At 62.9% G+C, this 56,303-nt stretch carries 53 protein-coding genes and 2 pseudogenes (2 of these 55 running past the window's edge); 29 read left to right on the top strand and 26 right to left on the bottom strand.

The window, feature by feature from the left end; all coding sequences use genetic code 11:
* Positions 1-227, top strand: partial view of a DsbA family oxidoreductase gene (locus J2Z31_RS22930; protein WP_209604950.1) — the final stretch only. It extends 439 nt beyond the left edge of the window; only the last 227 of its 666 coding nucleotides appear in the window; its start codon lies beyond the left edge, outside the window; the stop codon is at positions 225-227.
* 237 nt (positions 228-464) lie between these two features.
* Here J2Z31_RS22930 and mfd read toward each other — a convergent pair whose 3' ends face one another.
* Together mfd and J2Z31_RS22920 are read right to left on the bottom strand one after the other, a co-directional pair.
* The gene (gene mfd, locus J2Z31_RS22925) at positions 465-3,971 is read right to left on the bottom strand and encodes a transcription-repair coupling factor (protein WP_209604948.1); all 3,507 of its coding nucleotides are present in this window, start codon (positions 3,969-3,971) and stop codon (positions 465-467) included.
* Positions 3,972-4,057: 86 nt separating this feature from the next.
* Positions 4,058-4,351 carry an FAD assembly factor SdhE gene (locus tag J2Z31_RS22920; protein ID WP_209604946.1) on the bottom strand — a complete coding sequence of 98 codons (294 nt, stop codon included), beginning with the start codon at positions 4,349-4,351 and terminating at the stop codon, positions 4,058-4,060.
* A gap of 119 nt (positions 4,352-4,470) precedes the next feature.
* Between J2Z31_RS22920 and recG the strand changes: the two genes are divergently transcribed.
* Positions 4,471-6,576: an ATP-dependent DNA helicase RecG gene (gene recG / locus J2Z31_RS22915; protein ID WP_209605182.1), complete on the top strand. Its 2,106-nt coding sequence runs from the start codon at positions 4,471-4,473 to the stop codon at positions 6,574-6,576.
* A gap of 33 nt (positions 6,577-6,609) precedes the next feature.
* Positions 6,610-6,977 (top strand): annotated as a pseudogene (arsC, locus tag J2Z31_RS22910) (arsenate reductase (glutaredoxin)).
* Positions 6,978-7,077: 100 nt separating this feature from the next.
* Here arsC and J2Z31_RS22905 read toward each other — a convergent pair.
* Positions 7,078-8,244, bottom strand: coding sequence for a hypothetical protein (locus J2Z31_RS22905; protein ID WP_209604944.1), 1,167 nt, complete (start codon positions 8,242-8,244; stop codon positions 7,078-7,080).
* Between the two features lie 372 nt (positions 8,245-8,616).
* Between J2Z31_RS22905 and J2Z31_RS22900 the strand changes: the two genes are divergently transcribed.
* A complete protein-coding gene (locus J2Z31_RS22900; protein WP_234939599.1) occupies positions 8,617-9,255 on the top strand; it encodes an SGNH/GDSL hydrolase family protein in 639 nt (212 codons plus the stop codon).
* A gap of 5 nt (positions 9,256-9,260) precedes the next feature.
* Here the strand turns inward: J2Z31_RS22900 and J2Z31_RS22895 are convergent, their stop codons facing one another.
* Both J2Z31_RS22895 and J2Z31_RS22890 read right to left on the bottom strand, forming a co-directional pair.
* Complete coding sequence (locus J2Z31_RS22895; protein WP_209604939.1) at positions 9,261-9,716, bottom strand: DUF411 domain-containing protein; 456 nt, start codon at positions 9,714-9,716, stop codon at positions 9,261-9,263.
* Positions 9,717-9,916: 200 nt separating this feature from the next.
* A complete protein-coding gene (locus J2Z31_RS22890) occupies positions 9,917-10,435 on the bottom strand; it encodes a Spy/CpxP family protein refolding chaperone (protein ID WP_209604937.1) in 519 nt (172 codons plus the stop codon).
* A gap of 57 nt (positions 10,436-10,492) precedes the next feature.
* Here J2Z31_RS22890 and J2Z31_RS22885 point away from each other — a divergent pair, with 57 nt between their 5' ends.
* The 6 genes and pseudogenes from J2Z31_RS22885 to J2Z31_RS22860 all read left to right on the top strand — a co-directional run bounded on the left by J2Z31_RS22885 (position 10,493) and on the right by J2Z31_RS22860 (position 15,448).
* Positions 10,493-11,077, top strand: coding sequence for a Crp/Fnr family transcriptional regulator (locus J2Z31_RS22885; protein ID WP_234939598.1), 585 nt, complete (start codon positions 10,493-10,495; stop codon positions 11,075-11,077).
* Positions 11,078-11,347: 270 nt separating this feature from the next.
* Positions 11,348-11,710 carry a hypothetical protein gene (locus J2Z31_RS22880; protein WP_209604936.1) on the top strand — a complete coding sequence of 121 codons (363 nt, stop codon included), beginning with the start codon at positions 11,348-11,350 and terminating at the stop codon, positions 11,708-11,710.
* A 97-nt stretch (positions 11,711-11,807) separates the two neighbouring features.
* A pseudogene (locus tag J2Z31_RS22875) lies at positions 11,808-12,296 on the top strand (multicopper oxidase domain-containing protein); the annotation flags it as partial.
* Positions 12,297-12,451: 155 nt separating this feature from the next.
* Positions 12,452-14,674, top strand: coding sequence for a copper-transporting P-type ATPase (locus tag J2Z31_RS22870; RefSeq protein ID WP_209604931.1), 2,223 nt, complete (start codon positions 12,452-12,454; stop codon positions 14,672-14,674).
* 39 nt (positions 14,675-14,713) lie between these two features.
* Positions 14,714-14,785, top strand: a complete 72-nt coding sequence (locus J2Z31_RS29850; RefSeq protein WP_328243633.1) for a DUF2933 domain-containing protein — start codon at positions 14,714-14,716, stop codon at positions 14,783-14,785.
* A gap of 165 nt (positions 14,786-14,950) precedes the next feature.
* Positions 14,951-15,448, top strand: a complete 498-nt coding sequence (locus J2Z31_RS22860) for a DUF305 domain-containing protein (RefSeq protein ID WP_209605178.1) — start codon at positions 14,951-14,953, stop codon at positions 15,446-15,448.
* A gap of 27 nt (positions 15,449-15,475) precedes the next feature.
* Here the strand turns inward: J2Z31_RS22860 and J2Z31_RS22855 are convergent, their stop codons facing one another.
* On the bottom strand, positions 15,476-15,928 hold the full coding sequence (locus J2Z31_RS22855; RefSeq protein ID WP_209604929.1) for a YqaA family protein: 453 nt from the start codon (positions 15,926-15,928) through the stop codon (positions 15,476-15,478).
* A gap of 224 nt (positions 15,929-16,152) precedes the next feature.
* Here J2Z31_RS22855 and J2Z31_RS22850 point away from each other — a divergent pair, with 224 nt between their 5' ends.
* The 6 genes from J2Z31_RS22850 to J2Z31_RS22830 all read left to right on the top strand — a co-directional run bounded on the left by J2Z31_RS22850 (position 16,153) and on the right by J2Z31_RS22830 (position 20,491).
* Entirely contained in the window at positions 16,153-16,524 is a 372-nt protein-coding gene (locus J2Z31_RS22850) for a hypothetical protein (protein ID WP_209605176.1), read from the top strand.
* Between the two features lie 92 nt (positions 16,525-16,616).
* Complete coding sequence (locus J2Z31_RS29420; RefSeq protein ID WP_234939597.1) at positions 16,617-16,844, top strand: hypothetical protein; 228 nt, start codon at positions 16,617-16,619, stop codon at positions 16,842-16,844.
* The gene (locus J2Z31_RS22845) at positions 16,841-18,304 is read left to right on the top strand and encodes a TolC family protein (protein WP_209604927.1); all 1,464 of its coding nucleotides are present in this window, start codon (positions 16,841-16,843) and stop codon (positions 18,302-18,304) included. Before J2Z31_RS29420 ends, J2Z31_RS22845 begins: the two co-directional genes overlap by 4 nt.
* A gap of 14 nt (positions 18,305-18,318) precedes the next feature.
* Positions 18,319-19,668, top strand: a complete 1,350-nt coding sequence (locus J2Z31_RS22840; RefSeq protein ID WP_209604924.1) for a multicopper oxidase family protein — start codon at positions 18,319-18,321, stop codon at positions 19,666-19,668.
* 39 nt (positions 19,669-19,707) lie between these two features.
* A complete protein-coding gene (locus tag J2Z31_RS22835; RefSeq protein WP_209604922.1) occupies positions 19,708-20,187 on the top strand; it encodes a cupredoxin domain-containing protein in 480 nt (159 codons plus the stop codon).
* A 19-nt stretch (positions 20,188-20,206) separates the two neighbouring features.
* Positions 20,207-20,491 (top strand): copper-binding protein, encoded by a 285-nt coding sequence (locus J2Z31_RS22830; protein ID WP_209604920.1) that lies wholly within the window; start codon positions 20,207-20,209, stop codon positions 20,489-20,491.
* Positions 20,492-20,645: 154 nt separating this feature from the next.
* On the opposite strand, the gene J2Z31_RS22825 is transcribed toward J2Z31_RS22830, so the two are convergent.
* From J2Z31_RS22825 to J2Z31_RS22815, 4 genes are all read right to left on the bottom strand, one after another.
* Positions 20,646-21,014 carry a hypothetical protein gene (locus J2Z31_RS22825; RefSeq protein ID WP_209604918.1) on the bottom strand — a complete coding sequence of 123 codons (369 nt, stop codon included), beginning with the start codon at positions 21,012-21,014 and terminating at the stop codon, positions 20,646-20,648.
* Between the two features lie 215 nt (positions 21,015-21,229).
* Entirely contained in the window at positions 21,230-23,092 is a 1,863-nt protein-coding gene (locus J2Z31_RS29415; protein ID WP_234939596.1) for an ATP-binding protein, read from the bottom strand.
* Positions 23,093-23,155: 63 nt separating this feature from the next.
* On the bottom strand, positions 23,156-24,607 hold the full coding sequence (locus tag J2Z31_RS29410) for an AAA family ATPase (RefSeq protein WP_234939595.1): 1,452 nt from the start codon (positions 24,605-24,607) through the stop codon (positions 23,156-23,158).
* Positions 24,608-24,793: 186 nt separating this feature from the next.
* A complete protein-coding gene (locus J2Z31_RS22815) occupies positions 24,794-25,324 on the bottom strand; it encodes an Lrp/AsnC family transcriptional regulator (RefSeq protein WP_209604916.1) in 531 nt (176 codons plus the stop codon).
* A 48-nt stretch (positions 25,325-25,372) separates the two neighbouring features.
* On the opposite strand from J2Z31_RS22815, the gene J2Z31_RS22810 reads away from it, so the two are divergent.
* Positions 25,373-26,545, top strand: a complete 1,173-nt coding sequence (locus J2Z31_RS22810) for an MFS transporter (protein WP_209604914.1) — start codon at positions 25,373-25,375, stop codon at positions 26,543-26,545.
* Positions 26,546-26,612: 67 nt separating this feature from the next.
* On the opposite strand, the gene J2Z31_RS22805 is transcribed toward J2Z31_RS22810, so the two are convergent.
* The 5 genes from J2Z31_RS22805 to J2Z31_RS22785 all read right to left on the bottom strand — a co-directional run bounded on the left by J2Z31_RS22805 (position 26,613) and on the right by J2Z31_RS22785 (position 33,173).
* Entirely contained in the window at positions 26,613-27,302 is a 690-nt protein-coding gene (locus J2Z31_RS22805) for a DUF502 domain-containing protein (protein WP_209604912.1), read from the bottom strand.
* A 17-nt stretch (positions 27,303-27,319) separates the two neighbouring features.
* On the bottom strand, positions 27,320-27,817 hold the full coding sequence (locus J2Z31_RS22800; RefSeq protein ID WP_209604910.1) for a GNAT family N-acetyltransferase: 498 nt from the start codon (positions 27,815-27,817) through the stop codon (positions 27,320-27,322).
* On the bottom strand, positions 27,814-29,640 hold the full coding sequence (gene glmS / locus J2Z31_RS22795) for a glutamine--fructose-6-phosphate transaminase (isomerizing) (RefSeq protein ID WP_209604908.1): 1,827 nt from the start codon (positions 29,638-29,640) through the stop codon (positions 27,814-27,816). The genes J2Z31_RS22800 and glmS overlap by 4 nt, the downstream gene beginning before the upstream one ends.
* Before the next feature lie 245 nt (positions 29,641-29,885).
* The gene (gene glmU / locus J2Z31_RS22790) at positions 29,886-31,256 is read right to left on the bottom strand and encodes a bifunctional UDP-N-acetylglucosamine diphosphorylase/glucosamine-1-phosphate N-acetyltransferase GlmU (protein ID WP_209604906.1); all 1,371 of its coding nucleotides are present in this window, start codon (positions 31,254-31,256) and stop codon (positions 29,886-29,888) included.
* 270 nt (positions 31,257-31,526) lie between these two features.
* Positions 31,527-33,173, bottom strand: a complete 1,647-nt coding sequence (locus J2Z31_RS22785) for a Na/Pi cotransporter family protein (protein WP_209604904.1) — start codon at positions 33,171-33,173, stop codon at positions 31,527-31,529.
* A 322-nt stretch (positions 33,174-33,495) separates the two neighbouring features.
* Here J2Z31_RS22785 and J2Z31_RS22780 point away from each other — a divergent pair, with 322 nt between their 5' ends.
* The 5 genes from J2Z31_RS22780 to J2Z31_RS22760 are packed head-to-tail and all read left to right on the top strand — an operon-like array spanning position 33,496 to position 38,985.
* Positions 33,496-35,388, top strand: coding sequence for a peptidylprolyl isomerase (locus tag J2Z31_RS22780; RefSeq protein WP_209604902.1), 1,893 nt, complete (start codon positions 33,496-33,498; stop codon positions 35,386-35,388).
* Between the two features lie 35 nt (positions 35,389-35,423).
* Complete coding sequence (gene trpD, locus J2Z31_RS22775; RefSeq protein WP_209604900.1) at positions 35,424-36,437, top strand: anthranilate phosphoribosyltransferase; 1,014 nt, start codon at positions 35,424-35,426, stop codon at positions 36,435-36,437.
* A gap of 9 nt (positions 36,438-36,446) precedes the next feature.
* Positions 36,447-37,262, top strand: coding sequence for an indole-3-glycerol phosphate synthase TrpC (gene trpC, locus J2Z31_RS22770; RefSeq protein ID WP_209604898.1), 816 nt, complete (start codon positions 36,447-36,449; stop codon positions 37,260-37,262).
* Positions 37,259-37,753, top strand: coding sequence for a cyclic pyranopterin monophosphate synthase MoaC (moaC, locus tag J2Z31_RS22765; protein ID WP_209604896.1), 495 nt, complete (start codon positions 37,259-37,261; stop codon positions 37,751-37,753). The genes trpC and moaC overlap by 4 nt, the downstream gene beginning before the upstream one ends.
* Positions 37,753-38,985 carry a molybdopterin molybdotransferase MoeA gene (locus J2Z31_RS22760; protein ID WP_209604894.1) on the top strand — a complete coding sequence of 411 codons (1,233 nt, stop codon included), beginning with the start codon at positions 37,753-37,755 and terminating at the stop codon, positions 38,983-38,985. The genes moaC and J2Z31_RS22760 overlap by 1 nt, the downstream gene beginning before the upstream one ends.
* A gap of 75 nt (positions 38,986-39,060) precedes the next feature.
* Here the strand turns inward: J2Z31_RS22760 and pqqE are convergent, their stop codons facing one another.
* Genes pqqE through pqqA form a run of 5 tightly spaced genes read right to left on the bottom strand, consistent with a single transcriptional unit; the run spans position 39,061 to position 42,320 of the window.
* Positions 39,061-40,173, bottom strand: coding sequence for a pyrroloquinoline quinone biosynthesis protein PqqE (gene pqqE / locus J2Z31_RS22755; RefSeq protein WP_209604892.1), 1,113 nt, complete (start codon positions 40,171-40,173; stop codon positions 39,061-39,063).
* Entirely contained in the window at positions 40,170-40,463 is a 294-nt protein-coding gene (gene pqqD, locus J2Z31_RS22750; RefSeq protein ID WP_209604890.1) for a pyrroloquinoline quinone biosynthesis peptide chaperone PqqD, read from the bottom strand. The genes pqqE and pqqD overlap by 4 nt, the downstream gene beginning before the upstream one ends.
* Before the next feature lie 10 nt (positions 40,464-40,473).
* Positions 40,474-41,274, bottom strand: a complete 801-nt coding sequence (pqqC, locus tag J2Z31_RS22745) for a pyrroloquinoline-quinone synthase PqqC (RefSeq protein ID WP_209604887.1) — start codon at positions 41,272-41,274, stop codon at positions 40,474-40,476.
* Positions 41,271-42,182 (bottom strand): pyrroloquinoline quinone biosynthesis protein PqqB, encoded by a 912-nt coding sequence (pqqB, locus tag J2Z31_RS22740; RefSeq protein WP_209604885.1) that lies wholly within the window; start codon positions 42,180-42,182, stop codon positions 41,271-41,273. Before pqqB ends, pqqC begins: the two co-directional genes overlap by 4 nt.
* 42 nt (positions 42,183-42,224) lie before the next feature.
* A complete protein-coding gene (gene pqqA / locus J2Z31_RS22735) occupies positions 42,225-42,320 on the bottom strand; it encodes a pyrroloquinoline quinone precursor peptide PqqA (RefSeq protein WP_209604883.1) in 96 nt (31 codons plus the stop codon).
* 565 nt (positions 42,321-42,885) lie between these two features.
* Between pqqA and J2Z31_RS22730 the strand changes: the two genes are divergently transcribed.
* From J2Z31_RS22730 to J2Z31_RS22710, 5 genes are all read left to right on the top strand, one after another.
* A complete protein-coding gene (locus J2Z31_RS22730; protein WP_209604881.1) occupies positions 42,886-44,652 on the top strand; it encodes a PQQ-dependent methanol/ethanol family dehydrogenase in 1,767 nt (588 codons plus the stop codon).
* Positions 44,653-44,766: 114 nt separating this feature from the next.
* Complete coding sequence (locus tag J2Z31_RS22725) at positions 44,767-45,441, top strand: response regulator transcription factor (RefSeq protein ID WP_328243625.1); 675 nt, start codon at positions 44,767-44,769, stop codon at positions 45,439-45,441.
* Between the two features lie 83 nt (positions 45,442-45,524).
* The gene (locus J2Z31_RS22720) at positions 45,525-46,703 is read left to right on the top strand and encodes an FIST N-terminal domain-containing protein (RefSeq protein WP_209604870.1); all 1,179 of its coding nucleotides are present in this window, start codon (positions 45,525-45,527) and stop codon (positions 46,701-46,703) included.
* On the top strand, positions 46,703-48,907 hold the full coding sequence (locus tag J2Z31_RS22715; RefSeq protein WP_209604868.1) for a hybrid sensor histidine kinase/response regulator: 2,205 nt from the start codon (positions 46,703-46,705) through the stop codon (positions 48,905-48,907). Before J2Z31_RS22720 ends, J2Z31_RS22715 begins: the two co-directional genes overlap by 1 nt.
* A gap of 205 nt (positions 48,908-49,112) precedes the next feature.
* On the top strand, positions 49,113-49,547 hold the full coding sequence (locus J2Z31_RS22710; protein ID WP_209604866.1) for a pseudoazurin: 435 nt from the start codon (positions 49,113-49,115) through the stop codon (positions 49,545-49,547).
* 177 nt (positions 49,548-49,724) lie between these two features.
* Here J2Z31_RS22710 and J2Z31_RS22705 read toward each other — a convergent pair whose 3' ends face one another.
* The 5 genes from J2Z31_RS22705 to J2Z31_RS22685 form a co-directional block, all read right to left on the bottom strand.
* Entirely contained in the window at positions 49,725-50,630 is a 906-nt protein-coding gene (locus tag J2Z31_RS22705; protein ID WP_209604864.1) for an ABC transporter permease, read from the bottom strand.
* Entirely contained in the window at positions 50,627-51,343 is a 717-nt protein-coding gene (locus J2Z31_RS22700) for an ABC transporter ATP-binding protein (RefSeq protein ID WP_209604862.1), read from the bottom strand. Before J2Z31_RS22700 ends, J2Z31_RS22705 begins: the two co-directional genes overlap by 4 nt.
* A gap of 62 nt (positions 51,344-51,405) precedes the next feature.
* Positions 51,406-51,801, bottom strand: a complete 396-nt coding sequence (locus J2Z31_RS22695; RefSeq protein WP_234939594.1) for a hypothetical protein — start codon at positions 51,799-51,801, stop codon at positions 51,406-51,408.
* Positions 51,802-51,829: 28 nt separating this feature from the next.
* Entirely contained in the window at positions 51,830-52,795 is a 966-nt protein-coding gene (locus tag J2Z31_RS22690; RefSeq protein ID WP_209604860.1) for a YVTN family beta-propeller repeat protein, read from the bottom strand.
* A gap of 1 nt (position 52,796) precedes the next feature.
* Positions 52,797-53,984 (bottom strand): ABC transporter substrate-binding protein, encoded by a 1,188-nt coding sequence (locus tag J2Z31_RS22685; protein WP_209604858.1) that lies wholly within the window; start codon positions 53,982-53,984, stop codon positions 52,797-52,799.
* 153 nt (positions 53,985-54,137) lie between these two features.
* On the opposite strand from J2Z31_RS22685, the gene pedF reads away from it, so the two are divergent.
* Entirely contained in the window at positions 54,138-54,824 is a 687-nt protein-coding gene (gene pedF / locus J2Z31_RS22680) for a cytochrome c-550 PedF (protein ID WP_209604857.1), read from the top strand.
* A 3-nt stretch (positions 54,825-54,827) separates the two neighbouring features.
* Entirely contained in the window at positions 54,828-55,730 is a 903-nt protein-coding gene (locus tag J2Z31_RS22675) for a substrate-binding periplasmic protein (RefSeq protein WP_209604856.1), read from the top strand.
* A 115-nt stretch (positions 55,731-55,845) separates the two neighbouring features.
* Here J2Z31_RS22675 and J2Z31_RS22670 read toward each other — a convergent pair whose 3' ends face one another.
* On the bottom strand, positions 55,846-56,303 hold the end of the coding sequence (locus J2Z31_RS22670) for a hemolysin family protein (protein WP_209604855.1). It continues 838 nt past the right edge of the window; the window shows 458 of its 1,296 coding nt (coding positions 839-1,296); its start codon lies beyond the right edge, outside the window; its stop codon occupies positions 55,846-55,848.

Raw genomic sequence — 56,303 nt, 5'->3', positions numbered from 1 at the left:
AGGAGGCGGGGCTCGACCGGCCGGTCATTGCCGCCCTTCTCCCTTCTGCGGCGGACAAGGATTCCGTCGGACAGGAGATCGCGATGGCACGCGAAATGGGCGTGAGCGGTGTTCCCTGCTTCATCCTCGACCAGCAATATGCGGTGATGGGCGCTCAGTCGGTCGAGGTGCTGACCAGCGCGCTCCGGGAAATTGCTGCGATGAAAGCGGCTCGCCCGGCGCATTGACGGTTAAGGGAAAACCCCTCCCTCCAAGGGGGAGGGACTTAACTTGCCGCGCGCTCCCTGCCACATCGCGCGTCGCAACGGACGCCAAGTTGCTGCAATTGCAGGAGAGCGCCGGGGCTGCAGGAGAGCGCCGGGGGCGCAAAGCCCCTCCCCCTTGTGGGTAGGGGTTTTGCGGAAGACCGGCAATCTAGAGCGAGTTTCCGCCCGCGCGGTGGCCGCACCACCCATCTTCCCTTTTCACCCGGCCTTCGCAAGCCCCGCCAGCTGCGTCATCACCATGGCCGCACCCGAAAGCCGCTTGTCCGGTGTCGCGAGCTCGCGCTGGAAGAAGATGCTCTGGTCCGGCCGGATCTTCGTAAGCGTTCCCTGCTTGGCGATGTAGCCGACGAGAGCCGCGGGATTTGGAAACTCCTTGTTGCGGAACTGGACCACGACCCCTTTCGGGCCGGCGTCGAGCTTCTCGACATTCGCCGAGCGGCAAAGCGACTTGATGTAGACGATCTTCAACAGGTGCTGGACCTCGATCGGCAGCGGACCGAAGCGGTCGATCAGCTCGGCGCCGAAGCCGTCGATTTCCTTGAGGTCGGTCAGTTCGCCGAGACGGCGATAGAGCCCGAGGCGGAGATTGAGATCGGGAACGTAATCTTCCGGAATCATGACCGGCGTGCCGACCGATATCTGCGGCGACCAGCCGGTGTCATGGATTTCCTCTTCGCCCTTAAGTTCGGCGACCGCCTCCTCGAGCATCTGCTGGTAAAGCTCGAAGCCGACCTCCTTGATATGGCCGGACTGCTCTTCGCCAAGCAGGTTGCCGGCGCCGCGAATATCGAGGTCGTGGCTTGCAAGCTGGAAGCCGGCGCCGAGCGTGTCGAGCGACTGCAACACCTTCAGCCGGCGCTCCGCCGGCCCCGTCAGAGTCTTGTTGACGGGAAGCGTGAACAGCGCAAAGGCGCGCACCTTCGAGCGTCCGACCCGGCCGCGCAGCTGGTAGAGCTGCGCCAGCCCGAACATGTCGGCGCGATGCACGATGAGCGTGTTGGCGGTCGGGACGTCCAGACCCGATTCGACGATCGTCGTCGAAAGCAGCACATCGTAGCGGCCTTCATAGAAGGCGTTCATGATGTCTTCGAGTTCGGTCGCCGGCATCTGACCGTGCGCGACGGCCACCTTCAACTCGGGTACGTCGCTCCTCAGGAAATCATGAACCTCCGACAGATCGCTCACACGCGGGCAGACATAGAAGCTCTGGCCGCCGCGATAATGCTCGCGCATGAGCGTCTCGCGGATCACCAGCGCGTCGAAGGGCGAGATGAAGGTGCGCACCGCCATGCGGTCGACCGGCGGCGTCGTGATCAGCGACAATTCGCGAACGCCGGTCAGCGCAAGCTGCAGCGTACGGGGGATCGGTGTCGCCGAGAGCGTCAGCACATGGATGTCGGTCTTCAGCTCCTTGAGCCGCTCCTTGTGCTTGACGCCGAAATGCTGCTCTTCGTCGATGATGAGCAGGCCGAGATTGGCGAACTTGATCGATGAACCAAGCAGCGCATGGGTGCCGATGACGATGTCGGTCTTGCCATCCGCGACTTCCTTCTTGGTCAGTGCCAGTTCCTTCGAGCCGACAAGGCGAGAGGCCTGCTGGATGCGCACCGGCAACCCGCGGAAACGCTCGGCGAAGGTCTTGAAATGCTGACGCGCGAGCAAGGTCGTCGGGACGACGACGGCCACCTGCACGCCGTTCATCGCCGCAATGAAGGCCGCACGCAGTGCCACCTCCGTCTTGCCGAAACCGACGTCGCCGCAGACGAGACGGTCCATCGGCCGGCCGCTGCCGAGATCGTCGCGGACCGCCTCGATCGAGTTCAACTGGTCCTCGGTCTCGTCATAGGGGAAGCGTGCGGAGAATTCGTCATAGACGCCGTCATGCGCCGCGAGGACCGGCGCGTGCCGCGTGTGGCGTTCGGCGGCGATGCGGATGAGGCCGCCGGCCATGTCGAGCAGCCGTTTCTTGAGCTTGGCCTTGCGCGCCTGCCAGGCGACGCCGCCGAGCTTGTCCAGGATCGCGTCCGTGCCCTCCGAACCATAGCGCGACAGGAGTTCGATGTTCTCCACCGGCAGGAAGAGCTTGGCGTCCTCGGCATAGACGAGTTCAAGACAGTCATGCGGCGCGCCGGCTGCCTCGATTGTGCGCAGACCGACGAAGCGACCGATGCCGTGCTCGGCATGGACGACATAGCTTCCTTCGTCGAGGCCCGTCACCTCGGCAATGAAATCGGCGCCGCGCTTGCGACGCTTTGCGCGGCGCACCAGCCGGTCGCCGAGGATGTCCTGCTCGCCGATGACGAGGAGATCGCCGGTCTCGAATCCCGCTTCAAGGCTCAGGACTGCCGAAGCCGCCTCGCCCGGCTTCAGCGAGCGCAGGTCGGACAGCACCTTGATGGGCCGGATATTGGCGAGGCCGTGCTCGGACAGTACCTGGAGCAGGCGGTCGAGCGATCCCTCGGTCCAACCGGAAATGATGACCTTCGCACCCTTTGCCCGCTTCTCGGCGATGTGCTTGACCGCCTGATCGAAGACATTGGCCCGTTCGCCATCGCTTTCCTCGCCGGCAGGCTTTGCCCAGCGCACACCCTGGCGCGCCTCGATGGCGACGACCTGGCGCGCCTCGCCCTCATGCTCCAGGAACGGCGACAGGCGCACGGCGTTGCGCTCCGTCAGCGCGGCGCCGAAGCCTTTGGCGGTTAGATAAAGCAATTCCGGCGGCACCGGCTTGTAGGGCGTGCCCTGGGTCATCTGGGACTTGCCGGGAGACGCCGAGGCCAGCCGCGCATCGTAATAATCGAGGATCAGCTTCGCACGCTCAGTTGCCGCCTCGCGCGCCAGGTGATCGGTTACGAGGCGGAAACCTTCGAGATAGTCGAACACCGTTTCCAGCCGGTCATAGAAAAGCGGCAGCCAGTGCTCCATTCCGGCATAGCGCCGTCCCTCGGACACCGCCTGATACAGCGCATCGTCGCGGGTCGCCGCGCCAAACAGCGAGAGATATTGCTTGCGGAAATGGCTGATGGTCTCCGGCGTCAGAGACACCTCGCTCATCGGATTGAGATCGAGGGAGCGCACTTGTCCGGTGGTCCGCTGGCTCACCGGATCGAAGGAGCGGATCGTCTCCAGCGTATCACCGAAGAAGTCGAGGCGCAGCGGCTCCGCGCCGCCCGGCACATAGACGTCGAGGATGCCGCCGCGCAGCGCATATTCGCCAACTTCCCGCACGGTCGGTACCCGCTCGAAGCCGTTGCGCTCCAGCCGTGCCGCGAGATCGTCCATGCGCACCTGATTGCCCGGCCGCGCCGAAAAGGCCAAGCTTTCGATCACCTGTTGCGGAGAGATCTTCTGAAGCGCGGCATTGACGGTGACCAGAACGATCGCCGGATGCGGCTTTGCCCGATGCTCGATCAGTGCGCTCAATGCGGCCAGTCTTCTTGCCGAGGTATCCGCACTCGGCGACACGCGGTCGTAGGGCAGGCAGTCCCACCCCGGCAAGGTCAGCACGGGGATGTCGGGAGCGACGAAGCCTAGGACCTGCTCGAGATCGGCGATGCGCTGGCCGTCCGATAGAAAATAAGCGACCGGCGCTCCGGCTCGCGCCAGATCCGCGAGGATCAGCGCCTCGGCGCCGGAAGGCACCGGCCCGATCGTCACCTCCCGCGTTGCCGCCAGAATCCTCTTCGCGTCAAAGCCAGGTATCATCGTCGTCCTATTCCGTCTCTCTTACGGGGCCGCGCGCTGTGTCTCTTTGATTCTGCGCGTCGGTTCCGATATTTGGGGCCGATGCGCTAGCGAACGGGATCGAAGTCAGGGCGATAGGCAGCAATCCGCGCGAACAGCGCCGTTGCATAATGCTGCGGCAGCGGCTTTTCTCCCGTGATCCAGCGAACGAGGTCGTTGTCTTCCTCGCGCATGATCGTTTCGAGCTCATCAAGCTCCGCATCGGAGAGGGTCGCGATCTCGGCTTCCGCGAATTGACCGAGGATCAGGTCCATCTCGCGAATGCCGCGATGCCAGGCGCGAAAGAGGATCCGGCGCCGACGCGGGTCGAGATCGGCGCTCGTGCGCGAAATGCCGGTCATGAAACGTCCTTCCTGCCATCCGCCTCCAACGGCGGATCCCACGAACAGGCGCTCTATAAACGCTGGAAAGCGGGTTGTCAGCCTTGCCAAAGTCGGAATTATCATTGCAGTTTCATCCGATGCGCCCTGCCCTGCTCGATCCGCTGTTTTCGCCGCTCGACACTTTGCCCGGTATCGGCCCGAAAACCGGCGAGCTCTACGCGCGTCTCCTCGGACGCGAGACGATTGATGATTGCCGGGTGGTCGACCTTCTCTTTCACGCCCCCTATTCGGTGATCGACCGTCGCCGGCAACCCGGCATTGCCTACGCACCGCAAGGAGCGATCGTCACGATCACCGGACGCGTCGACCGGCACCAGCCGCCGCCGCGCGGCCGGCCGAACGTGCCCTATCGCGTCTTCCTGCACGACGAGACCGGCGAGTTGGCGCTGACCTTCTTCCGTATCAAGGGAAACTGGCTGGAGAAAGCGCTGCCCCTCGACGAAACGGTGACCGTCAGCGGCAAGGTCGACTGGTTCAATGGCCGCGCGTCGATGGTGCATCCGGACTACATGGTCCGTGCGACCGAAGCGGAAAATCTGCCGCTCATCGAGCCCGTCTATGGCCTGACGGCCGGGCTCGCCCCAAGGGCGCTCCGCAAGACCATCGAGGCGGCAGTGGCGCGTGTTCCCGACCTGCCGGAATGGCTCGATGACACTTTGCTGACGCAGCAGGGATTCGGCAGCGCGAAGGAGAGCTTTCAGCGCCTTCACGAGCCGCGCGACGAAACCGACCTTGACCCGCAGGCGCCGGCGCGCCGACGCCTTGCTTATGACGAGTTCCTGGCGGGCCAGCTCTCGCTCTCGCTGGTGCGCCAGCGGTTGCGCAAGATCGCCGGCACGCCGGTCCATGCGACCGGCGCCCTGAGCAACCCGGTGCTTGCCGCCCTGCCATTCTCCTTGACGGCGAGCCAATCGGCCGCCGTGAGAGATATCCTCGCCGATATGTCCGGCAGCGAGCGCATGCTGCGCCTGCTGCAGGGCGACGTCGGTTCCGGCAAGACGGCGGTGGCACTGATGGCAATGCTCGCGACGGTCGAATCCGGCGGCCAGGCGGTACTGATGGCGCCAACGGAAATCCTCGCCCGGCAGCACCATGCGACGCTTTCGAAGATGGCGGCGCCGGGGGGCATCGTCATCGATGTCCTGACCGGCCGGACCAAGGGAAAGGAGCGCGATGCTGTCCTCGACCGCATCGCCTCCGGCGAGACACAGATGCTGATCGGCACGCATGCCCTCTTCCAGGAGGCCGTGAACTACCGACAGCTGGGGCTTGCGGTCGTCGACGAGCAGCATCGTTTCGGCGTCCATCAGAGGCTGCGGCTGACGGCCAAGGGAATATCCCCGCATATGCTCGTCATGACGGCGACGCCGATCCCGCGCACGCTCGTACTCGCCGCCTTCGGCGACATGGACGTGTCGAAACTGACGGAGAAACCCGCAGGCCGCAAACCGATACAGACAGTCACAATACCGACCGAGCGGACGGACGAGATCATCGACAGGCTGGACGCGGCGCTGAAGCAAGGCAAGAAGGCCTATTGGATCTGCCCGCTCGTCGAGGAGTCGGAAGAGACCGATGTCATGTCCGCCGACGAGCGGTATCAAAGCCTCGTCCGCCGTCTCGGCAATGCGGTCGGCATGGTCCACGGCCGAATGGCGGGGCCAGAGAAGGATGCCATCATGCTTGCCTTCAAGAGCGGCCAAATTCGCGTGCTCGTGGCAACGACGGTGGTGGAGGTCGGCGTCGACGTTCCCGACGCCACCATTATGGTGATCGAGCATGCAGAGCGCTTCGGGCTCGCGCAATTGCACCAGTTGCGCGGCCGGGTCGGTCGTGGCGACGAGGCCTCGACCTGCATCCTCCTCTATAGGGCGCCCTTGAGCGAAGCCGGCCACGCACGCCTCTCGATCCTCAGGGAAACGGAAGACGGCTTCGTCATTGCCGAGGAAGATCTGAAGTTGCGCGGCGAAGGCGAACTTCTCGGTACCCGCCAATCCGGGACACCCGGCTTCCGCATCGCCAGCCTGGAGGCCCATTCCGACCTCCTCGAGATCGCGCGCAAGGACGCCGCCTATGCCATCGAGCGCGACCCGGATCTGACATCCGAGCGCGGCGAGGCGCTGCGGATGCTGCTCTATCTCCACCGGCGCGACGAGGCGATCCGGTTCCTGCGTGCGGGTTAGTGATTAACGCGGGGCGGCCACAGGGCCGCGGCGCTGATCCGCCACGCAGGCATCGAGCCAAAGGTTGTCGAGTACCTCAAGACTCCGCCGAGCCGCGACGAACTCGCGAGGACGATCCGCGACGCCGGCCTCTCCGTCCGCGAAGCGATCCGGGAGAAGGGAACGCCCTATGCGGAGCTCGGGCTTGAGAATCCGGCACTGTCCGACGAAGATCTCCTGACGGCAATGCTGGAGCATCCGATCCTGATCAACCGGCCATTCGTCATCACGCCTTTGGGCACCCGACTGGCGCGGCCATCCGAATTGGTTCTCGACATCCTTCCCGCGGACGCCTTTAGGGGCCGTTCGCCAAGGAAGATGGCGAAGCGGTTCTCGACGCCGACGGCCGACGCATTGGTTGATCTTCCAGCCGCCGATCCGCATCACCTCCGCAGGCCGGACATCGATCCTTTGGTTCTCGCAACCGTTTTGTGGGTTGTAGGCTCGCTTGGCAGCTACTGGCTACCCGCTGAGTCGATGAGCGACAGGCGGGGGCATCGCATCGCGCTCGCTAAGCAGCAGATAGGAGGCCCGCGCAAGCGTCCACAGATCAAGGGTGCCGCTGGCCCCGAGCTCGACGTGAGCCAGGCTTCCAATGATGAAAAGATGCGTCCTGTCCGCGTCAGCCGCAGCCGCCAACCTGACGCTCTCCGAATAGGGGATCAGCGTGTCGTCTCGGCCATGAACGAGGATGAGAGTGGCCTTGAGATCGGCCATATTCCGTAAGCGGAGATCAAGGCGTTGAAACTCGGCGAGCAGCGACGCCGGCAGTTCTGAGATGAGCCGCGCCGCCTTCTCCGGATCTCTGTTGAGGAGCAGCCGATATACCGCTTGGCCCTCTGGCCCAAGCTGAACAGCAAAACCTCTCACATCGACGTCGGGGTCCGCGAGCTTTGCCTCTGACATAGCTCTGAGAATCCGCCGATCCGTCGGGTCCTTCAGCCACGCTGCGCTGCTATGGACGAAGACCCAGGTGGCATAGGAGCTCGGCGTTTGTGTCTGCCAGCGCCGATCGGGGCCTTCGCGAAAATAGCCTGTCGTCAAATAGGTGCCGAGGGAAACGATGTCGTAGTAGGTGCCGACGGTGTAAACGAAACGGACAAGCCTCCGGGTCTGTGGGTCCATCGCCGCTAGAATGGCCGGCCCGGCAGCATAGGAAAACGCGACGATCCCGACGCTCTTCTCGGCGCCGGCGGTCTCCTTCGAGGCGATGTGCCAAGTGAGAGCGCTGAGCTCACCAACATCCTCAGACCGGATCGACAGGTCGCGCAGGCTTTGGAGATCCGGCACGAACACCAAGAACCGCGATCTCGCCATGGTCTCCGCGAACGCGACGATACGGGGGTCATCGTTGCCAAGCCGCACGATGCCGGGCACAAGGACCACGATCGCGCGTGCCTGCTCGCCTCCGCCCGGACGATAGACATCCGAGGTGTTCGTTTTGCCTGATAGGCGATAGGTGATCGCTTCGCGAACGGGCGCCGCTCTCCACGCCTTTAAACGGCTCGCCCCAGGGCCCGCGGCGACATCCTCGATCACCAGAAGGGCTTCGCCCGCGCGGAAGAGCAATGGTTTGAAAGCCACCGTGGCGAACACCAGGAGCGCAGCGATCCAAAACCATCGTCTCATCAGGCAGGTATCTCTGGCTGCATTTCCACCATGTGAGGCGCATGGGGTTCCGAATCAGAAGACTTCCCCTGAGCGGAGGTCTTCCCGATGCAAACAAAGTGTAGCGCGGAACGGTTCGGTTTTGCAGTTGTCAAAAGACACACACGGTGGGTGGCCGAGGACGATCACATGCCGGCGTGCTGCTGTTGCTTCACGAGCCCTAAAAGCTTATGCAGCAACTTGCCTCACACTTTCTCACCGCTAGCTATAAAGGGGCTGACCGAGGAGAAATGTGCCGTGAAGTTGGCGTTGTCGCGCAGAGGCGTCTTGATGGCGGCTGCCGTATTGCCCGCAACTGCGCACATGCCACGCACTTTGGCAGGAACTGGGACCATGCCGAACAAGGTCGTGCTTCTGGGGGACTCCGTCTTCGACAACAGTGCCTATGTCTCGGGCGGTGCAGACGTCCTCGAGCACCTGGTGGGCCGGCTGCCGGCCGGTTGGTCGGCCGTGATGCTCGCCGCCGATGGCAGTGTCATGAAAGATGTGCGCCTACAGATGCGGCGCTTGCCGAGCGACGCCACCCATTTGGTGGTAAGCATGGGCGGCAACGATGCTCTCAGCGTCTCCGATGTTTTGAACTCGCCCTCGCGCTCCGTGGGCGACGCATTGCTCAGGCTCTCGGAAATACGAGAGCAGTTCTGCTCGAACTACCTATCCACTCTGGACGCTGTTCTGGCAGCCGACCTCCCCACGGCCGTCTGCTCGATCTACGACGTGCGATACGCAGACCCGGACCAGAGGCGGGTCGCCGTTACGGCGCTCTCGATCCTCAATGATTGTATCACGCGGGCAGCCGCGGAGCGGGCAGTAGCATTGATCGACCTGCGCGTTATCTGCGATGAGGACAGCGATTTCGTCAACGCCATCGAGCCTTCTGAAACCGGCGGCAGCAAAATCGCCGCGGCGATCGTCTCATTCCTCACCCGAGACAAGTTCTCAGGGAGCCGCGCCGAAATGATCGCGCGCTAACTGCCTCAGATATTCGGCCTGACTGCCTGATAGATCTTAGTGGAGCCATCCTTGCTGACGGCGAACACATCGTAGGACGCTCGGGGATCGTCACCCATGCCTAAGGAACCCTCTGGCATCCCAGGAACGGCGAGCCCAGCAAGGTCCGGTCGCTCGGCGAGCAGCCTGCTGATAGCCTCCAGTGGGACATGGCCCTCCAGGTAGTAACCTGCAACGACGGCCGTATGGCAGCCCTGCATCTCGACGGGGATAGCATAGCGCTGCTTCACAGCGTTCAAATCGGCAACGTCCTGAGCGGTTACGGAAACTCCCGCGGCTCTCATAGCCTCAGACCATGCATGGCAACAGCCACAGTTCGGGTCCTTATAGACGACCATTTTTTCACTTGCCGCCCAGCCGGGTCTTGCCAGGCAGAACGATCCGATGGCGGCGGCGGAATACAGGAATTCTCTTCTTTTCATGTCTGCTCTCCCGGTAGCGGATGACGCCCGCTTGTTTCCGTCGAGCCAATGTTAACGGATCAATTGACCTCCGCGGTTGGAAACTTCATCGACCGAGCCGCAGACACAATCACGATCTCGCGAGCACTTCTGTCGCGGGCGGCTCCGCGGGTTGGCAGGCAAGCCTGGTGGTGAGCGGCGAGAACGCGCTGGCAGCGTGGCTACCGGGAATATCCGCGCAACTCGTTGTAGCGGTCTATTTGCGCGGCACTGAGAACGCGCACCATCTCCAGGTGCGCGGCAAGGTGCGCGTAGCGAAGTTTGGCGCGACTAGCCTCGATCCGATGGAGATATTCCCACAGGCCATCTCGATCGATGGAACGCTCTCGGAAGGCGGTTTCGAGCGCACGTTCCCCGGCTATCAATCCCTTTCCGGCCGAGACCGCCGCGCTGCGCATGTGCTCAAAAATGCTGGTCACTTCTTCTTCCTGTTCGGCCGTCAGGTCCAGATCGTCTTTCATCTTCAGGACATGCGACGGACCGGGGATTCCATTCAGCTCGGCCGCCTTCGCCAGTCCCCAGCCGCCCCCGTTCTCCAGTTCTGCAATGTCTTCTGGCGACAGGCTTTTGATGGGTCGATGCTCCTGCCCGGCATAGGGAGAAGAATGGACGTGTGCGCTTTCGGCCACAGCGGTCAGTGGCATCAAAATCGCGATCAGAGCAGTCATGAGTCTTTTCATGGGGCACCGTTTGAGCATTCGAGGGGACGACCTTGCCAAACCGTGGGCATTCCGAACATGATCGCTATCATGTTCGGAGAAATTCTCGTTCATCTGAAGACGAAAGTCGTCGCGAAAAGGTCGTTCGAAAAGAACGAACACCTCTTTCACCGAGGCGATCGCATTACTGCGCTGTTTCTGGTCAGCGAAGGGTCCGTGAACCTCGTTCGCTACCAGGAGGACGGCAGCCCCACGGTCCTACAGCGCTCGGGAGACCTCTCGATCCTGGCAGAGGCATCGGTTTTTTCGGATCGCTATCATTGCGATGCCCTGGTGACAAAGAAGGCGAACGTCTCGATCGTGCCCATTGCCACGGTAAGGGAGCTATTGGAGAAAGAGCCGGCCTTTGCGCGCGCTTGGGCAAGGCACTTATCGCAGGAACTTCAGAGCGTCAGAAAGCGTGCGGAGATCGCATCATTGCGTACGGTAAGAGCGCGGCTGGAAGCCTGGCTAACGTGGAACGAAGGACAACTTCCGCCAAAGGGTGCATGGCGGGGTCTGGCAGAGGAACTCGGCGTTGCGCCCGAGGCACTGTATCGGGAACTGTCCGCCCGCCGTTCAGTCTACCGGGAAGAGGGCGTGCCGCCGACTGGGCAGCTATAATTTCAGTTATCACTTATAAAAAGATGCCGCATCGACATGGGCGCTGGCGGATGGAGCCTCCTGAGCCGCCGCTGCCGAGAGTTGCAGCGAAAACGGCTACGAGAGCGAGGCTGGACCATTTCGCCGCCTTCGAACACATTCTTGTGCAATTCTCCCGAATACACCGTCGATCCATTGGCTCCGGACTCGCCGCCGATTGATCGGGGCCAAGGCGAGGGTTGCAACCCTCGCGCACTGTGATTGAATGGAGTACGAAAGTTCGAGCGAAACATGATCGCCGCCAGCCAGATCGTCCGGAAACGCGCAACAGAATTGTTGGCCATTTTGGTCGCAATTGTGTTTCTGTTCGCGCCGATGGCCGAGGCAGCCGTCGTCAAGTGCCAGCCACACGCGCTCAGTACGGAACATATCGTCTCTCCGCAGAGCGATCCTGCTCCTCCCGTTGACACCGAACCAGGCGACCAGAAGGCGTGCTGCAAGAGTGTCTGCAGCCTATGCAACGCTCTCTTCCCGGCACCGATTCCCGTCGGGTTTACCGTGAAGCCCAATGGCCACCGGGACTTCGGCCCTCAGCAGCCCATCACCGGCATCTACTCTCGACCCGCCATCGGCCCTCCCCGATCTGCCGAATGAGCGCTTGCCGTCGAAGAGACGGCAAGCCTTCCACGATCGCAATCGAGTGACGCGATCTTCGCCGGCACCGGCCGGCACGGAACAAGAGGTCAAACAAATGAAACGTCGTGAATTCCTGGGCGGACTGATGTCCGGCGTCGTCGCCGCATCGGATGCCGCAATGAACCCCACTTCTGCCTGGGCAGAGAACAGCAGGGCAGCAACTTCAGGTGGGGCTACCCACTCGCTTTCGATTGCGAAACGCGTGCTCGATGTAAACGGCAAAGCCGCCGACGTCTTCGGGCTCGTCCAATCAGATGGATCCGTCGGCCTGACCCTCGACGCGGACAGCCCTTTCGACGTCACCCTGTCAAACGATAGCGGAGAAGCGACACTCATCCACTGGCACGGGCTCACTCCCCTGTGGCACATGGACGGAGTGCCGGACAATCCGGCCGCGCTTCTGAAGGCAGCAGAGACCCGGCGCTACAAATTTCCCGTCGGTTCCGGCGGTACGCACTGGATGCACGCGCATACGCTGCAGGAACAGAACCTGCTTGCCGCACCGCTGATCGTGCGAACCGCCGATGAAAGGAAGCTCGACGAGCACTGCCACCATCTCAATCACATGGTAGCGGGAATGATGTCTTTCGTCGCCTACGCATAACGGAGAATTGGCGGCCCGGCCGCGACGCGCCAAATTGGCACGCAGGTGCCGGCGCCGGCTTTGTCTCCGGAGAGTACCATCAGGGAGAAATTCCAATGGACGAGCACAAGCACCACCACCGACCCGAAGGTCACGAGCACCACCATCATGCAAGCCAACATGCGACCTCGGCCCGCGACACAGGCAATCAGGCCGAGCAGCAGGAAGGCGTGATCTACACCTGTCCGATGCACCCGCAGGTGCGGCAGATCGGCCCCGGAAACTGCCCGATCTGCGGCATGGCCCTCGAACCAGAAGTCATCACCGCGGAAACAGGTCCGAGCCCGGAACTCGTCGACATGCGGCGGAGGTTCTGGGTCGGACTGGTGCTGACATTGCCTGTGCTGGCGCTCGAAATGGGCGGTCACCTCACCAACTTGCATATGCTGATCGATGCCCAAACGTCGAACTGGCTCCAGCTTGTCTTCGCGACCCCCGTCGTTCTTTGGGCGGGCGCTCCGTTCTTCGAGCGCGCCTGGCGGTCGATCCTCACGCGGCATCTGAACATGTTCACCCTGATTGCGATGGGCACGGGCGTCGCCTGGGTCTACAGCGTGGTCGCAACGGTCGCTCCCGATCTGTTTCCGGCAACGTTCCGGTCCGCCGAGGGGCCTGTCGCGATCTACTTCGAGGCGGCGGCCGTCATCACCGTCCTGGTGCTCCTCGGACAGGTTCTCGAACTGCAGGCGCGCGAGCAGACGGGCGGCGCGATCCGCGCCCTCCTCGACCTTGCGCCGAAGACGGCCCGCCGCATTCGCAGCGATGGCAGCGACGAGGACGTGGCGCTCGAAGCGGTCATCGTCGGTGACCGGCTGCGCGTCCGTCCGGGTGAGAAGGTCCCGGTCGACGGTACTCTCGTGGAGGGCCGCAGTTCGGTCGATGAATCGATGATCACCGGAGAGTCGATGCCGGTCACCAAGGAAGTTGGCGCGAAGCTGATCGGTGGCACGATGAACCGGACAGGCGGTTTCGTGATGGAAGCGGGCAAGGTCGGCCGCGACACGATGCTGTCCCGGATCGTCCGTATGGTCGCCGAGGCCCAGCGCTCTCGCGCCCCGATCCAGCGCCTCGCCGACGAGGTGTCCGGCTGGTTCGTCCCGGCGGTGATCCTGATCGCCATCGTCGCCTTTTCGACCTGGCTGGCGGTCGGCCCGGAGCCGCGCTTCGCCCACGGGCTGGTCGCTGCGGTAGCGGTGCTGATCATCGCCTGCCCCTGTGCGCTCGGCCTCGCCACTCCGATGTCGATCATGGTGGGCGTTGGACAGGGAGCACGCGTCGGTGTGTTGATCAAGAACGCCGAAGCGCTGGAACGCTTCGAGAAGGTCGATACGCTGGTCGTCGACAAAACGGGAACCCTGACCGAGGGCAAGCCGAAGGTCACCACGCTTGTCACGGTGGACGACGTCTCGGAGAACGAACTCCTGCGACTCGCCGCCACGCTGGAGCGGTCGAGCGAACATCCGCTGGCGACAGCCATCGTCGAAGCCGCCACTGAACGCGGCGTAGCGCTCGGAACGGCAGAGAACTTCGACAGCCCGGTCGGCAAGGGCGTGACCGGTGAAGTCGATGGCCGCAGGCTCATCATCGGCAGCCACCGGATCATGTCCGAGGAGGGGGTGGACGTCTCCGCCCTCTCGCAGAAGGCCGAAGAACTGCGCGGTGAAGGAGCTACCGTCATCTTTGCGGCGATCCACGGTCGTCTCGGCGGGTTGTTCGCAATCTCGGACCCGATAAAGGGGACGACGCCCGCCGCCGTCGCGATGTTGATCAAGGACGGCGTGCGCGTGGTGATGCTCACCGGGGACAACAGGACCACCGCCAATGCCGTTGCCCGCAAGCTTGGCATCACCGAGGTCGAGGCGGAAATCCTGCCGGAGCACAAGAGCGAGATCGTCCGGCGTCTGAGACATGAGGGTCGCATCGTCGCCATGGCGGGAGACGGCGTCAACGATGCCCCGGCTCTTGCCGCCGCTGACGTCGGCATCGCGATGGGAACGGGCACGGATGTGGCAATCGAGAGTGCCGGCGTCACCCTGCTCAAGGGCGATCTTCAGGGCATAGTGCGGGCCCGGCAGCTCAGCCACGCCACGATGCGGAACATCCGCCAGAACCTGTTCTTCGCCTTCGTCTACAACGCGGCTGGCGTCCCGGTCGCGGCTGGCGTGCTGTACCCAGCCTTCGGGCTGCTGCTGTCGCCGATTATCGCAGCCGCCGCCATGGCGCTTTCGTCGGTCAGCGTGATCGGCAATTCGCTGAGGTTGAGGAGTGTTCGGATATGAGCTTGGATCTCAGATGGGCTGTTCGCCGCCTCACTCGCTTTGATCGCCGCGTTCTTCGTCCTTCGCGAGCATTGGCAGCACGCCTTGGGAGGCGCAGAAGAAGGAAATTGAAGAGATGACCACCTGGGTGAAGGAGCACGCCAAGTGATCATGGTGACATCAGAGGCTGGGTTGCATGAGCGCAATCCAGGACTGCTTTTGATGGAACGAACAACCGGACCGCTGGTTTCTAAGGCTCGTACCGACTTTCGGCATCCTGTAGAGCGGAGGATCGTCATGAGAGAGCACGGCAAGCAATCGATGCAGAACCATGACACGACACGGCACCATTACCTGATGTTCGCCCTCAATCTGGTACTCAGCCTCCTCGTCATGTACCTCGCGATGTTCTCGATGATCGACGGTTGGGCCGATTTCCGTAATAACCTCAACACGCTCTACATGGCGCTGACGATGGTCGCTCCGATGGGCATCATAATGCTGGCGACCATGGGGAGGATGTACAAGAGCAAAGGATTGAACATCTTCCTTTATCTCGGCCTGGCTGGCCTCTTTGTCGTGGCGTTCGCGGGAACCCGCATGCAGGCCGGGATCGACGACGATCAGTTCATCGCCTCGATGATCCCGCACCATTCAGGAGCAATCCTGATGTGCCGCGAAGCGAAGCTCATGGACGAGGAACTGGTCAATCTTTGCAGACAAATCTCTGAAGGGCAGCGCGAGGAAATCGAGCAGATGAACTCGATTAAAGCGAGGCTGGATAGCTCCGGCTGAATGGCGCTGTGCGGGCACCATAGCCAATCAGATGCCGAATGCCGAAAGCGTGCCGCGCGTCGCCGCGGCGAGGACAAGATAGCGCCCCGCCTTTGCAACAGTGACCAGCAGCAGGAAAGACCACCATGGCTCCCGCAACACGCCCGCAAGCACAGTGAGCGCGTCACCGAAGATGGGCATCCATGAGAGGAGCAGAGACCAGCGACCATAGCGACGGTACCATCCGCCCGCCTTCTTCAGCGACGACTCCTTCACCGGGAACCATGGGCGATCGTGAAACCGGTCGATGAAGCCTCCAAGCACCCAATTGCTGACCGAGCCCAGCACGTTGCCGGTGCTGGCGACGATGAGAAGCCAGAGCGTCGAGAATTTTCCTGACGCGAGCAACCCCACAAGCAGGGGCTCGGACTGGAAAGGCAGCAGGGTGGCCGCGCCGAATGCGACCAGGAAAAGGCTCATGTAGGCAGTCACGCTCGTCATCGAACTCTGCGCGTATTGAGAAACAAGAGAGGAGAAGGATGATGCCGCTTTCTGCCCCCGGTGATTTCTTCGCTTGACCTTGCCATGCCTGGAACCAGTACAACATATTCGCCATTGGATCGAACGGCGATTCCGGGCATTGCGGCGCCATATAATAGGCGCGAATCGCGTATCTATACGACTGACAATTGACAACTTCGGGACCGGTGCTAGTCCTGCGCGGCATGGGTATGTTTCGAATCGCATTGCAGAAGCTGCTGATTCTGATCCGCTTGGTGATTATTGTATCACTGGCGGGATACTCCCTGCCGACCGCCTCTGCCGCCATGCATGGTGCGTGGGCCGATCTGTCTCAGGCCAGCGATCACCATGAGATCGCCGGGGGCGATCACGCGCACGGCGATCACCACCAATCCTCCCCCGAAGCCCAGAAGTTGGTGAAGACCGACTGCTGCAAGGGCTTCTGCATCAGCATGGCCATCATCACCAGTGCCGAGCCGGTCGGCGGCCCGCGTGTCACATCCATCCGCGAATTCGCCAATGACGCCCAGATCCGGGGCGAACTCCCGCCGCTCCACCGTCCCCCGAATATCTGAGTAGGACATACCCGTCCCTGCGGGTCGAATTCGTGCGTTCGTGAGCGTGCTTTGCTCGCAAGCGCCGCTGCAATTCCTATTCGGATGTCACCATGAGACCTTTGTTTATCGTGGCCGCACTGCCGCTATTTGCCAGCGGATGCGCTACCACATTGCCTCCCGATGTCATTGTTTCTAGCGACCTCGCCGCCTCCGGGGCTGAGGTCCGCCCTCTCCGATATACGAGTCCGGTCTCGGGCTATACCCACCGCGTCCCGGTCGCTCCCAAGCCGTGGCGAAACCAGAATGACGCGCAGGCTCCGGAAGGAGACGCGTCATGACGGACAGCAGGATCAGACTTGCCGTCACGCTCGCTCTTCTCCTGGTCCTCGGCGGTTGCGTCTCGGCCGCTGAATATGCGGCGAAGAACGCTGGCTTCTCCTCCGTCGAGGCGAAGACGGCTGCGGCCACGGGCAAGCAGACGGTCTGGATACAGAACCAGCAGCAGGCTCGCGTGGTCTCCGACCGCGTGAAGACGCTGATGGCGAAGAAAACCATCGACGTCGAAACCGCCGTGCAGGTCGCACTTCTCAACAACAAGGGGCTACAGGCCGCCTATGCGGACCTCGGCGATTCGGCTGCCGACGCCTGGCAGTCGACGATGCTCGTCAACCCGACCGTCTCCGTCGGGCTGACGGGTATCGGTACGCCGGGTCTGGAAGCCTTCAAGTCCGTCGAAGGCATGATCGCCTCCAACATCCTAGCGCTGGCGACGCGCGAACGGGACATCGCTATCGCCGATACCCGTTTCCGGCAGGCACAGTTGAACGCGGCACTGCGCACCCTGCAACTCGCCGCCGACACGCGTCGCGCCTGGATAAATGCCGTCGCCGCCTGGGAAACCGTCGGCCACCTCAACCGGGCTCAGGCTGCGGCCGATGCGGCCTCCGAGCTTGCCCAGAAACTCGGCGAGAGCGGAGCGATGACCCAAGGGGCCCAGGCGCGCGAGCACGTCTTTTACGCCGAGCTTGCCGGACAGACGGCGAAGGCGCGACTAGAGGCCCGGCTCGCCAAGGAGGAACTGACGCGGCTGATGGGCCTCTGGGGCTCGGACATCGACTACCAGGTTCCGAACCGACTGCCCCAGCTGCCGAAGGGCTTGATGAAGCGTGACCTGATCGAGGCGGAAACGCTGCAGCGGCGCGTCGACCTCCAGATGGCGAAGCTCGACCTCGAAGCGACTGCCAAATCCTACAAGCTGACCGAGGCGACCCGCTACGTGACGGATCTCGAACTCCTGACCGGTTTCGAGACCGAGAGGGAACTCGAGGACGGCGATATCAAGAGCGAAACAACGGGGCAAGGCGAGGTCGAATTCGTCATCCCGATCTTCGACAGCGGCAAGGCAAGGATGCGTAAGGCGGAACTCGCCTATATGCGGTCGGCGAACCTGCTCGCAGAGAAGGCGGTCAATGTCCGCTCCGAGGCCCGCTCGGCCTATCAAGCCTACCGCGCCAACTACGACATCGCCCGGCACTACAGAAACAACGTCGTGCCGCTGCGAACCAAGATCGAGGAGGAGTCCCTCCTCACCTACAACGCAATGATCACCAACACCTTCGAACTGCTCGCCGACAGCCGCGACAAGGTCAATTCGATCCTGCTTGCAGTCGATGCCAAGCGCGACTTCTGGCTGGCCGAGGCGAACCTCGTTCCCGCGATATATGGCGGCGGCGCGGGCGCAGCTGCCGCCGAAACGGAAGTCGCGGCGGCTGCCGAAAGCGGCGGTGGCGGTCATTGAGAAAGGAACAGGCAATGTTCAACAGAAGACAGTTACTCGGCGCGAGTGCGGCACTGGTGTCGACCGCGGCCTGGGCGAAGACCTCGAACATGGGGCTGCCGGAAGCGGCCGCGATGGAGACGGCGGAGACCCAGCCTCCGGTCAAGCCGACTTCCGGTCCGGACTACAATCCCGTCGTCACCCTCAATGGTTGGACGCTCCCCTACCGCATGAACAACGGCATCAAGGAGTTCCACCTCGTCGCCGAACCGGTCGAGCGCGAGATGGCCGAGGGCATGACCGCCTATCTCTGGGGCTACAACGGTCAGTCGCCGGGCCCGACCATCGAGGCGGTCGAAGGCGACCGGGTGCGCATCTTCGTCACCAACAAGCTGCCGGAGCATACGACGATCCACTGGCACGGCATGATCCTGCCCTCCGGAATGGATGGGGTCGGCGGCCTGACGCAGCCGCACATACCGGTCGGCAAGACCTTCGTCTACGAGTTCGACCTCGTGAAGTCCGGCACGTTCATGTACCACCCGCATTCCGACGAAATGGTGCAGATGGCTATGGGGATGATGGGCTTCTTCGTCGTCCATCCCAAGGACCCGAAGTTCATGCCGGTCGACCGCGACTTCGTCTTCCTGCTCAACGCCTATGACATCGATCCGGGCTCCTACGTTCCGAAGGTCATGGAGATGACCGATTTCAACATGTGGTGCTGGAACAGCCGCATATTTCCCGATATCAGCCCGCTCGTCGTCTCGAAGAACGACAGGGTGCGCGTCCGGGTCGGCAACCTCACCATGACCAACCACCCGATCCACATGCACGGCTACGACTTCGAGGTCACCTGCACCGATGGCGGTTGGGTCCGGCCGGAGGCGCGCTGGCCGGAGGTCAGCATCGACATCCCGGTCGGGGCGATGCGGGCCTATGAGTTCGACGCGAAGTACGAGGGTGATTGGGCGATCCATTGCCACAAGTCGCATCACACCATGAACGCGATGGGGCACGACATCCCGACCTTCATCGGCGTCGATAAGGCGAAGGTCGCCGAGAAGATCAAGAAGCTCCAGCCGGAATACATGCCGATGGGCACCAAGGGCATGGCCGACATGGGCGAGATGGAGATGGAAATCCCCGAAAACACCATCCCGATGATGACCGGCTGGGGTCCGCATGGGCCGATCGAGATGGGCGGCATGTTCTCGGTGGTCAAGGTGCGCGAAGGCATCTCGGCGGGCGATTACTCCGATCCCGGCTGGTACGAAAACCCGCCCGGCACCCAGGCCTGGGAGTGGACCGGCGAGCTTCCCGACTGGACCAAGTCCAAGGATGCAAAAACCCAGATCACGCCGAAGCATTCAAACCACGGCTAATTGCGCATGCCGATGTTCAACAAACCAAGGGACCACACCATGAAAGCTCAAATCTTCGGACTTCTCGTGACCGCGCTCGCTACACCCGCGCTCGCTGGCGGCAATCACGCAGGCGGCCACGGCGAGGCCATGGCCGTCGGCGAGCCCGGCAAGAAAGCCAATGCCACCCAGACGATCCGCGTAACCATGAAGGAGACGGACGACGGCAAGATGATCTTCACTCCGTCGACGTTCAAGGTCCGCAAGGGCCAGACCATCGTCTTCGCGATCAAGAACGCCGGCGAACTCGACCACGAGTTCGTGCTCGATCAGGAAGACAAGATCATGGAGCACAAGGCGGTGATGGAGAAGTTCCCGGAGATGGAGCACGACGATCCGAATGCGATCCGCCTGGCCACTGGAGAGTCCGGCGAGATCATCTGGAAGTTCACCAATGACGGCACGTTCAAGATCGCCTGCCTGGTCCCCGGCCATTACGACGCGGGCATGCACGGCGACATCACCGTTGCCAAGAAATAGTCACAGGAAAGGAGACAACATGAAAACGCTGATCAAACTCACCCTCGCCTCTGCCCTCGCTGCCGGGACCGCCTACGGCGCTCTCGCCGCCGAATTCACCAAGGCCACCGTGAAGAAGATCGACGCCAAGGCCAAGAAGGTCACGTTGATCCACGAGGAACTGAAGAGCCTCGACATGCCCGCAATGACGATGGTGTTCCGCGTCCAGGACGACGCCCTCCTCGAGAAGCTGAAGGAAGGCGCGAACATCGAGTTCGTCGCCGAGCGCGTCAACGGCAAGCTGACCGTTACCGAGGTCAAGTAAAGCCTTTCCAGCGCCGCGCGTCTGACGCGCGGCGCTGGAACTCTTTTTGATTTTCGGGCCGATGCATTATGTCGCGTCCTTCCATCCCCCTGCCTTGCCATGCTGGACTGAAATCGCTCGTTAGTGGCGAAGAAAAACGCCGGTTTAGTCACGGCTACGAAGTCGGAGGCGTGCACACTGCCTTCCAGAGATCGTCCTTCCAATCGCTTCCGCCTGCATCGGAGGCGGGTATCGGGTAGTCGACGCCGCTCACGGAGACGATCGCCGGTGAACTGCATCGTACCGACGCCTTGTGCGTGCCGGGATCGCTGTAAGACACGCCCCCGTTGGCGCTCGACAGCGAGAGCGAGATGAGCACATCGACGTCATACTTCACTCTTGCCGCGCTCTGGTTTCCGACGAGGCTGAGGCTGACGACCGTGTCGTCGGGAAAGTGCGCCCTGTGAAAGACCACGGGCTCGGTCGCGGCCGCAGACGTCAGGAGCAACGTTTCGATAGCAACGGCCGAGAGAACATTACGCACTCACCCCTCCCGTGGTTCATGCGACGCCCAAACTATACCATGGGGAGCTCTTTGAAGCCCGGACGAAGTTCGCGCGAATGAAGCAGGTCGGGCGCCGCAAGACGGCCGCAGATGCGCGACAAGCTGGCGCCCCCTGGCGAAGCCATGGGGCTGACGGCCTACGTTTCCAGCGCCGGCGGCGCCAAGGTACGGCCTCTCGACCCGCGGCACCCCGGTCAGTGTAGCGCATGGAGGAGCGCCTTGGCCCTGGCAAGGTCCTCTGTGCCGAATCCCTCGGTGAACCGGCGATAGACCGCCGCGAGCAGATCGCGGGCCTCGGAGCACTTATCTTGGTCGCGCCACAGGCGGGCGAGCGAGGTGCCGGCTCGAAGCTCGAGCGACGCCGCTGCCTGATTGCGGGCGATTTCCAAGGCTTTGAGGTACTCCATCTCGGCGCGACCCCCATTCTGTTGGGGAGAAAGCCGCAGGAGAAGCTCGCCCCTGAGTCTATGGAGCTCCGATTCGTAGAGACGTTCGCCGGTTTCTCTCATTGTCGCCAACGCTTGATCGAGCGCTTCGAGAGCTTGCTCGGACCGGTCTGCCTTGACAAGCACTTGGGCAAACAACGCATGGTAACATGGCAACAGCCATGCAGAATCGGTCTCGCGCCACCCGTCGAGTCCCGAACGGAGCTCGGCCAGACCCCGTTCTACCTCCCCTTCTTCGGCCAGCACCCATCCCCAAATCACCCGGGCCATGGCCAGCCAGAATGGGTTGCGCTCCTCTTCACAGAAGACAACTGCGGCCTTAGCCGCCTTGTGGGTTCCCGCAAGGTCTCCACAGAAGTGATGCACGTAAGGCGCCACACTCAGAGCGTATGCCGTGGTCGTGGCGTGGGCGAGATCGCGCGCGAGAGCGATCGCCTCCTGACTATGTTTCAGCGCGACATCAGGGTAGCCCAGAAGCCATTCAATCCAGGCCAGGAACGACAGCCCCACGGCCCGCGGATCCTGCCCATAGCGAAACGCCAGCGAGCGGTGCGCCTCCGGATCATAAAGCGCAACAACCTGCACCATCTGCTCCCGGGCCGCCGAGAGCTGTCCAAGGTTGAGAAGCGTCAGCCCCAGCGAGCGATGCGCCACAACGATGCCATCGGGAGCCCGATGCTGTTCGGCGACGCGCAGAAACTCTTGTGCGACGCGCCGCGCCTTCCGCTGATGCGCCTTCACCATGTGATACACCCATTCGCCGTACATCGCGGGAAAGAGCTGTGACGTATCGCCCAAAGCGCCACAAAGCTCTCGCGCTCTCGTGTAGGCCCGGGCTGTTTCCGGAGCTGCATAGCCTTTCGCCGCGGTCAGCGGGACCGCGAGACTGATCTGAAGCATGAGCTCTCGTTTGGCTCGTTCTGGCGAAGCCGGCTGGCCTTCCAGGAGCTCGAGCCCCGCGGTCAGATGACTAATCGCTTCCACATTAGCCGAGCGTTCCGTTGCCCACCGTCCAGCCAATAGCCAGTAGGCAATGGCCTCGTCGGTCAGTCCTGCCTTCGTGTAGTGAGCAGCAAGAACCTCAGGTTCTGCCTCGGCCTGCGCCGGGAAGTGCTCCCGCAGCACCTGAGCGACACGCGCATGTAGCTGTTGTTTTCTGCTCCGGAGCAGGGTGGCATATGCGGCGTCTTGAACCAGCGCGTGCTTGAAAACGTAGGTCGCGTGGGGCGGGATACCACGCCGGAAGACCAGCTCCGACTTCAACAATTGATCGAGAGAGTCCTCGAGCTCGGATTGCGGCAGGGGCGACACGGCAGCGAGAAGCTGATGTGAAAATTCGCGGCCGATGACGGCACCAATCTGCGCAACCTCCTTTACAGGCGCAAGCCGATCCAGCCGGGCCATCAGCGAATCCTGCAAGGTGCTCGGAATTGCGAAAGGCGGCAGCGGACCGCGCAGGACAAGGCTGCCGTTTCGCGCAACGAGGAGATCCGATTCTAGGATCGTCTTCGTGAGCTCTTCGATGAACAGCGGCACGCCGTCAGTCTTGATTGCGATCTGGTCGAGCACCTCCGCCGGCAGGGACCTGCCTCCGGCAATGCTCTCCACCATCGTATCGACTTGCTTGCGCGTCAGGCGGTTGAGCGAGTGAAACGTCACGTGCGGATAGCGGGTTCAGGGCGGAGCGAATTCTGGCCGGAACGTAACCACCACCAGAACTCGGAGCTTCTGCACGCGGTCGACGATCTGGTCCAGGAGCTCGAGTGAAGTTGGATCGATCCAGTGCGCGTCCTCGAAAATAAAGAGGACCGGCCGATGCGCGGCCAAGCCCGCGACTTGGTCCACCAGGACCTCCAACAGGCGCTCCTTCTGCCGCGGTGTGCTCAAATCAACCGGCGGATAGCGTGTCCCCGATGGCACCGAAAGCAAGGCAGCAAGCAGCGGCACGACCCCCGCGACGTTGGTGGCGGATTGGGCGAGCACGGTTTCGAGCTTGTCGAGCGTCGAGTCAGTCGCGTCTTGGGGCTCAATCCCAGCGGCCCGTTCGAGCTGGTCGATAATGGGATAGAGCGTGCTGTTTCGGTGGTGGGGTGAACACTGATATCGCAAGCGCGTGTGTTGCTCTCCGGCGAGGTGTTCTCGCAGCGTTTGGGTTATTCGCGACTTGCCCATGCCGGCGTCCGCCGAAATCAGCACTACCTGACCCTCGCCTTCGGTGGCGTAACGCCACCGGTCCATCAGCAGCGAGATTTCCTGCTCGCGCCCGACAAAGGGCGTCAGCCCAGCCTCGTGCGCCGCTTCAAAGCGGCTTTCGGTCCTGGTCGTCCCAATCACCTGCCAGGCCCGTATCGGCCCGGAGAAGCCCTGCAACTCGTGGCTGCCGAGATCGGCGTACTCGAAGAAGCCGCTAGCGAGTTGATGAGTCGTCGGGCCGATCACGACAGCGTTCGGCTGCGCTAGCGCCTGAAGGCGGGCGGCGAGATTTGGCGTTTCCCCCACGACGCTCTCCTCTTGCGCAGCGCCCTCGCCGATCAGTTCGCCGACGACGACCAGACCTGTCGAAATTCCTACCCGCGCGCCAACAGGCTCATCGAAAGGGGTTCTCAGACCGGCGACCGAGTGGATGAGTGCAAGCCCTGCCCGGATCGCTCGCTCGACATCGTCTTCATGTGCCTGTGGAAAGCCGAAGTATGACAATATACCGTCACCCATGTACTTTGCGACGTGTCCTCCCCAACTCCGAATGACGTCGGTGGAGCGGCTGTGATAGGCGCGAATGATCGCCCCCATGTCCTCGGGGTCCAAGCGCGCAGCCAGCGCCGTCGAGCCGACCAGATCACAAAACAAGACGGTCAACTGGCGGCGCTCGGCTTCGCCCTTGGGTGAGCGCGCTGGCTGTTGTTCTTGGGTGTCGGTTCGCTCGGGCGCTGCGGTGACTGGCTGTGCCTTACCCAGAGCAGCTATCGCGTCGAGCAGTAGCCGCCGATGGCCAACAAGCGTTACGCCCAGCTCTTTCAGGTCTTCAGCGGTGAGGTGCGGCAGGCTCCGGGCATCAATCTCATTCTCGCGGAACGAACGTTCGTACCGCTCAAGGCCCAACTCCTGAAGCCAGGCACCGACGTCCATGGCTCTTTCGCCTCTGTCTCTCCGGCGTGCAAGGCTCTGTATTCTACCGCAGATTCTCGATGAAGGCGCGAGAGAATCCGATCTCCGGCCAAAAACGCCCCGGTAACATGGGGGATTCTGTCCGTCGAAGGACCATGAGGGACGGGGGGAACACTTTCCGCTTCTTGCTGAAGGGATACCGCCTATTCACTCCTGTCGCTTCACCACCGCTGGCCATTCGCTCGTCGTACCCGGCTGAACCGGTCGTTCGAGATATGTCGAAAGCACGACATAGCTGCGCGTCGCCTTCACGCCGGGCGTGTCGTAGAGGCGCGCCAGGAGCCCCTCGAGCGCATGGGTGCTTTCGGTCCGGACCTTGAGCAGCATGCAAGTATCGCCTGCGACCGAGTGGATTTCCTCGACTTCTGGATACTCCTCGATCGCAAGCAGCGCCGTGGTCTTGCCCCAGCCCGTCGTGTCGACATGGACGAAGGCGAGCAGCGTCTTGCCGAGAGCTTCGGGATCGATCAGCGCCGCCACACGGCGGATTGCGCCCGAACGCCTGAGGCGCTTTACGCGCTCGTGCGCAGCGGGCGGCGAAAGCCCGACACGTTCGCCGAGTTCGGCGTAGCTCGTCGTCGCGTCCTCGACCAGGACGCCTAATAGTTTTCGGTCCATCGCATCGAGGTCACGCTGCGGCGTGCGCTTTTGCCGAACGTCATCTGTATTTTGATCCATTCCGAAATCTCCACTTGCCGCAGAATGCTGTTCTGCAAATATGAAGTAATGACGAACATCAATCAATCGATTTCCACCTTAACCGCAGAAAGGGCGCGCATTCCGCCCTTCGCCTTCCTGCTCACCATCTGCGTCGGCGTCATCGGCTCCAACTCGCTGGCGCTCGGTCCGATTGCGCCGGAAGTGGCGGAGAGCCTCGGCACACGGGTTCCCGCGGTGATGACGGCTTCCGCCGCCTTTGGGATCGGCACCGCAGTGAGCGCCGTCTTTCTCGGCCGCCTTATCGACCGCCATGGCCCGCGTCGCATGCTCGGAATGGCGCTGTTGCTCCTCGCCGCCGGCTTGGCCGGAAGTGCATTCGCGCCGGCGCTGACGCTTCTGGTTGCCGCCCAGTTCATCGTCGGCATCGCCGCCGGCATCGCACTTCCCGCGATCTATACGCTGGCGTCAGTCATCGCGCCGGCCGGGCGGGAAAGCGAGACGATCGGCCTGGTCCTGACCGGCTGGACGCTGAGCATGGTGGCTGGTGTCCCGCTGTCGGCGGCAATTGCCGATTTCGCCGGCTGGCGGATGGTCTATGTCGTGGTCTCCGCCGCGACGCTGATCGCCTGCGCGGCCGTCCGGTTCTCTGCGGTTCGGGAGGGTACGAGGGGCAAGGCGACGTCGCCGCTTGCGGCGCTCGGGGTGCGCGGCGTCGCGCCGCTCCTGGTCGCCTGCGCGGCCTTCATGGCCGCGTTCTACGGCGTCTACGCCTATATCGGCGACCATCTGCATGCCGCACTCGGCCTGCCGATCAGCGCAAACGGCCTTATTGCGGTCAGCTATGGCCTCGGCTTCGGCGGCGCGGTATTCCTCGACCGCCTGATCGATCGTTTCGGTGCGGGCAGGCTGCTGCCCGTGATATTCCTGACCGTGGGTGGCGTCTATCTTTTGATGGGCGCTGCGAGCGGCTCCTATCCCGGCATGCTTGCCGTCGTCTTTTTCTGGGGGCTTGCCAACCATTTCGGGCTGAACGTGCTCATCATGCGGCTGACGGCACTCGATCCGGCCAGACGCGGCGCGGTCATGGGCCTGAACAGCGGCGTCACCTATCTCGCCCTGTTCGCCGGAACCATCGGCTTTGGCGCTGCTTACGCGGGGAACGCGTTCCCCATCCTGCCCTTGGCGGCGGCCGGATTGATGCTGATCGCGGCCCTCGCCGCTGCGCTGGCGCGGCATTGACTGGAGTCTGTGGAGGTGCGAGGCGATCGCGGAACCGGGCGCTTGACCGCAGACCGGGCCCCGCCCCTCAGGCCGTTTCGTGCGCAACCGCGCGCGGCGGCGCGTTGGCGATCGGCTTTTGGTCCGGCGCAACGAGACCGCCGGAAATCAACAGCTTGGCCGCGTCCTCGGCGCTCATCTGAAGCGGGACGATCTTCTCGCGCGGCACGAACAGCAGGAAACCGGCCGTCGGGAGCGGCGTCGGCGGCAGGAAGACAGCCACCATGTCCATGCCGCGCTCTTTGAACTTCGCGGCGATTTCGCCTTTCACGTCGGTGGCGATAAAGACCAGAGACCAGAGGCCGGGGCTCGGGTATTCGATCAGGCCGGCCTTCTTGAAGGAGGAAGACTGGTCCTGCAGCACTGTCTGAAAAATCTGCTTCAACGACTTGTAGATGGTCCGGACGAGCGGCATTCGGTTGAGCAGCGATTCGCCGAAATTGACGATCGTTCGCCCAACGAGGTTAGCGGTCAAGAAACCGACGAGGGTGATGACGACAATGGCAACGAGCAATCCGAAGCCCGGGATCGCCACCGGCAAGTAATTGTCCGGATTATAGAAGCTCGGCAGATAGGGCTTCACCCAACTGTCCGCCCATTCGATGAAGGAGCGGACCAGCCACACCGTGATCGCCACAGGGGCGCAGATGATGAGGCCCGTCAGGAAATAGTTGCGCAGCCGTGATGCGATAATGCCGCCCTTGGAACCGTCCGTCATGCCTATGCCACCAAACCTCAGCCTGTCTCGAAAGCCGGATGGTATGCAACCGTGCCCGAAACCTTTGCGCCCGACAAGGTCAGGGCCATGAAATATTGCGGCGCACAACCGGGAAAGACAAGATCGGCTTCGTTGCGGAAACCGAACCTGCCGTAAAATTCCGGCTCCCCCACCACGACACAGCCGGCCGCCCCGGCATCCCGCAACCTTTCAAAGCCGCGGCGAATGAGTTCGCTGCCGACGCCACGTCCTTGCCTGTCCGGCCGAACGGATACGGGGCCGAGCCCGTACCAACCGTTGGCGGCGGGCGTAATCGTCACCGGCGAAAAGGCGATATGGCCGATCACCTCACCCGCGTCGTCAGCGACGAGGGAGTGGCTCAGGGCGCCAGCGGCACGCAGGCGCTCGATGATCAGCGGCTCCGTCTGATCGCTATGCGGGTGGCCGGCGAAGGCGGCGGTCGTGACGGCGCTGATCGCCGAGAAGTCCCCCTCCCTTTCCGGCCGGACGATCATTCGACGGTCACCGATTTAGCCAGGTTGCGCGGCTGATCGACGTCGGTGCCCATGAAGACCGCCGTGTGATAGGCGAGAAGTTGGACCGGCAGCGAGAAGATCACCGGCGCCACGATCTCGTCGACGTTCGGCAGCACGATCGTATGCATGGTATCGAGGGTCGTGGCGGCGGCGCCCTTTTCGTCGGTGATGAGGATGATCCTTCCGCCGCGGGCCGCGACTTCCTGCATGTTGGAGACCGTCTTGTCGAAGAACCGGTCATGCGGGGCGATGACAATAACCGGCATGTTCTCGTCGATGAGAGCAATCGGCCCATGCTTCAGTTCACCGGCGGCATAGCCTTCCGCATGAATGTAGGAAATCTCCTTGAGCTTCAGCGCCCCTTCCATTGCCAGCGGGAAGCTGGTGCCGCGGCCGAGATAGAGCACGTCCCGACACTTCGAGAGCTCGCGCGCGAGGAATTCGATCTTCGGCTGAATGCTGTTCAGCACCCGGCTCATCAGGCGCGGCATCTCGGAGAGGCTCCTCACCATCGCCTGCTCTTCCTCTTCGCCGAGCGTGCCGCGGGCCCTGCCGGCTGCGATCGCAAGGGAGGCGAGGACGGCGAGCTGGCAGGTGAAAGCCTTGGTCGAGGCGACGCCGATCTCAGGCCCCGCGAGGATCGGGAAGACGGCATCCGATTCGCGCGCGATCGTCGATTCGCGCGTGTTGACGACGGCGCCGATCTTCAGGCCGTGCTCCTTGCAATAGCGGAGCGAAGCCAGCGTGTCGGCAGTCTCGCCCGACTGCGAGATGAAAAGCGCTGCCGATTGCGGCGAGAGCGGAATTTCGCGGTAGCGGAATTCCGAAGCGACATCTATTTCGACCGGCAGGCGCGCATAGCGCTCGAACCAGTATTTGCCGATCAGCCCGGCCAAGTAGGCGGTGCCGCAGGCGGAGATGGCAAGGCTCGGCACCTTGGCGAAATCGATCGCGCCGGAGACCGGGATCGCCCGGTTTTCAATGAAGTTGACGTAATGACCCAGCGCATGGGAGATGACCTCCGGCTGCTCATGGATTTCCTTCTCCATGAAGTGGCGGTGATTGCCCTTGTCGATCATGTAGGCGGCCGCCGTGGAAATCTGGCTGGGGCGGGTGACCGGGTTGCCGTCGATGTCGAAGATGTGGACGCCGGTCCTGCCGATGACGGCCCAGTCACCGTCGACCAGATAGGTGATCTCGTTTGTGAAGGGTGCGAGCGCGATCGCGTCCGATCCCAGGAACATTTCGCCTTCGCCATGGCCGATTGCCAGCGGCGGACCGTTCCGGGCCGCCATGATCGTCGACGGATCGTCCTCGAAAAGCACGGCCAGCGCATAGGCGCCGCTGACGCGCTTCAGCATCGCGTGCATCGCCTCGCGCCGCCCCATGCCCTCGCGACGGAAGCTTGCGAGAAGCTGCGCGACGACCTCGGTGTCCGTTTCCGTCTGGAACTCGGCCCCGGCGGAGGCCAGGTCGGCCTTCAGCTCGGCGAAGTTCTCGATAATGCCGTTGTGGACGACCGCGACGCCGTCGGTGAAATGCGGGTGGGCGTTGCACTCCGTCGGCGCACCATGGGTTGCCCAGCGCGTGTGGGCAATGCCGATGGTGCCTGCCAAAGGCTCTTCCCTTAGCCTTGCCTCAAGGTTGAGGAGCTTGCCTTCAGCTCGCCGACGCTGCAATTCGCCCCCGTTGATCGTGGCGACGCCTGCCGAATCGTAACCCCGGTATTCGAGGCGCTTCAAGGCATCGACGAGACGCTCCGAAACCGGCTGGCTTCCCACGATCCCAACAATCCCGCACATATGAAACTCCGCATTCTTTCCCACGCCGATCGCGGCGCAACAGATCACTCGAGCAAGACGAGGGAACGCACGCCTGCCCGCCCCCGTCTCGCCAACTCATGAGACCACGTCAGCGATCGGAATGAAGCCAACCCGCTACCGTCATGCCTTCAAAGGCGCTTGCTCTCTCGAAGCCTTGGTATCGAAATTATCGCGTGAGGCAATCCGCCGCGATTTCACTTTCAGTATCAATGTTTAACGCGGGCCTACTCGGCAGCCTTCGCCCTTTTCCTTGCTGCCTTCTCGGCTTCGTAGCGCTCCCGCAAAACGGGCGCGCGGCCGGGCTTTATCTCCTGACGCGCACGTCCAAAGGCAACTGCATCCGCCGGCACGTCCTCAGTGATCACGCTGCCGGAAGCGACGAGCGCGCCGTCACCGATCGTAACCGGCGCCACAAGCGACGAGTTCGAACCGATGAAGGTGTTTTCGCCGATGCGTGTCACATGCTTGTTCACGCCGTCATAATTGCAGGTGATCGTTCCGGCACCGATGTTCGATCCGGCCCCGACAGAGGCATCGCCGATATAGGTGAGATGATTTATCTTGGCGCCAGCGCCGATTTCGGCCTTCTTTACTTCGCAGAAATTGCCGACCTTCGCTTTCGGCCCGAGATCGGCTCCCGGGCGAAGACGGGCGAATGGCCCGACGGTTGCCCCAGCGCGAATATGGGCTCCCTCGACATGCGAGAAGGCGTGGATGACGGCGCCGTTTTCGACGCGCACGCCGGGGCCGAAGACGACGTTCGGCTCCACCAGCACATCCTGCGCGAGTTCGGTGTCCCAGGCGAGGAAGACGGTCTCCGGGGCAATCATCGACACGCCGGCAAGCATCAGCTCATGGCGGCGGCGCTGCTGCCACAGCCGTTCGATGTAGGCGAGCTCGGCACGGGTGTTGCAGCCGGTCAACTCTTCCTCCGGCGCCTCAACCGCGACTGTCCGCCCGCCGCGCGAGCGCACGATCTCCACGAGATCGGTGAGGTAATACTCGCCCTTGGCATTCGCATTGCCGATGCGGTCGAGAAATTCGAGCGCTTTGCGCCCGTCGATCGCCATCAGCCCACCATTGCAATAGGTGATGCGGCGCTCTTCTTCGGAGGCGTCCTTGTGCTCGCGGATTGCGAGGAGCTCGCCGTTCTCGACGATCAGGCGCCCATAACCCGTCGGATCCGCCGTCTCGAACCCGATAACGACCACGTCATTGCCTTCGGCCAGACTTTTGCGCGCCGTCCTGAGCGGCGCAGCCGTGATGAGCGGCGTATCGCCGAAGACGACCAGGATGTCGTCATAGCCCTTCTCGATCGCCGCGCGCGCCGCAAGCACGGCATGCGCCGTACCGAGCCGCTCCTGCTGCAGGAACGCAGTCACCGTGGCAGCGCCGGTGTTTGCGGCCGCGGCAACTGTGTCCGCGTCGCGGCCGACGACCAGGGCCACATCCGAAATAGAGGCACTCGCCAGCGCGTCGACGACATGCGCGATCATCGGCCTGCCTGCCACCGGATGCAGCACCTTCGACATGGCCGATTTCATCCGCGTGCTTTCCCCAGCCGCCAGGATGATAGCCAGGCAAGTCCGTTCCATGCTCTTGTTCTCCTTGGTATTCTTCTTCGGGCGCATCTTTTCGTGCCCGTCGCCGATTCGCTTCCGGCAACATATTGCGACCGGGGCAAATCGCCCAATCACGTCGCATTAATCCTGTTAAAACGCAAATCGCTCAAGGCCCATTGCATGTGCCCCTAAATCGAACTCGATTTAAGGGGCGTGTAAATCAAAGCGCCACGCGACCTTGTACGTCCGATAGGACGCTGGGCGCCGCAGAGACTGGCCGTAACGGTCGCCCCCGAGGCGACGTCAGGCCCGGGGCCGCAGCCTGCTCTCCGTCAACAGACCGCTTTCCTCGACGATCGGATAGGCGACGGATGCGATGTGTGCATTGATGCGCTTGAGGTCCCGCAGCATGTCGAGATGCAGCGAACTCGTCTGCAGACTCTCGGCCAAACCATCCCGCAGGCGCTCCAGGTGCCGCTCTGCGGACCTCCTTTCCATGTGGCGGACATCGACCTTCACCTCTATCAGGTGGTGCGCCAGGTCGGCATTGCGCGTCACGAAGATCGATTGAGCGATGCGGAGATTATCGACCGTCAGTTCGAAGAGGCTATTTAGTTCCCGAAAACCTTCATCGGAGAACTTCAGGCCGTTGGTGATCTTCTTGCGGATCTGCTCGCACAGCCCCTTTTCGATGATGTCGCCCATGTGCTCGAGGTTGATCGCATAGTCGATGATCACGACCGAACGGCGCCCATCTTCGTCGGTCAGTCCAACGCGCCCCAGCCGGGAGAGAAAAATCTTCACCTCCTGCTGCAAATGGTCAACCTGCTTCTCCATCCGCCCGATGTCGCGGAGTTCGCCGAGGTCGCTCTTGATGAAAGCGTCGGACGCTCGCATGAGCATGGCCTCGATCAGATCGCCCACCCGCAGCACTTCGCGTGTCGCACCGGAAAGCGCCATTACGGGCGTGTCGAGCGCCGCTTCGTCGAGATAGCGCGGCCCCATCTCGCTCGTCTCCGCATCGGGCACCAGGCGGTTCAGCCCCTGCACCAGCAATCCGGTGAAAGGCCAGGCGACGATTGCGACGACTACGTTGAAGAGCAAGTGGATGTCGACTGGCAAGTCTTGCTGCGTCAGGGGCAGGTCTTGCAGCAGACCGGGATTGATGCCGACAAGCGGAAGTGCGATGAGGCAGCCGACGCCTCGAACGAGGAGATTGCCGAGTACGACCCGGCGGGCTGACGGCGCCGAAGCGAGAGTGGCGACGACGGGTGGTATCGCGTGCCCGAGATTGGCACCCAGCACCAGCGCCACGGTCAATCCCGGTGAAAGCACGCCTGCAGTTGACAGCGACAATATCAGGATCACGACGGCGAGGCTCGACGCGGATGCAAATGCCATCCCTGCCGCGATGATCAACGCCACTGGCCAGGCGTTGTCGAGCATTCCGAGAAACGCCGCCAAAGCCGCCGACTCCCGCATGGGCTCCGTTGCCGCACCCAGAAGTTCGAGGGACAAAAGCATCAACCCGATTCCGACGAAGGCATAGCCTCCGCCCTGGCGCGCGCTCGATCGGCTCATCCTGTGCAGGGCGACACCGGTGACGATGAGCAGCGGCGACAGCCATGCAATCCCGAGCGCAACGACCCAGGCGGTAATCGCCGTACCGATATTGGCGCCAAGCAGCACGATTTGCGCCATGCGCGAGCGCACCAGGCCTTTCTCCACGAAGGAGGCGGTCATGAGGGCGGTTGCGGTGGAACTTTGAAGCGCGAGCGTCGCAATGAGGCCGGTCGCAAATGCCCTGACGGGACCGCCGGTTCCTCGAGCAAGTCCTGCCCGCAGCCTCGCCCCGAAAGCGCGCGTGACGCCATCCTTGACGAGCGAAAGGCCGAAAAGGAGCAGGGCGACGGCGCCGAAAAGATTGACCATCACGATTGTGGATTGCATGGCGTCGGTTCCGTAACGGTCGGGAAACGCGGAGTTTCTTTAGGATTATCGAAGACACGATTCCGGGCGAATTGCCATACGGGAAAGCGTTGGAAGCCAATAATATTCGCAGATCTTTTTCGGTTGCCGGCTAACGAATCCGACACTCGCTTTCCCATGCGCGCCCTCCGCCCCTGTGCGCTCTCTCCCGGGCCCTCATCGCAAGCGCAGGCAGCGACCGCAATTTGCGAGCAAACCGCCCTTCAATTCCTGCCCGGTTTGTTCTAAGGAACGAAGTCATCCGGCGTTATGCCGCTGCATTGTAACGAGGTTTTCTGCCCCCATGCTCGACTCCCTGAGAAACGCCGCTAGGACGCGCGTCGTCAAAGGCCTCATGGCCATTCTCATCCTCTCCTTCATGGTGTGGGGCGGACAGACCATGATGATCCAGGGCGCAGCCGATTCGGTGGTCCAGGTCGGCGACGTCAAGGTATCCGCCAGCGACTATCGCCTCGCCTACGAGCGCCAGCGGAGCCTCATCTCGCGCCAACTCGGAACGCCGCTCACGCGACAGCAGGCTCGCGCGTTCGGCGTCGAAACGCAGGTCTTTTCGCAGCTCGTCGCCGGCGCTGCCCTCGACCAGCTTGCAGAGGACATGAATCTCGGTCTCTCCGAGGATCGGCTCGCACGGCTTATCGGCGAAGACCCCGCCTTTCACAGCGTGAACGGTCAGTTCGACCGACTGACCTTCTCGAGCGTGCTGCGCAATGCGGGACTGACCGAAAGGGATTATATCCGCAACCGCGCCCAGGTGGCGGTGCGTTCGCAAATCGTCGATGCAGTTACCGACGGGTACAAACCGCCGCAGGTGCTAGCCGATGCGATCGGCAAATATCGCCACGAGACGCGAAGGATCGACTATCTGTTGCTTTCCAACGCGAACATCGATCCGGTGAAGGCGCCGGGCGACGATGTGCTCGCTCCCTGGTTCGAAAGCCGCAAGGCAAACTATCGCGCGCCTGAATATCGCAAATTCAGCTATATCAAGCTCGTACCGGAAGATCTCGCCGCTCCCGAGACCATCTCGGAGGAGGAACTGCGCGCCGACTATGACAAGCGCAAGGAGACCTTCCGCTCGCCGGCAACGCGAACCATCGAACAGCTCTCTTTCCCCTCCCGTGAAGCGGCCGATGCCGCGGCGGCAAAACTTTCCGCCGGCACCTCCTTCGACGATCTCGTCAAGGCCGAGGGCAAGGGGGCAAGCGACGTCCTGCTCGGCGACTTCACCAAGGAGAGCATGCCCGACGCCAAGCTTGCCGATGCCGCGTTCGCCGTTCCATCCGACGGCGGCGTGACCCCGGTCGTCGAAGGCGGATTCGGGCCGGTCATTCTGCGCGTCACCAATATCCGGCCGGAGACAGTTCGCAGCTACGATGAGGTGAAGGAGGAGCTACGCAAGGAGATCGCCCTCGATGCTGCCCGCGATCAGTTGATCGGTCTCCACGCGAAGATCGAGGATGAACGCGCCGCCGGCGTCCCCGTGAAGGAAGTGGCCGAGCAGTTGAACCTGAAAATCGCCACCGTCGAGGCGATCGATGCGACCGGCAAGGACCAGAACGGCGATGAGGTCGCCGGGCTGCCCGAGCAGCGCACCCTCCTCCAGGAAGTCTTCAAGGCGGAGGTCGGGCTCGACACGCTTGCGGTCAATATCGGGCGCGACGGCTACCTGTGGTTCGACCTCGAAGAGGTGATCCCCGCCCGCGACCTAACGCTCGACGAGGTCCGTGACGAGGTGGCGGCCGACTGGACCGCCGAACAGCAGCGCGTCGCCTTGGCTGCCAAGGCGGCCGAGTTGAAGGAGCGCATCAAGAAGGGCGAGACGCTTGCCGCCGTCGCGACCGAGCTCGGCATTGCGGTGGAAACCAAGACCGGGCTCAGCCGCTCGACCCAGGACGCAGCCCTGAGCCAGGCCGCGATCATGGCGGCGTTCGGCGGGCCGAAAGGGCATGTCGCCAACGCGGCGGGCATGGGCGGCGAGGGCCAGATCCTGCTTCAGGTAACCGCCGTGGACGAGGGCGCACCGGCCAATGCCCTCGACGACGACAGCCGCCAGATCGAGGCGATGGCCCGCGCAAGCGGAGACGACATTCTCGATCAGATGGTCTTCGCGCTACAGGCTGCCTATGGCGTATCGATCAACCAAACGCTTGCCGAGCAGGCATTGGCACAGCAGTGATGGGGGCACAGCAGTGATGGGCAGGGGAGCGACGCATGAGTGATTTGAAGCCGTTCGTTGCAAAGGTCGCAGCGCGCGAGGCCCTGAGCCGCGATGATGCGCGCGCCGCCTTCGAGATCATCATGTCGGGGGCAGCGACGCCCTCGCAGATCGGCGGCTTCCTCATGGCGCTCCGTGTGCGCGGAGAGACTGTCTACGAGATTGTTGGAGCCGTCGGCGCAATGCGGGCGCGGATGCTTCCGGTCGAAGCGCCGGAGGATGCGATCGACATCGTCGGGACCGGCGGCGACGGTGCCGGCACCTACAATATTTCGACTCTCGCATCACTGATAGTCGCCGGCGCGGGGGTTCCCGTCGCCAAGCACGGCAATCGGGCACTGAGCTCGAAATCGGGCACGGCCGACGCCCTCTCCTGCCTCGGCGTCAAGCTCGATATCGGACCGGAAGCAATCAGCCGCTGCATCCGGGATGCCGGCGTCGGTTTCATGTTCGCCCAGCAGCATCATTCGGCGATGCGTCATGTCGGACCCACGCGAGTGGAACTCGGCACCAGAACGATCTTCAACCTTCTCGGGCCGCTATCGAACCCGGCCGGTGTAAGAAAGCAGCTCGTCGGCGTTTTCGCGCCGCAATGGGTCGATCCGATCGCGGAGGTCCTGCGCGATCTCGGCTCCGAGTCCGTCTGGGTGGTCCACGGCGATGGGCTCGACGAGATCACCACGACTGGGGTCACGAAAGTGGCGGCACTCGACGACGGCAAGATCCGGAGCTTCGAACTGACGCCTGCCGATTTCGGGCTCGCCACCGTGACACTCGAGGCGCTAAAGGGTGGCGACGGCGCGCACAATGCCGCCGCCCTGCAGGCCGTCCTCGATGGTGAGGAAAATGCCTATCGGGACATTTCGCTTGCGAATGCCGCCGCTTCGTTGATCATAGCGGGACGCGCCAAGGATCTGGCCGAGGGCATGGAAATTGCACGCCAATCCCTTTCGAGCGGTGCCGCGAGGACCGCCCTGCAGCGGCTGATCACCGTCTCCAATGCCGCCTGAGGAGAGGACATGACGGATATCCTGCGCAAGATCGAGGCCTACAAGCGGGAGGAGATCGCCGCCGCGAAATCGCGCATTCCGCTCGAGGAATTGAAAGCGCGGATCGCGGACCAGTCGGCGCCGCGCGGCTTTCATGCCGCACTTGCGGCGCGACGGCAGAAGGGTGAATTCGGACTGATCGCCGAGATCAAGAAGGCGAGCCCGTCGAAGGGCTTGATTCGTCCGGATTTCGATCCGCCGGCGCTCGCCAGGGCCTACGCCGCCGGCGGCGCGGCGTGCCTCTCGGTGCTCACGGACGCGCCGAGCTTCGAGGGTGCGCCGGAGTATCTGATCGCGGCGCGCGCCGCCTGCTCGCTTCCGGCGCTGCGCAAGGACTTCATGTTCGACAGCTACCAGGTCTTCGAGGCCCGTGCCTGGGGCGCCGACTGCATCCTCTTGATCATGGCGTCGCTTAGCGACGACGACGCACGGCGGCTCGAAGACGCCGCCTTTGCACTTGGCATGGACGTGCTCGTAGAGGTGCATGATGCGGCGGAAATGGAGCGCGCCCTACGGCTCTCCTCGCCGCTCGTCGGCATCAACAACCGCAACCTCAGGACATTCGAGGTCAATCTTGCCGTTTCCGAGGAACTGGCGCCGATGGTTCCTGCGGATCGCCTGCTCGTCGGGGAAAGCGGCATCTTCACGCACGCGGACTGCCGGCGCCTCGAACGGAGCGGCATCACCACCTTCCTCGTGGGCGAGAGCCTCATGAGAAAAGACGATGTCGAGGCGGCGACGCGCGCGCTCGTCACCGGCTCCGAAACTGCACTGGCTGCGGAATGAGCGAGCCTCGCCTCAGCCATATCGACAGTACCGGCGAGGCCAACATGGTCGATGTCGGCGACAAGGCGGAGACCGTGCGCATCGCCGTTGCCGAAGGCTTCGTTCGCATGCGGCCGGAGACGCTGGCCTTGATCCTCGAGGGCGATGCGAAGAAAGGCGACGTGATCGGCACCGCACGGCTTGCCGGGATAATGGCGGCCAAGCAGACCGCGAGCCTTATACCCCTCTGCCATCCACTGATGCTGACCAAGGTGTCCGTTGATATCACCCCGGACGAAGCACTCCCCGGTCTGCGCGTCGAGGCAATGGCAAAGCTCTCCGGCAGAACCGGCGTGGAGATGGAAGCACTGACGGCCGTCAGCGTCGCCTGCCTCACGATCTACGACATGGCCAAGGCCGCCGATCGCGAGATGGAGATCGGCGGCATTCGCCTCGTCAGCAAATCCGGCGGCCGGTCGGGCGACTATCGGCGGCAGGGAGAACGGCGCTGATGTCGCTGCTTCCGGTCGAAGAAGCCATTTCGAGGGTTCTTGCAAAAGCCCGGCCGCGTCGGGAAACGGAACGGCTCCCGTTGCACGACTGTCTCGGCCGCGTGCTCTCCGAAGATGCGGCGGCGCGGCTTACGCATCCTGCCTTCGATAATTCCGCCATGGATGGCTATGCCGTCCGCCATGAGGACATCGCCGAGACCGGTGCCGAACTTTCCGTCATCGGCCAATCCGCCGCAGGGCGTGGCTTTCGCGGCGCGGTCGGAAGCGGCGAGGCGGTGCGCATCTTCACCGGCGCTCCCCTCCCCGCCGGCGCGGACACCGTCATCCTGCAAGAGGATGTCGAGAAGCTTGAGAGTGGACGCATCCGCACGCATTTCGCGCCCATCAAGGGGCGCCATATCCGGTTGACCGGCCAGGATTTCGGCGCCGGCGAGGTGGCGCTTGCCGCCGGCAGCGTACTCGACGCGGGCCGGCTCACCTTGGCCGCCAGCATGAACCACGAGACGCTACCGGTCTATACGCGTCCGAAGATCGCAATCCTGGCGACCGGCGACGAGTTGTTGCCGCCCGGCAGTTCGCCCGGGCCGGACCAGATCATCGCTTCGAACACATTCGGCGTTGGCGCGATCGCCCGCGAGAATGGCGCAGATATCCTGGACCTGGGCATCGTTGCCGACGATCGCCAAGCGATTGCCGCTGCCGTTGCCAGGGCGCAGTCGACCAAGGCGGAGGTTCTGGTCACGCTAGGCGGCGCTTCCGTCGGCGATCACGATCTCGTTCAGTCGACGCTTCTTGGCTGCGGGATGACGCTCGATTTCTGGCGTATCGCCATGCGCCCGGGAAAGCCGCTGATGGTGGGGGAACTCGCGGATATGGTGGTACTCGGTCTTCCCGGTAATCCGGTGTCGAGCCTCGTCTGCGCACTGCTCTTTCTGGAGCCCTTGACGCGCAGGCTTGCCCACCTGCCCCCGCGCAGCCGCCTGACCTCCGCACGCCTTTCAGCGCCTTTGTCCGCAAACGATCGCCGCCAGGACTATATCCGAGCCCGCCTTGCGGTAGAGCCGGACGGCTCGCTCACGGCCCATCCGTTCGCGCGCCAGGATTCGTCGATGACGAAGATCTTCGCCCAAGCCGACGCGTTGATCGTTCGCCCGCCCCTTGCCCCCGCAGCCGCGGCCGGAGACCCATGCTCCGTCCTGAAGCTCCGTGATCCAACGCAATCGAAGGCGTAGGGCGATGGTGGGTCACAATGACTTCGGTCAAACGTGAGCCCCAAGGTCCATCGAAATTCGGGAAAACCTTTAACGCTAAGTTTTCGACGCCCGCCCGCGGTAGATGAAATCAGCTTGCGAGGCCACCGAGAACGCGTTCGCTTCCAGCGTCAGATCGTCCCGAAGGGGCGACCGGATACAGACCGGATCGGTTGCGCTCGCGTCTCCGGCAAGCGCCATTGCCTGGCAACGGCAGCCGCCGAAATCGACCGCCTTGCGCTCACAGTTCCGGCAGAGCTCCGGCATCCAGTCTTCACCGCGATAGGCATTGAAGGCGCCGCCTTCGTACCAGATCTTGGCAAGGGAGCTTTCGCGGACAGTCTCGAAAGACAGGCTCGGGATGGTTTCGGCGGCATGGCACGGAAGCACGCGGCCCGACGGTGTAACGTTCATGCCAATTCGCCCCCAGCCGCCCATGCAAGCCTTGGGGTATTTGGAATGATAGTCGGCCGGCACGTAGTCGATGACCAGGGTGCCTCTGTATCTTTCGCGTGCCTCGGCGACCGTTCTCGTCGCCTGCTCTGCCTGCTCGCGCGTCGGCAGGAGAGCCGCCTTGTTGCGCTCTGCCCAGCCGTGAAATTGCACTGTGGCCACTTCTATCCGACGGGCCTTCAGTCCAATCGCCAGTTCGATCATGGCCTCGATCTCATCCATGTTCAGCCGGTGGCAGACGGCATTGATCGTCAGTGGCATTCCGGCATTCGCTACCCAGCCCGCGACCGCGATCTTTCGGTTGTATCCGCCCCCGTAGCCACCAATCCGGTCAGCGCTTTCGGGAGACACGCCTTGGATCGAGAGCTGAACATGTTCTAGCCCGGCATCAGCCAGGCTGTTGACCCTCGCTTCCGTCAGGCCGAGGCCCGAAGTAATCAGGTTGGTATAAAGGCCGAGTGTTGCGGCGGCCCGCGTGAGCTCGACCAGGTCCCCTCGTGCCGCGGGCTCCCCGCCCGACAAGTGCACGTGCAGCACGCCAAGAGCGGCGGCTTGCCTGAAAACGCTTATCCATTCGGCGGTGGAAAGCTCCTCGTCTGCACCCGTCAACTCGGTTGGATTGGAGCAATAGGGACAGGCCAGCGGGCAACGATGGGTCAGTTCCGCCAGCATCGCCATGGGCGGCGGTACGCGGGGGATCTTGATCGCATCACTCATTCGACAATCTCCAGCATGCGGCGGATGGAAAGCTCATGCACGAAAGCCGTAATGTCGTTGGCGATCTGGGTGACGGGGGCGTCGAACTTCTCGGCAAAGCCAGCAGCGATCTGACTGAGGGTGTGCTCGCCATCGAACGCTTCGACGATGGCCAGGGCTATGTCGTCTACGGCCATCGCGCGTTCCGGTGCCAACAGGACCATCCGGCCGCGAGCCGAATCCTTGTGCAGCCGCACGCCGCGCGCCAGCTTGACGATGCTCGTCCTTGAAATCTCCGGTGCGTCGCTCATACCGCCCTCCCTACAGCGCCGCGCGTCCATCAGACGCGCGAAGTTCGCTGGAGCGCTCTGCCATAGGCTCGCCGAGCATGCCGTCTTGCCCGTCCCAGCCGCCCGGTGGAATGATGCCGGGCGCGACGTAGGCCGAATAAAGCGCATCGAGCTGTGTCCAGAGTACTTCCGTTTTGAAGACGAGTGCCGCGGCGGCGGCGTCCTGTTTATCCGCCGTCTCGGCGTGGTCGAGAACATAGGCGAGACCAAATTCGACGTCGCGAGGCGCCTCGGTCAGCCTTTGGCGAAAATAGGCAAGCGCGGCGTCATCGGCGAAGGCATAGTGCTGGAGAAGCCCGGCTATGCGCTCCGAATGGATCTTGGGTGCGAAGAGCTCGGTGAGCGAGGAGGCCACCGCCTCGAGAAGGGGCTTCTCGCGCACGAACGACACATAGGCGTCGACGGCAAACCGGGTTGCAGGCAACACTCCACGTGTCGAGGCTACGTAGCCGGGATCAAGGCCGACGGCGGCGGCGAGACGCAGCCAACGGCGGATGCCGCCACCCTGATCGAGGCCGCCGTCATGATCTTCGATCCGCGAGCGCCAGGCCCGACGCAGGTCCGGCTCGTCGCAACGCGACAAAAAGGCTGCGTCTTTCATGGGAATTCGGCTCTGATAGTAATAGCGATTGATGACCCAGGCGCGCACTTGGGTCATCGTGCAGCGGCCGCCATGGAGCATCACGTGGAAGGGATGCTGGTCGTGATAGCGCTCCTTCCCGATCGCCAGAAGGCGAGCATGAAAGGCTTCTCTCTCCACGGGCGTGGTCACAGGCAGATCTCCATGCCGTCGAAGCCGACCTCGAAGCCGTGGCCTTCGACGCGCGTGCGCTCGGGGCCGGACCGCCAGATCGGATTCGTGTTGTTGATGTGAACGTAAACTTTCCTTTGAATGCTGAGTCCGCCGAGCGCTTCGAGGCTGCCGCCCTCGCCGTCTATCGGCATGTGGCCCATGCGGCGACCCGTCTTGTGGCCCGTGCCGGTCGCGATCATCTCGTCATCGCTGAAGAGGGTCCCGTCGAAGAACAATGCGTCGACACCTTCGAGGCGCGCGGCAAGGCCGTCGTTGACCATGGCGCAGCCCGGAATGTAACAGACCCGTTTGGCACCGACTTTGAGCTCGAGGCCCACCGTCTGTTCGCCCTCCACGCCGATATCCGGCTCGCCCTCTTCAAGGAAGAGCGGGACCTTGCCGGGAACGGCGAAGAGGCGTGCCTCGAGTCCCGGCAGCGGAAAGAAGCGCTCTTCTATCGCGACGGTTTTTCTTTGAACCAGTTGCGGGTCGAGGACACGGAAGATCGGATTGCCGTCGATGATCTGGCCGATTGAAGCGGTGGAAAAAACCGAGAAAGCGTGCTTTTCCCTCAGGACGAGAAGTCCTGCCAGATGGTCGATATCGCCGTTCGTCAACACGATGCTCTTGATCGGGCTGTGGCGCAGCCGGCGCGGCTGCAGGAGGCGATTTGCCTGTATCTGCTGGCGGATATCAGGAGAGGCATTGAAGACAGCCCAGCTCTCGCCGTCGAGGCTGACGGCGAGCGACGATTGGCTTTGAGGGCTCAGGGCGGAGCCCGGATCCCGTGCCACCGCGCAGTTCAGGCAGCCGCAATTCCATTGCGGGAGACCGCCGCCAGCGGCGGCCCCCAGGATGATGATACGAAGATCGGACGTTACTTTCACCGGAACTCCTCCGATTTGTAAGCCGACCCGCGGGGCGGCGCGTCAGAAGAGGATCGGCTCATCCCCGTCCGCAGGCAGGTAGCGGTTGATTTCCATAGCGCAGCTGACTTCGGTGAATTTCGGTGCATGCCAGGACATGTTTTCTCCATTCGCTCTTGAGATAGGTGCCCGCACCGGCATTTCCGGGCGCCCTCGCGGCCGGGGCGGACACCAGACGAGCTTTGCTCGTGGGAGCGCTGCTCGGGTGAATTGCCGGGACCGCTTCGTGCTGCACCGGCAAGACCCGGCGGCGCCGTCGCCGGGTTTCTCGAATATCGGTCGGCCGCAGGCGCCTCGCCTGAGGGCTTTTCCTCAGGCGCGCCGCAGGCAAGATCGGGTCCCCGCAAGAGCGGCAAGCCAAGCCCGTCGTCGGGCGCACCTGAAAAGCTCGACTCCGCCGCGCAACGCACGAGACTTCCGGAAATCGACCTTGCAGGCATCACGGAACCTCCCCTTCCTTGCGCAAAAGGGTAGCAACTGCGCGGGCGCCGGCAATACGACCTAGGCACAATCGACATCCGGTCATCCGCTCGCATCGAAGCCGCGCCGGTTGCCGCCGGCATTACGACCAAGGTGCAATATCCCCGGCTTTTCCGCGGGGGGATGATTGCTGCCGCCAGACGGTTGCGGCTCACGCGACGCGTTGCGAGGGAAGGAGAACGATATGAACAGATTGATGCTGACCGCCATGACGGTTCTGTCACTGGCAGGACTTGCCCAGGCGGAGGTGACGGAGGAAGACCTTGCCAAGGATGCCACCACGGTCGGCGACGTCCTGACGAACGGCATGGGAAGGGGGTTGCAGCGCTTCTCCCCGCTCGAAACGCTCAACAAGACCAACGTCAAGAGCCTCGTGCCTGCCTGGGCGTTCAGCCTCGGTGGCGAGAAGCAGCGGGGACAGGAGAGCCAGCCGATCGTCTATGACGGGGTCATGTATATCACCGCCTCCTACAGCCGCCTCTTCGCCATCGATATCAAGACAGGCAAGGAGCTCTGGCAGTTCGACGCGCGCCTGCCCGAGGGCATTCTACCCTGTTGCGACGTGATCAACCGGGGTGCGGCGATCTATGGTGACAACATCTATTTCGGAACTCTTGATGCTCGTCTCGTCGCACTCAATCGCAAATCCGGCGATGTCGTCTGGAACAAGAAGATCGCCAACTACAAGGAGGGTTATAGCTATACAGCCGCGCCGTTGATTGTGAACGGCCTCGTCATCACCGGCAATTCCGGCGGCGAGTTCGGCATTGTCGGCGAAGTCCAGGCCCGCGACGCCAAGACCGGGGAACTCGTGTGGACCCGTCCGGTGATCGAAGGGCATATGGGCACCTACAAAGGCAAGGAAAGCTCCATGACGGGAACGCTGAATGCGACCTGGCCGGGCGATCTCTGGAAGACAGGCGGCGGCGCCACCTGGCTTGGCGGCTCCTACGACGCCGATACCGATACGCTGGTCTTCGGAACAGGCAACCCTGCCCCGTGGAACAGCCATCTGCGCAACGCCGGCAAGCCGGTAGAAGGCAACAAGGGCGACAATCTCTATGCCGCGAGCCGCCTTGGCCTCGACCCGAAGAATGGCGAGATCAAGTGGCACTTTCAGACGACGCCGAGGGAGGGCTGGGATTTCGACGGGGTCAACGAGGTCGTGCCGTTCATCGACAAGGACGGCACGAAGCGCTTCGCTACGGCCGACCGGAACGGCTTCTTCTATGTCCTCAACCGCGAAGACGGAAAGTTCGTGGCCGCCTATCCTTTCGTCAAGAATATCACCTGGGCGAAGGGAATCGATAAGGACGGTCGACCGATCTATGTGGAAGAGAACCGTCCGGGCGATCCTTCCGCGGCGGCGGACGGCGGCAAGGGTCAGCAGGTCTTCTCCGTGCCGTCCTTCCTCGGCGGCAAGAACTGGATGCCGATGGCCTATAGCCAGAAGACCGAGCTTTTCTACGTGCCCTCGAACGAATGGGGCATGGACATCTGGAATGAGCCGATCTCCTACAAGAAGGGCGCGGCCTATCTCGGCGCCGGCTTCACCATCAAGCCGCTGTTTCAGGACTATATCGGCTCGCTGAAGGCGATCGACCCGAACAGCGGCGAGGTCAAGTGGGAATACAAGAATGGCGCACCCTTGTGGGGCGGGGTGATGGCGACGGCCGGCGGCCTTGTCTTCGTCGGAACGCCCGAGGGGGACTTCAAGGCGCTCGACGACGAGACCGGCGAGGAGCTCTGGTCGTTCCAGACCGGCTCAGGCGTCGTCGGCCAGCCCATCACATGGGAACAGGATGGCGAGCAATATGTGTCGGTGATCTCCGGTTGGGGCGGCGCCGTTCCGCTGTGGGGCGGCGAGGTCGCCAAGAAGGTCAACTATCTCAACCAGGGTGGTATGGTGTGGACCTTCCGTTTGCCAAAACAACTGGCTTTGGCACAATAGGGAATAAGGGGCCGGGCTATAGCGCCCGGCCATTTCTCGCGACGAAGGCAATGCGGAGCGCTCTCGATGATCATCATCCGCAATTCTTTCCAGGCACCCCGTGCGACCTTGCCGGTGCAGCCGGTGCTCACTCCCGTCGAGCTGCGATCGGCATTGATCGTAGACGACCATCCCCTGTTCTGCGAAGCGCTGGCGATGACGCTCACGGGCCTCGTCGGCATCGAATCGATCGATTCCGTCGGCACTCTGGATGCCGCCCTGGCGCGGCTGGATGAGGAAAACCCGCCGGATGTCGTGGTGCTGGACCTCAACCTGCCCGACGTGAACGGACTGGACGGCGTCGTGCGGCTGCGACAGGCGGCACCAAAAATTCCGATCGTCGTGGTCTCGTCCCTGGACGAGTTGAAGGTTATCCGCACCTTGCTCAAGGCCGGGATTAACGGTTTCGTGCCGAAGCATGCGGTCCGTGACGAATTCCGCGCCGCGTTTGCAGCAATCGCGCGCGGTGAAATCTATGCCCCGCAGATGGCGCTGGAGCCGGGCAGCCCTTCCCTGTCGGACGCGGCCGTCGCCCGGCTGGCACTGCTGACGCGTCAGCAGGCAAAGATCCTGCAGCTCGTCAGTGCCGGCCTGATGAACAAGCAAATCGCCTACGAACTCTCCATCGCCGAGACGACGGTGAAGGCGCATGTCACCGCGATCATGCGCAAACTGGGCGTCCAGACGCGGATGCGGGCTGTACTGTTCGCGCAGGAGGCACGCTTTTCGGCCCTGACGCCGGAGGAATGACGGCTTCGGTCTGCCGACCTCGGAGTTCAGAATAAGCGCTGGATTCCGGACCGAACTTACTGTAGTCGCGGGAGGACCAGGCAATGAGGACACTCGGTGGAAGCCCCACCGCACGCGAGGCGATCGTCCCGCGTGCCAGCATTGCAGCAAGCGACCGGAATGCGGTGGAAGCTCTGGCCCGGCAACTGGGCGCAGGGCCCTTTTCCCTGCTCATGCTTTTCGTTTCGCCGCAGGCCGATCTGGAGCGGCTGCCGGAAGAGGCAAGGCGAATTTTCGGCGACCTCCCGATCATCGGTTGCACCACCGCCGGCGAGATTTCAGAGGCAGGCTATGGCGACGACACGATCGTCGCGCTCGCCTTGCCGGCAGAGTATTTCCGCGTCGACACCCTGACGATCCCGGACCTGACGCGGCTTGACCCTCCCGCTCTTGCCTCCGCCCTCACTCGAACGCGCATGGCCATGGCCGAGCACTATCCCGAGCTCGCGCACGAGTTTGCCATCCTGCTGGTGGATGGGCTGTCGCAGAAGGAGGACGAACTGACCTCGGCACTTGCGACGGGCATGGGCGCAACGCCGATGCTGGGTGGCTCGGCCGGTGACGGGACGCGCTTCACCCGGACCTTCGTCCTCGACGGCGAGCGGCTGTCGCAGAATGCCGCGGTTCTGGCGCTGGTACGCACGGAGTGCCCGGTCCGCGTCTTCAATTTCGATCACCTCGTCCCGACCGAACGACGCATGGTGGTCACCGAGGCCGATCCCCGACGCCGCGTCGTCCGTAAGATCAACGCTGAACCCGCTGCACGGGAATATGCGCGCCTCGTCGGCATTGATCCCGAGCAGCTTAGCACCTTCACGTTCGCCGCCCATCCCGTTGCCGTCCGCATGGGAACGCGGCACCACGTGCGCGCCATCCGCCAGGTGATGGAAAACGGGGACCTTGTTTTCTTTTCGGCGATCGACGAGGGCGTGGTGCTGACGATCACCGAGCCGGGGGACATGCTCGGCCAACTCAACCGCGAGCTCACGCGCCTGTCCCTGCCCGAGCGCCCGACGGCGATCCTTGCCTTTGACTGCATCCTGCGCCGGTTGGAGGCCGAGGAAAAACAGAGCGTGGGCCGCGTTTCGGAACTCTTGCGCCGTCACGGCGTCATCGGCTTCTCCACCTATGGCGAACAATTCGGCCCGATGCACGTGAACCAGACGATGACCGGCGTCGCCATCTATCCGCCGGGCACCCTGCTACCCGAAAAGGTACCGTAATGGCCCGCATTTCCGACTGGCTGATCGACCTCGAGGACAACCCCGAGCGCAATACCGAGAAGCTTCTGACCATTGCCGAAGTGCTGATGCGCCAGGTTGAGCAGGCATCTGGCGAACGCGGGATCGCCTACGAGCAGTTCCAGCGCGCCGCCCAATTGGAAGAGCGGGTACGGCAACGTACGTCCGATCTCGAAGCGACGCTGAAGGTGCTGAACGAGACAAATGCGCGGCTGGCGGAGGCCAACCGCGCGACCGAGCGCGCCCGCCGCAATCTCGCCGACGCCATCGAGGCTGTGGAAGAGGGATTCGCGTTCTTCGATTCCGGTGAAATGCTTGTCATGTATAACTCCCGTTTCTGTTGCGACCTTCAGGACGTGCGCGCCATCCTTCATCCCGGCCTGCCGTTTGCGGATTACGTCGAGGCCTGCAGCCGATCACGCTTTCTCGGCCTGCCAAAGGACGAGACGCCGGCGGACTGGGTGGCGGCGCGGATGCAGCGGCACCGGGCGCGCAGCGTATTCCACGTGGCGCTCGTCGGTGATCGCTGGCTGCAGGTGAGCGAACAGCCCACCTCCGACGGCGGCACTGTCGTTCTCCAGACCGATGTGACCGAAATCATTCGTATGGAGCGGACCGAACGCGGCAGGATGCTGGATGACCAGGCCCGCCTGATCCGCGCGACGCTCGAGCATATCAACCAGGGGATCTGCATCTTCGATGCGGCGGGACGGCTGGTCGGCTGGAACGAGCGGCTTCGCCTGCTGCTCGATATCCCGGTCACCGTCCTGCGCACGGGCACTGGCTTCGATACACTGCAGCGCTGGATCCATCGCGACGGCGAATTGATCGGCTCCATCTCTCCCGCGGAACTCTCCTCCTGGGCGATCCAGACGGCGCCGCGGGCGCCTCTGTTCCTGGAGATCCGCCGCGCCTCGGGCGTGGTCCTCGTCGTCTTCGCGGAGGAAACGCCGGACCACGGCTTCGTGATGTCCTTCAGCGACGTGACGCGCGAACGCTTGGCAATCCAGGCGATGCAGCGTGCCAACGCCTCGCTGGAAGCGCGGGTGGCAGCGCGCACGGAAGACCTGCGCACCGCTCTCGCCGAGGCGGAGCGCGCCAATTCCACGCGCGCCCGTTTCGTCGCAGCCGCCAGTCACGATCTCCTGCAACCGCTTTCCGCCGCCAAGCTCTTCGTTGCCGCGGCCCGTGACGAGACGGTGGACGATCACGCCGGCGGGACGCTGGACAAGGCCCACAAGGCACTCACAAGCGTCGAGGCGATCCTCGGCGCCCTGCTCGATATCTCGAGGCTGGACGAGGCGGTCGTCGAAATCTCACCCGTGCGACTTGCACCGCTGATCGCGCAGCTCACCGACGAGTTTACGCCGATGGCCGAGCGCAAGGGCCTGAAACTCGCCGTTCTGCCCTGCACGCTGACGGTCTACAGCGATCCGGCCTATTTGAGGCGCATCCTGCAAAACCTTATCGGCAATGCGATCCGTTACACACGCTCTGGCCGCGTGCTCGTGGGGCCGCGGCGCACAGCTGGCGGCGTGCGCATAGAGGTGCACGATACCGGCCCGGGAATTCCCGCCGAAGAGCAGCGGGCGATCTTCCGCGAGTTCCACAGATTGAACGCCACGGCATCCGCCTCCGAGGGCCTGGGACTTGGCCTGGCGATCGTCGAGCGCGCCTGCGCGCTGCTCAATCATCGACTTACTTTGCACTCGGAGCCGGGACGCGGCACGTGTTTTGCAATCGAGCTGGAGCAAGCTCCTGCACATCCTGCCGGGAGCTACCGCAGTGGCGACGCCGTGGAGGACGGATCGTCGGGCGGCGACGGCGATCGAATCGCACTTCTCGTCGAGAACGACGAAGAACTGCGGCATGCAATAAGCCTGCTTCTGGAGCGGCGCGGCATCACTGTTCTCGAGGTGGCAAGCGGCGAGGAAGCGTTGGAACTGGTCGAGGAAATGGGCATCGTCCCGGACCTGTATCTGGTCGACCAGCAACTCGGCGACGGACTGACGGGTCTCGAAACCCTGATGGCTCTGAACACGCGTCACGGCGACCGGCCGGCAAGGATCATCACTGCCGACCGCGCCCCGAGCGTGCGCGAGGCCTGTGCCGCGGCCGAGGTCGAAATCATCTACAAGCCCATCGACCCTGAGGTGCTCGAGGCCTTCGTCGCACGAACAGTATGAGAAAACGTGAGCGGAATTCGATCAGTCTTCTCGTTCTACCGGCACCAAGGTCGCATTGTATCGTCCTGCCCTTCGATGTTTGCTCCTGTTACAGCACCGCGCGTCCCTCGGGACGCACAGAAGACGCTGTAAGTCTTTGAATCTATGCATCGTGCTTTCCGAAAATCGGGGCCGATTTTCGGGGGTCAAACCGCAGGAGAGATGAATGCTGAGAAGAACTGGTATCATGGCAGCGGTCGTGCTCGTTGCCGGCGCGGCGTTCGCTGGGGAACACGAAGTGAAAATGCTGAACAAGGGAGAGAGCGGGGCCATGGTTTTCGAACCGGCCTTCGTGAAAGCCGAGCCCGGCGACACGATCCGCTTCCTGCCCGTGGACAAGGGCCACAATGTCGAGTCGATCAAAGGCATGCTGCCCGACGGGGTGGACAAGTTCAAGAGCAAGATCAACGAGGAATACGTGATGACCGTCACCCTGCCTGGCCTCTACGGCGTCAAATGCTCGCCGCACTTCTCGATGGGCATGGTGGCATTGATCCAGGTGGGCGACGTGCCGGCCAATGTCGAAGCCGTGAACGCAGTAAAGCTGCCGAAGAAGGCCGATGAACGGTTGAAGGCGGCGCTTGCCGGCGCGAACCCTTGAGAATCGACGACCGTAACGCATGGGCGCCGCGCTTCCAATCGGACGGCCGGTGCCCATGTTTTCGCCGCTTTGGACGACATCAGGTGACGCCGCGCGACGCGTATGGGGCAACGACATCCATAAGCAAGGCGCGTCGCACGGGTTCAATCTCACGCGCATTGTCTACTTGATCGCGATCTAGATTTTCCGCGCAGCAAGGCCTCGCGCGGGATCATAGCCCCAGATCGCACCTGCCCCGAAAACCGCAAGCGCGACAATCGTCACTGTGAGGGCGAGCGGCTCCAATTGCGCGTGGAGGGCGAAGCGGATGAGTTCCACCGCATGCGTGAACGGATTGACGGCGCAGACGTCGCGCAGGAGCGGCCAGGCTTCCGCCATCTTCCACAGCGGATAGAGCGCGGAGGAGAGAAAGAAGACCGGAAAGATGACGAAGTTCATCACGCCGGCGAAGTTTTCCAACTGCCGGATGAAGGACGAAAGAACAAGTCCGAGCGCGCCCACCATCAGCGCAGCGAGCGTGATGGCAGGAAGAGCGGCAAGGTAGCCGCCGGGCGGAAAGCGGATGCCCCAGGCCGCCGCCACGGCAAGAAAGACGTAGGCCTGCAGCACCGAAACGAGGCTGCCGGCGACGAGTTTGCATGTCAGCAGCCACCAACGCGGCAATGGCGCAGTCAGCAACAGGCGCATCGAACCCATCTCGCGGTCGTAGACCAGGCTTAGCGAGGACTGCATGCCGTTGAACAGAAGGATCATGCCGACGAGGCCGGGGGTGATATAGATCTCGTAGGTGATATAAGTCTGGTAAGGCGGTGTGATCGCAAGGCCGAGTGCCGCGCGAAAACCGGCGGCGAAAACGAACAGCCATACGAGCGGACGCACGAGTGCCGCGAAAAGACGGCCCTGCTGGCCGAGAAGGCGCAACGCTTCGCGCTGCAGAATGGCGCTGAGGGCGACGACGGCGCGATTGGGAAAGGCGCACGCGGCTTTCCAGTCCACATCTCCATCCAAACCGTCGGGATCGGCGACGTATCGGACCTCCGGCTCTTGCGGTGTGAAAAGATGCCGATCCGGGGTGATGTTCATGGCGCAGCTCCCGTCATGGCGATGAATCGCCCGGTGAGATCGGCGCCGCCGATCTCGCCGGCTTTCCCGTCGGCAAGCACACGGCCGCAATGCAGGATGACGAGACGGTCGGGCGGCCGGATCTCGTCCACGAGATGGGTGGCCCAAAGCACGGTCAGGCCGTCCTCGGCGGCGAGACGATGCACGTGGTCGACGATGGCGGCGCGAGCGGCGCCGTCGAGGCCGACCGTAGGCTCATCGAGGAGCAGGATGGCCGGGCGGTGTACGAGGGCGCGGGCAATCTCCATTCGCCGCCGATGGCCGCCATTGAGCGCGCCAGCCCTTTCGCCGGCACGTTCCGCCATTCCAAGCCGATCGAGCGCTGCCATCACCCGGATCTCGGCCCGCCGGCCAGAGAGGCCGTGGAGCGCAGCGAAATAAAGGAGATTGCGCCGGACCGTGAGGCCGAGGTCGATCGTCGGCTGCTGGAAGACGACGCCGATGCGTTGAAGTGCCGCCTGCGGGTTTCGAGCAAGATCGTGACCGGCAATGACAATGCCGCCCGCCAGCGGAGTGAACAGCCGGGTCAAGAGACCGAAAAGAGTCGACTTGCCGGCGCCATTCGGACCGAGCAGCGCGCAAAACTGACCGCGCGCAACGGAAAAACTCACCTCTTCAAGAGCCCGCCTAGCACCCCAGGCATGCGTGACAGCCTCGACGTTCAATCCGCCCACGCTCGCCTCCTATTCGATGGTAACCGCCAGTCTCTGCAGATCGCCGCTGGTACCCGACACCTTCACTTCGTAGCTGCCCGGCCGATAGCGACAAAGCTGATCTCCGCTTCGCCCGCCTCATCGAATTCCAGCGAGTCGACGCCGAGCGGCCGGATCTCGATGCCTTCGATGACAATTTCGTTCACCCAGATCGCCCGAAAGAAGCCCGCCCCCTCGAGCGCCAGTTCCTGGCTGCCGTCGGCCTCTATCTTCAGCGTGTAGTAGGTGCCGGACTTCAGCCGCATCGGGGCGGAGGCGAGCGGCGCGCCGGCAGAAAGCGTGAGCTTCGGCAGGTCCTTGTGGTTGGGCGCGGAGAGAAGCCCGGCAAGCCCCATCTCGGCAACCTCGTTCTCGTCGTCGGCCGAGACCGCGCCGGTTGAAAGGACCAGCATCGCGACGGACAGGATTATGGGCCTCATTCGCGTTCTCCCCACTGTTAGAGCCCCTTCAAGGCCGGGCCGCCGCACCCCACGGGAAGCGTCCGACCTTGATCGATTTCATCGGCTCCCGCGTCGCCACATCGATCACGGTGACATCGCCGGAGACGCCATTGGTGGTGAAAAGCTGCTGATGGTCGGGCGAAAAAGCCATGTGCCAGACACGGCGACCGACCAGAATGTAGTCCTCGACCTCGAAAGTCTTCATGTCGACAACGGCGACATGGTTGGCCGGACCCAGTGCGATGAAGGCCGTCCTGCCATCGGGTGTGAAGTCGAAACCGACGGGCTGGATCAGGTCGGCGTTGACGCCGGTGATGGCGAACCGGATCTTACCCTTCTCGGACCGGGTGGCGACGTCGAAAACCGTCACCGTGCCGCCGATTTCGGAGGACACCCAGAGTTCCGCGCCGTCCTTCGTGAACTTTGCATGGCGTGGCCGGCTGTCTACGAGCGTATTGGCGACAATCTTCATCGTCGCCGTGTCGATCCAGTGGGCCATATTGGTCGTCTCGGACGTCGTCACGACGATCTTGCCATCAGACGACACAGCCATCCCTTCCGGCTCGATGCCGACATTGATCTGCGCTACGACCTCCCGCGTATCGACGTCGACGACGGTCGTGACGGCATCGTCCTCATTGGCGATCCAAAGATGCCTGTCGTCGGGTGCGAGCACGAATTGTTCCGGATCCTCCCCGGAGGGCAATTCGTGAAGGATTTCGCCCGTCGCAGGGTCCATCACTTCCACGGCGTCGCTGTCGGATGCACAGATATAGATGCGAGAATGGTCGGAATTGAAGGTGATGCCGCGCGGGCGCTCTCCGGTCGCAATCGTGCGGACGACTTCGAGCGTTGCGGTGTCGATGACCGAGATGTCGTCGTCCTTTTCGTTGGTGATCCAGATTTCGCCGGCGGTCGCAGGCAGCGAAGGTCCGGCAAGGAGTGCAAGCAGAAGTGATAGGGTCCTCTTCATCTCAGCCCCCGAATGCCTTGCAGGCGCTTTCCGCGCGATCGAGCCCGAGCGTGTCCATGTCGTTCTCCGGATGGAGATAGCCTTCCAGCGGCGCGAGCTCGACAAGAGCGCGCGCATTGACCACCGGCAATGGCTGGCGCAATTGCCCGTTCCAACCGCGATAGCCAAGCGATCGTCCCTTGAAGCCGTCGAGCGCAAAGGCATCCGACAGAATGTGGGCCCTGAGCTTCGCCGGATCGGCCGAATTGATCCGGGTCACCGCTTCGCCGATTGTGCGCAGGGCGGTCCAGGCGGCGTAATCACGCGACTGCATCTCGCGTTGCGCACGGGTTTCGAAGCGGTTTTGCAGCTGCACGGCGCCCCATTGCTCCAGGACGGGTGCCCATCCCTCCCCCCGCAAGCCGTCCGACCCGGCAACCGGCCGTGGCAGCCAAGTGTTGTCGGCGACAAAGCGGGAAAAGTCGTCCGCCTCGTCCGCGATCAGGAGCACGTCGTGGTCGGGAAGATCCTGGGTGAACAGCGGCACCTCCTTGCCGGCCGCCCGCCTGAGGTCGGTATCGAAGGTCCACGTCTTTTCAGCCAGGATTTCGACCCCGAACTTTGCCGCAGCAGCACGCAACGTCGTGGCGAAGGCCTCGTCCCGCGGCCTTGGACCGACGATCATGACGGTTCGTGTCCAACGCTTGGCTTTCAGCACCTGCATCAGCGCATCGGCGCGCATTGCATCCTCCGGAATAGTGTGGAGGACATTGGCGCGGCAATCGGTGTCGCGCAGGCGGCGCTCGCCGGAGGCGATGTTGAAAATCAGCGCGCCGCTCGCTTCGGGCAGATCGGCCACCGCCAAGATGCTTTCGCTCGGGGCATCGAGAAAGAGCACGGGAGTGGAGGCGAGCGCGTCTTTCGCGGCTGCGATGAGATCGCCTCCCGGCTCGACGGAAATCACCTTCAGCATGTAGCGGTGGCCGAGAAAGCTGCCGGTCGTCTCGGTATCGGCGAGGGCAAGTCTAGCACCTGCGACGCCGAGATCATCGGGAATCGGATCGAGATTGGAAAGCACCGGCGGCGCCTTCACCTCCTCACGCAGATAGGTCATCGCGACGGCGATCTCCGCCCGGGCCGGAGTGGCCGCGACGACAAGCGCAGTCAACAGGCATGCGGAAACGGTCCCACTGATGCGGATCTTCGGCATTGGACACTCCTCCCGCTATAGACCTTAGGGCGACGGCGGAGGGCAGTGGAATACGACCAAGGTACCGTGTCAGGTCGCGACCTAGGTCGTATTCCGCGGCGTCGGCGGCTGGCGTTAAAAATGCTGCAAGCGAGTTCATCCGAGGGAGGAGAGATGTCCAGGAACCGTATCCGCGCCGGAGTTGCGGCGCTTGCACTCTTTGCAACGGCTACAATCGTCGTCGCACATGGCGACGTATCACCCCAGCCGGTCAACACCGAAGCGCTGCCGGACATCGGTGAGGAATGGCTTACCGAAAACCCCTATCGTGAGGACAAGGTCGGACGCGATGTCTGGCTGAAGGCCATCGAGATTGGCGCGTCCGGTTTCACCCAGAACTGCGCCCGCTGTCACGGCCTCGGCGCCGTATCCGGCGGGCTTGCCCCCGACCTCAGGTTTCTAGAGGCGGAGGAATACGGCGACGAGTGGTTCGTCGAACGCTTCCGCCACGGCTATACCCAGGACGGCACGACCAAGATGCCGGCCTTCGGCGATGTTCTCGGCCAGAAGGCAGCCTGGGCGATCCGCACCTATGTCGAAACGCGCCCTGAGGACGGGGCGCTCGATGCCCATGCGGACCGGCTGAGCGAGGTGCGAAACGAACTGGCTTCCGCCAAGGTTTCCGACCCCAACGCACTGAAGGCCGAACTTGAGAAAATCGCTGCCGAAATGAAGACCGCTTCCGGTGCCCCGGTTGCCGACAGCGTCGCCTATGAGGCGGCGAGAATCCTGACCGACGCCCCGGAAAGCTGGAAGAAGGCCAGCGAAATTCTGGCAGTCGGGCTTTCTGCAACGGAGTGAGCAATGCACGCTCCCTGGGCGACCTCGCTTGCGGCATTGGCTTGCACAGTCCTGCCGGCCGTAGCCTTCGCACGATGCGAGGGCTACGTGCCGCAGCCGAGACCTCAGAATACCTTTGCGCAGGATGTCGGACGTTCTTTCGACCGTATACTCGAAGAGGGCTGGATCGAGTTCGCCGTCTACGAGGATTTCCCACCGTGGTCCTATCAGGAAAAGGGCGAACCACGCGGGATTGACGTCGACATCGGCCGATTGATCGCCGCAGAACTTGGGGTGGCGGCGCGTTTCCGCCTTGTCCCGGCGGGCGAGGCACTCGAAGCCGACTTGCTCAACTATGTCTGGAAGGGATCCGCGATCGGCGGCCATGTCAGCGACGTGATGCTGCATGTACCTTATGACAGCGAATATTCGTGCCGCATCGAGCAAGTGACCTTTACCGGCCAATACGCAACCGAGGCCATTGCGATTGCCTACGACAGGAAAGAGTATCCCGACAAGGGGCCGACGCCGGCCTTCTTCCGCTTCGACCCCGTTTCGGTGGAGAACGATTCCATCTCCGATTTCTATCTGACCTCGCTTCTTGGACCCATCGACAAGATCCGTCGCTATCGCAGCACGGCCCTAGCGATGGAGGGGCTTGCAGCCGGCGAAACGAAGGCCGCCATGGGACCGCGTGCACAGCTTCAAGCGGGTCTTACCGCACATATTGCGTCCGATCTGGTTGTGCACGAACCGCCGCTCGTCGGCTTCGCCCGTGGGAAATGGACCCTCGGAGTCGGCGTGAACTTCCAGCACAAGGATCTCGCTTATGCGATCGACGACGCGATAGCGAAGGCCCTGGACAACGGACAGATGGCCGCGATCTTCAACAACTGGGGCGTGACCCTCGAGCCGCCAGCGAGATAAAAGGGACCGAGAGGGGGACGCGCTGCTGTAGCACTTTGATTTGCTGCATGTCCTTGCCATAAACCAAGGTAAATTCAAGGAGACATGCGGTAGCGCCAATAGCGGCACAACCCGATCAGGCCGAATTGCTTTCCACACTCCGGCTGACGAGGATCTTGTCGATGCGGCGGCCGTCCATGTCGACCACCTCGAAGCGGTAGCCATAGGCCTCGGTACAATCGCCCTCTTCCGGGGTCTTGCGTAGCTCATGGACGAGAAAACCGGCTATGGTCTCGAAATCGCCGTCCGGATCGATGCCTTCGATGCCAATCTGCAGATGGATTTCGTCGATCGACGTCCGTCCGTCGACAAGATAGCTGCCATCGCCGCGCGACCGGATCGGCGCGTGCTGGATATCGTCGTAGTTCGACGGCATCACGCCGACGATCGCCTCCAGGATATCGGCGGTGGTGATGATGCCTTCCATGCTGCCGTACTCATCGACGATCATCGCCATGTCGATCGGCGATGTCTTGAATGCCTCGAGGGCTTTCAGGCAGGAGATGGTCTCGGGAAGGGTCAGTATCTCGCGGA

This window comes from Sinorhizobium kostiense, assembly GCF_017874595.1.
GTDB classification, from domain to species: domain Bacteria; phylum Pseudomonadota; class Alphaproteobacteria; order Rhizobiales; family Rhizobiaceae; genus Sinorhizobium; species Sinorhizobium kostiense.
The sequence above is the reverse complement of the archived record's forward strand: the minus strand, read 5'-3'. Positions and strand labels throughout refer to the sequence as shown.

Bases quoted from the DNA above. Each gene is read 5' to 3' on its own strand.
- mfd (WP_209604948.1), bottom strand. From the start codon at position 3,971: ATGATACCTGGCTTTGACGCGAAGAGGATTCTGGCGGCAACGCGGGAG.
- J2Z31_RS22920 (WP_209604946.1), bottom strand. From the start codon at position 4,351: ATGACCGGCATTTCGCGCACGAGCGCCGATCTCGACCCGCGTCGGCGC.
- recG (WP_209605182.1), top strand. From the start codon at position 4,471: ATGCGCCCTGCCCTGCTCGATCCGCTGTTTTCGCCGCTCGACACTTTG.
- J2Z31_RS22905 (WP_209604944.1), bottom strand. From the start codon at position 8,244: ATGAGACGATGGTTTTGGATCGCTGCGCTCCTGGTGTTCGCCACGGTG.
- J2Z31_RS22900 (WP_234939599.1), top strand. From the start codon at position 8,617: ATGCCGAACAAGGTCGTGCTTCTGGGGGACTCCGTCTTCGACAACAGT.
- J2Z31_RS22895 (WP_209604939.1), bottom strand. From the start codon at position 9,716: ATGAAAAGAAGAGAATTCCTGTATTCCGCCGCCGCCATCGGATCGTTC.
- J2Z31_RS22890 (WP_209604937.1), bottom strand. From the start codon at position 10,435: ATGAAAAGACTCATGACTGCTCTGATCGCGATTTTGATGCCACTGACC.
- J2Z31_RS22885 (WP_234939598.1), top strand. From the start codon at position 10,493: ATGATCGCTATCATGTTCGGAGAAATTCTCGTTCATCTGAAGACGAAA.
- J2Z31_RS22880 (WP_209604936.1), top strand. From the start codon at position 11,348: ATGATCGCCGCCAGCCAGATCGTCCGGAAACGCGCAACAGAATTGTTG.
- J2Z31_RS22870 (WP_209604931.1), top strand. From the start codon at position 12,452: ATGGACGAGCACAAGCACCACCACCGACCCGAAGGTCACGAGCACCAC.
- J2Z31_RS22860 (WP_209605178.1), top strand. From the start codon at position 14,951: ATGAGAGAGCACGGCAAGCAATCGATGCAGAACCATGACACGACACGG.
- J2Z31_RS22855 (WP_209604929.1), bottom strand. From the start codon at position 15,928: ATGACGAGCGTGACTGCCTACATGAGCCTTTTCCTGGTCGCATTCGGC.
- J2Z31_RS22850 (WP_209605176.1), top strand. From the start codon at position 16,153: ATGGGTATGTTTCGAATCGCATTGCAGAAGCTGCTGATTCTGATCCGC.
- J2Z31_RS29420 (WP_234939597.1), top strand. From the start codon at position 16,617: ATGAGACCTTTGTTTATCGTGGCCGCACTGCCGCTATTTGCCAGCGGA.
- J2Z31_RS22845 (WP_209604927.1), top strand. From the start codon at position 16,841: ATGACGGACAGCAGGATCAGACTTGCCGTCACGCTCGCTCTTCTCCTG.
- J2Z31_RS22840 (WP_209604924.1), top strand. From the start codon at position 18,319: ATGTTCAACAGAAGACAGTTACTCGGCGCGAGTGCGGCACTGGTGTCG.
- J2Z31_RS22835 (WP_209604922.1), top strand. From the start codon at position 19,708: ATGAAAGCTCAAATCTTCGGACTTCTCGTGACCGCGCTCGCTACACCC.
- J2Z31_RS22830 (WP_209604920.1), top strand. From the start codon at position 20,207: ATGAAAACGCTGATCAAACTCACCCTCGCCTCTGCCCTCGCTGCCGGG.
- J2Z31_RS29415 (WP_234939596.1), bottom strand. From the start codon at position 23,092: ATGGTGGAGAGCATTGCCGGAGGCAGGTCCCTGCCGGCGGAGGTGCTC.
- J2Z31_RS29410 (WP_234939595.1), bottom strand. From the start codon at position 24,607: ATGGACGTCGGTGCCTGGCTTCAGGAGTTGGGCCTTGAGCGGTACGAA.
- J2Z31_RS22815 (WP_209604916.1), bottom strand. From the start codon at position 25,324: ATGGATCAAAATACAGATGACGTTCGGCAAAAGCGCACGCCGCAGCGT.
- J2Z31_RS22810 (WP_209604914.1), top strand. From the start codon at position 25,373: ATGACGAACATCAATCAATCGATTTCCACCTTAACCGCAGAAAGGGCG.
- J2Z31_RS22805 (WP_209604912.1), bottom strand. From the start codon at position 27,302: ATGACGGACGGTTCCAAGGGCGGCATTATCGCATCACGGCTGCGCAAC.
- J2Z31_RS22800 (WP_209604910.1), bottom strand. From the start codon at position 27,817: ATGATCGTCCGGCCGGAAAGGGAGGGGGACTTCTCGGCGATCAGCGCC.
- glmS (WP_209604908.1), bottom strand. From the start codon at position 29,640: ATGTGCGGGATTGTTGGGATCGTGGGAAGCCAGCCGGTTTCGGAGCGT.
- glmU (WP_209604906.1), bottom strand. From the start codon at position 31,256: ATGGAACGGACTTGCCTGGCTATCATCCTGGCGGCTGGGGAAAGCACG.
- J2Z31_RS22785 (WP_209604904.1), bottom strand. From the start codon at position 33,173: ATGCAATCCACAATCGTGATGGTCAATCTTTTCGGCGCCGTCGCCCTG.
- J2Z31_RS22780 (WP_209604902.1), top strand. From the start codon at position 33,496: ATGCTCGACTCCCTGAGAAACGCCGCTAGGACGCGCGTCGTCAAAGGC.
- trpD (WP_209604900.1), top strand. From the start codon at position 35,424: ATGAGTGATTTGAAGCCGTTCGTTGCAAAGGTCGCAGCGCGCGAGGCC.
- trpC (WP_209604898.1), top strand. From the start codon at position 36,447: ATGACGGATATCCTGCGCAAGATCGAGGCCTACAAGCGGGAGGAGATC.
- moaC (WP_209604896.1), top strand. From the start codon at position 37,259: ATGAGCGAGCCTCGCCTCAGCCATATCGACAGTACCGGCGAGGCCAAC.
- J2Z31_RS22760 (WP_209604894.1), top strand. From the start codon at position 37,753: ATGTCGCTGCTTCCGGTCGAAGAAGCCATTTCGAGGGTTCTTGCAAAA.
- pqqE (WP_209604892.1), bottom strand. From the start codon at position 40,173: ATGAGTGATGCGATCAAGATCCCCCGCGTACCGCCGCCCATGGCGATG.
- pqqD (WP_209604890.1), bottom strand. From the start codon at position 40,463: ATGAGCGACGCACCGGAGATTTCAAGGACGAGCATCGTCAAGCTGGCG.
- pqqA (WP_209604883.1), bottom strand. From the start codon at position 42,320: ATGTCCTGGCATGCACCGAAATTCACCGAAGTCAGCTGCGCTATGGAA.
- J2Z31_RS22730 (WP_209604881.1), top strand. From the start codon at position 42,886: ATGAACAGATTGATGCTGACCGCCATGACGGTTCTGTCACTGGCAGGA.
- J2Z31_RS22720 (WP_209604870.1), top strand. From the start codon at position 45,525: ATGAGGACACTCGGTGGAAGCCCCACCGCACGCGAGGCGATCGTCCCG.
- J2Z31_RS22715 (WP_209604868.1), top strand. From the start codon at position 46,703: ATGGCCCGCATTTCCGACTGGCTGATCGACCTCGAGGACAACCCCGAG.
- J2Z31_RS22710 (WP_209604866.1), top strand. From the start codon at position 49,113: ATGCTGAGAAGAACTGGTATCATGGCAGCGGTCGTGCTCGTTGCCGGC.
- J2Z31_RS22705 (WP_209604864.1), bottom strand. From the start codon at position 50,630: ATGAACATCACCCCGGATCGGCATCTTTTCACACCGCAAGAGCCGGAG.
- J2Z31_RS22695 (WP_234939594.1), bottom strand. From the start codon at position 51,801: ATGAGGCCCATAATCCTGTCCGTCGCGATGCTGGTCCTTTCAACCGGC.
- J2Z31_RS22690 (WP_209604860.1), bottom strand. From the start codon at position 52,795: ATGAAGAGGACCCTATCACTTCTGCTTGCACTCCTTGCCGGACCTTCG.
- J2Z31_RS22685 (WP_209604858.1), bottom strand. From the start codon at position 53,984: ATGCCGAAGATCCGCATCAGTGGGACCGTTTCCGCATGCCTGTTGACT.
- pedF (WP_209604857.1), top strand. From the start codon at position 54,138: ATGTCCAGGAACCGTATCCGCGCCGGAGTTGCGGCGCTTGCACTCTTT.
- J2Z31_RS22675 (WP_209604856.1), top strand. From the start codon at position 54,828: ATGCACGCTCCCTGGGCGACCTCGCTTGCGGCATTGGCTTGCACAGTC.